This is a genomic window from Rhodopirellula sp. UBA1907 (assembly GCF_002337565.1).
GTDB classification, from domain to species: domain Bacteria; phylum Planctomycetota; class Planctomycetia; order Pirellulales; family Pirellulaceae; genus Rhodopirellula; species Rhodopirellula europaea.
The window spans coordinates 1-48316 of sequence record NZ_DDGH01000020.1; the positions used below are offsets into that span (position 1 = coordinate 1).

Annotated in this window: 39 protein-coding genes and 1 pseudogene; 19 read left to right on the forward strand and 21 right to left on the reverse strand. The window is 55.8% G+C overall.

Annotation, left to right across the window (positions count from 1 at the left end; genetic code table 11):
* Nucleotides 1-221 precede the first annotated feature (221 nt).
* Nucleotides 222-1403 carry a DUF3500 domain-containing protein gene (locus B2R17_RS04540; protein ID WP_286763091.1) on the reverse strand — a complete coding sequence of 394 codons (1182 nt, stop codon included), beginning with the start codon at nt 1401-1403 and terminating at the stop codon, nt 222-224.
* A gap of 94 nt (nt 1404-1497) precedes the next feature.
* On the opposite strand from B2R17_RS04540, the gene B2R17_RS04545 reads away from it, so the two are divergent.
* Nucleotides 1498-2364 (forward strand): hypothetical protein, encoded by an 867-nt coding sequence (locus tag B2R17_RS04545; protein ID WP_286763033.1) that lies wholly within the window; start codon nt 1498-1500, stop codon nt 2362-2364.
* Nucleotides 2365-2378: 14 nt separating this feature from the next.
* Here the strand turns inward: B2R17_RS04545 and nagA are convergent, their stop codons facing one another.
* Nucleotides 2379-3584, reverse strand: coding sequence for an N-acetylglucosamine-6-phosphate deacetylase (gene nagA, locus B2R17_RS04550; RefSeq protein WP_286763034.1), 1206 nt, complete (start codon nt 3582-3584; stop codon nt 2379-2381).
* Between the two features lie 131 nt (nt 3585-3715).
* Between nagA and B2R17_RS04555 the strand changes: the two genes are divergently transcribed.
* Nucleotides 3716-4957: a PQQ-binding-like beta-propeller repeat protein gene (locus B2R17_RS04555; protein ID WP_286763035.1), complete on the forward strand. Its 1242-nt coding sequence runs from the start codon at nt 3716-3718 to the stop codon at nt 4955-4957.
* 89 nt (nt 4958-5046) lie between these two features.
* Nucleotides 5047-6339, forward strand: a complete 1293-nt coding sequence (locus tag B2R17_RS04560) for a Gfo/Idh/MocA family protein (RefSeq protein WP_339887229.1) — start codon at nt 5047-5049, stop codon at nt 6337-6339.
* An 11-nt stretch (nt 6340-6350) separates the two neighbouring features.
* On the opposite strand, the gene B2R17_RS04565 is transcribed toward B2R17_RS04560, so the two are convergent.
* The 3 genes from B2R17_RS04565 to B2R17_RS04575 all read right to left on the reverse strand — a co-directional run bounded on the left by B2R17_RS04565 (nt 6351) and on the right by B2R17_RS04575 (nt 11279).
* Nucleotides 6351-7838 (reverse strand): DUF1501 domain-containing protein, encoded by a 1488-nt coding sequence (locus tag B2R17_RS04565; RefSeq protein WP_286763037.1) that lies wholly within the window; start codon nt 7836-7838, stop codon nt 6351-6353.
* Nucleotides 7835-10507, reverse strand: a complete 2673-nt coding sequence (locus B2R17_RS04570; RefSeq protein WP_286763038.1) for a PSD1 and planctomycete cytochrome C domain-containing protein — start codon at nt 10505-10507, stop codon at nt 7835-7837. The genes B2R17_RS04565 and B2R17_RS04570 overlap by 4 nt, the downstream gene beginning before the upstream one ends.
* A gap of 367 nt (nt 10508-10874) precedes the next feature.
* Nucleotides 10875-11279: a hypothetical protein gene (locus B2R17_RS04575; RefSeq protein ID WP_286763039.1), complete on the reverse strand. Its 405-nt coding sequence runs from the start codon at nt 11277-11279 to the stop codon at nt 10875-10877.
* A gap of 1810 nt (nt 11280-13089) precedes the next feature.
* On the opposite strand from B2R17_RS04575, the gene B2R17_RS04580 reads away from it, so the two are divergent.
* Nucleotides 13090-13818 carry a hypothetical protein gene (locus B2R17_RS04580; protein WP_037253941.1) on the forward strand — a complete coding sequence of 243 codons (729 nt, stop codon included), beginning with the start codon at nt 13090-13092 and terminating at the stop codon, nt 13816-13818.
* 74 nt (nt 13819-13892) lie between these two features.
* On the opposite strand, the gene B2R17_RS04585 is transcribed toward B2R17_RS04580, so the two are convergent.
* The gene (locus tag B2R17_RS04585) at nt 13893-14873 is read right to left on the reverse strand and encodes a GGDEF domain-containing protein (RefSeq protein WP_286763040.1); all 981 of its coding nucleotides are present in this window, start codon (nt 14871-14873) and stop codon (nt 13893-13895) included.
* 143 nt (nt 14874-15016) lie between these two features.
* Entirely contained in the window at nt 15017-18037 is a 3021-nt protein-coding gene (locus B2R17_RS04590) for a serine/threonine-protein kinase (RefSeq protein ID WP_286763041.1), read from the reverse strand.
* 309 nt (nt 18038-18346) lie between these two features.
* On the opposite strand from B2R17_RS04590, the gene B2R17_RS04595 reads away from it, so the two are divergent.
* A complete protein-coding gene (locus B2R17_RS04595) occupies nt 18347-18910 on the forward strand; it encodes an elongation factor P (protein ID WP_286763042.1) in 564 nt (187 codons plus the stop codon).
* A 42-nt stretch (nt 18911-18952) separates the two neighbouring features.
* Here B2R17_RS04595 and B2R17_RS04600 read toward each other — a convergent pair whose 3' ends face one another.
* Nucleotides 18953-19279, reverse strand: coding sequence for a hypothetical protein (locus B2R17_RS04600; protein ID WP_286763043.1), 327 nt, complete (start codon nt 19277-19279; stop codon nt 18953-18955).
* Nucleotides 19280-19620: 341 nt separating this feature from the next.
* Between B2R17_RS04600 and B2R17_RS04605 the strand changes: the two genes are divergently transcribed.
* Nucleotides 19621-20499 (forward strand): DUF4437 domain-containing protein, encoded by an 879-nt coding sequence (locus tag B2R17_RS04605; RefSeq protein WP_286763044.1) that lies wholly within the window; start codon nt 19621-19623, stop codon nt 20497-20499.
* Nucleotides 20500-20514: 15 nt separating this feature from the next.
* Here B2R17_RS04605 and B2R17_RS04610 read toward each other — a convergent pair whose 3' ends face one another.
* Nucleotides 20515-21765 carry a hypothetical protein gene (locus B2R17_RS04610; protein ID WP_286763045.1) on the reverse strand — a complete coding sequence of 417 codons (1251 nt, stop codon included), beginning with the start codon at nt 21763-21765 and terminating at the stop codon, nt 20515-20517.
* A 108-nt stretch (nt 21766-21873) separates the two neighbouring features.
* Nucleotides 21874-23172, reverse strand: coding sequence for a glycosyltransferase family 4 protein (locus tag B2R17_RS04615; RefSeq protein WP_286763046.1), 1299 nt, complete (start codon nt 23170-23172; stop codon nt 21874-21876).
* Between the two features lie 333 nt (nt 23173-23505).
* Here B2R17_RS04615 and leuB point away from each other — a divergent pair, with 333 nt between their 5' ends.
* The 3 genes from leuB to B2R17_RS04630 all read left to right on the forward strand — a co-directional run bounded on the left by leuB (nt 23506) and on the right by B2R17_RS04630 (nt 26231).
* Nucleotides 23506-24585, forward strand: a complete 1080-nt coding sequence (gene leuB, locus B2R17_RS04620) for a 3-isopropylmalate dehydrogenase (protein ID WP_286763047.1) — start codon at nt 23506-23508, stop codon at nt 24583-24585.
* 84 nt (nt 24586-24669) lie between these two features.
* Complete coding sequence (locus tag B2R17_RS04625) at nt 24670-25635, forward strand: phosphatidate cytidylyltransferase (RefSeq protein WP_286763048.1); 966 nt, start codon at nt 24670-24672, stop codon at nt 25633-25635.
* Nucleotides 25636-25697: 62 nt separating this feature from the next.
* On the forward strand, nt 25698-26231 hold the full coding sequence (locus B2R17_RS04630; protein WP_008659812.1) for an NADPH-dependent FMN reductase: 534 nt from the start codon (nt 25698-25700) through the stop codon (nt 26229-26231).
* Nucleotides 26232-26276: 45 nt separating this feature from the next.
* Here B2R17_RS04630 and B2R17_RS04635 read toward each other — a convergent pair whose 3' ends face one another.
* The 5 genes from B2R17_RS04635 to B2R17_RS04655 form a co-directional block, all read right to left on the reverse strand.
* On the reverse strand, nt 26277-27098 hold the full coding sequence (locus B2R17_RS04635; RefSeq protein WP_286763049.1) for a WecB/TagA/CpsF family glycosyltransferase: 822 nt from the start codon (nt 27096-27098) through the stop codon (nt 26277-26279).
* A gap of 8 nt (nt 27099-27106) precedes the next feature.
* The gene (locus tag B2R17_RS04640; RefSeq protein ID WP_286763050.1) at nt 27107-28087 is read right to left on the reverse strand and encodes a polysaccharide deacetylase family protein; all 981 of its coding nucleotides are present in this window, start codon (nt 28085-28087) and stop codon (nt 27107-27109) included.
* Complete coding sequence (locus B2R17_RS04645) at nt 28084-29490, reverse strand: glycosyltransferase family 4 protein (RefSeq protein WP_286763051.1); 1407 nt, start codon at nt 29488-29490, stop codon at nt 28084-28086. Before B2R17_RS04645 ends, B2R17_RS04640 begins: the two co-directional genes overlap by 4 nt.
* 9 nt (nt 29491-29499) lie before the next feature.
* Complete coding sequence (locus B2R17_RS04650) at nt 29500-30744, reverse strand: sugar transferase (RefSeq protein ID WP_008666178.1); 1245 nt, start codon at nt 30742-30744, stop codon at nt 29500-29502.
* Nucleotides 30745-30847: 103 nt separating this feature from the next.
* Nucleotides 30848-32662, reverse strand: coding sequence for a GumC family protein (locus tag B2R17_RS04655; protein ID WP_286763052.1), 1815 nt, complete (start codon nt 32660-32662; stop codon nt 30848-30850).
* A 293-nt stretch (nt 32663-32955) separates the two neighbouring features.
* Here B2R17_RS04655 and B2R17_RS04660 point away from each other — a divergent pair, with 293 nt between their 5' ends.
* From B2R17_RS04660 to B2R17_RS04705, 10 genes are all read left to right on the forward strand, one after another.
* Nucleotides 32956-33711, forward strand: a complete 756-nt coding sequence (locus B2R17_RS04660; protein WP_286763053.1) for a class I SAM-dependent methyltransferase — start codon at nt 32956-32958, stop codon at nt 33709-33711.
* A 173-nt stretch (nt 33712-33884) separates the two neighbouring features.
* Complete coding sequence (locus B2R17_RS04665; protein WP_286763054.1) at nt 33885-34679, forward strand: thymidylate synthase; 795 nt, start codon at nt 33885-33887, stop codon at nt 34677-34679.
* Nucleotides 34680-34686: 7 nt separating this feature from the next.
* Nucleotides 34687-35364 carry a dihydrofolate reductase gene (locus B2R17_RS04670; RefSeq protein WP_286763055.1) on the forward strand — a complete coding sequence of 226 codons (678 nt, stop codon included), beginning with the start codon at nt 34687-34689 and terminating at the stop codon, nt 35362-35364.
* Nucleotides 35365-35826: 462 nt separating this feature from the next.
* Nucleotides 35827-36210: a 30S ribosomal protein S13 gene (gene rpsM, locus B2R17_RS04675; RefSeq protein WP_011123828.1), complete on the forward strand. Its 384-nt coding sequence runs from the start codon at nt 35827-35829 to the stop codon at nt 36208-36210.
* Between the two features lie 66 nt (nt 36211-36276).
* Nucleotides 36277-36660 carry a 30S ribosomal protein S11 gene (gene rpsK / locus B2R17_RS04680; RefSeq protein WP_008657585.1) on the forward strand — a complete coding sequence of 128 codons (384 nt, stop codon included), beginning with the start codon at nt 36277-36279 and terminating at the stop codon, nt 36658-36660.
* 59 nt (nt 36661-36719) lie between these two features.
* Nucleotides 36720-37715, forward strand: coding sequence for a DNA-directed RNA polymerase subunit alpha (locus tag B2R17_RS04685; RefSeq protein WP_007328400.1), 996 nt, complete (start codon nt 36720-36722; stop codon nt 37713-37715).
* A gap of 85 nt (nt 37716-37800) precedes the next feature.
* On the forward strand, nt 37801-38433 hold the full coding sequence (locus tag B2R17_RS04690; protein ID WP_008657584.1) for a bL17 family ribosomal protein: 633 nt from the start codon (nt 37801-37803) through the stop codon (nt 38431-38433).
* Between the two features lie 175 nt (nt 38434-38608).
* Entirely contained in the window at nt 38609-39634 is a 1026-nt protein-coding gene (locus B2R17_RS04695) for a sialidase family protein (RefSeq protein ID WP_286763056.1), read from the forward strand.
* Nucleotides 39635-39841: 207 nt separating this feature from the next.
* Nucleotides 39842-41149 carry an amidohydrolase family protein gene (locus tag B2R17_RS04700; RefSeq protein WP_286763057.1) on the forward strand — a complete coding sequence of 436 codons (1308 nt, stop codon included), beginning with the start codon at nt 39842-39844 and terminating at the stop codon, nt 41147-41149.
* Nucleotides 41150-41166: 17 nt separating this feature from the next.
* On the forward strand, nt 41167-42096 hold the full coding sequence (locus B2R17_RS04705; RefSeq protein ID WP_286763058.1) for a cupin-like domain-containing protein: 930 nt from the start codon (nt 41167-41169) through the stop codon (nt 42094-42096).
* A 55-nt stretch (nt 42097-42151) separates the two neighbouring features.
* On the opposite strand, the gene B2R17_RS04710 is transcribed toward B2R17_RS04705, so the two are convergent.
* The 6 genes and pseudogenes from B2R17_RS04710 to B2R17_RS04735 form a co-directional block, all read right to left on the reverse strand.
* Nucleotides 42152-42610 carry a superoxide dismutase, Ni gene (locus B2R17_RS04710; protein ID WP_236615658.1) on the reverse strand — a complete coding sequence of 153 codons (459 nt, stop codon included), beginning with the start codon at nt 42608-42610 and terminating at the stop codon, nt 42152-42154.
* Between the two features lie 118 nt (nt 42611-42728).
* Nucleotides 42729-44015 (reverse strand): ATP-grasp domain-containing protein, encoded by a 1287-nt coding sequence (locus B2R17_RS04715; protein WP_286763059.1) that lies wholly within the window; start codon nt 44013-44015, stop codon nt 42729-42731.
* Entirely contained in the window at nt 44012-45058 is a 1047-nt protein-coding gene (locus tag B2R17_RS04720; protein ID WP_286763060.1) for a ketopantoate reductase family protein, read from the reverse strand. Before B2R17_RS04720 ends, B2R17_RS04715 begins: the two co-directional genes overlap by 4 nt.
* A gap of 179 nt (nt 45059-45237) precedes the next feature.
* The gene (locus tag B2R17_RS04725; protein WP_286763061.1) at nt 45238-46917 is read right to left on the reverse strand and encodes a GH3 auxin-responsive promoter family protein; all 1680 of its coding nucleotides are present in this window, start codon (nt 46915-46917) and stop codon (nt 45238-45240) included.
* Nucleotides 46918-47273: 356 nt separating this feature from the next.
* A complete protein-coding gene (locus B2R17_RS04730) occupies nt 47274-47645 on the reverse strand; it encodes a DUF3127 domain-containing protein (RefSeq protein WP_008657574.1) in 372 nt (123 codons plus the stop codon).
* Nucleotides 47646-47797: 152 nt separating this feature from the next.
* Nucleotides 47798-48316: pseudogene (locus B2R17_RS04735) on the reverse strand (sensor histidine kinase); the annotation flags it as partial.

Sequence of the window (48316 nt, forward strand, 5' to 3'; positions counted from 1 at the left end):
AACTTCGTTTCGGGAGAGGTACGGTGCGCGAAAACAGCATAAATACCTGCATCAAAAAACTGCACAACCTCTCCCCCAACGAAGTTGAGGGAGAGGTGACAAAAGTTGCACCGTGTCCTCGACCTGCAACCCCAAAGATTGAATGACCCAGGCGAACGCACAAACGGCTCACATGGTGACGCCCGATCGTTCCTGCTGACTAGCTCAAGCCATTCTCGCGTTCAATGCGAATGCGATTCGTAGTGTTGACGCAAGATGTCTTTGCCGTAGTCGTTGCCGTTGGGTGTTCGAACGACGGTGTGAATGTGATCTCGCGTTGGTTCCGAAGTTCGGAACGGAGCGACTCGGCGTTGGTGGTCGAACTCGATCAAGATCACCGGGCTGTGAACTCGGTAGTAGTAAACGCTTTGGTCGGTCGTTCCGCCAATCCATGCAAAGTAGGTTTCGTCGAGTTGTTTTTCGACTTCGGACAGACGAACCTTTGCGTGTCCTTCTCGCATGTTGCCGACGTACTCTTCGATCAACTGCAGCAACGCTTGTTTCTGAGAGTCATCGAGTTTTGATCCGATGAGACCTGCGTAGTCCAGTTTGACATTGTCCTTGTAGGCTTCCGTCAGATTGTTGTTGCCATCTTTGCGATTCATGATGATCGCTTCCGAACGCTGGTCGTCGGTCAGCATCTGGATCAGATTCAGACCCTTGTCCTGTTCGTCTTGCATCACGATCGTTCCCGCGAATTTTCCTTGCTTGGCTTCGACGGGTTCTGATCCCATGAAGACAGGACTCATCACGACTTGGTCACCCAAGACGAAGTAGTTGATGACGACGTGGTGCCCGTCGAGTTGCCATCCCCAGGGTTCAGTTTTGGAAGGCGTTCCCATGACCGTGATCCAGTACAACCACTCGTTGTATTCCTGAGGGCGTTTTGCAAGTTCACCGAGCGTCCCGTTCAGCTTCATGATGTCTTTGGTTTTCTTCAGCCCTTTGGCACTGAGGCTTTGCTGAAGCATTTCGAAGGCAAGCGTTCGTTGCGCTTCGGTCATCTCGTCGAAGCCGACTCCTTGGCGTTTGGGGCTGTGTCGGTTGTCCCATTTTCTCCATTCGGTGTCGTCGACCGGGAAGACGGTTCGCTCACGTTGCTGGTCGGTCAGTCCCGCGAGGAAGGCTTCTGCTGCGATGCGAACCGGTTCGGTGGAGACACCCGTGGACTCGATTTTGAACAAACCTTTCTGGGGGCCTTGCGAGGTGACGATGCCGACGAAAGGTTCGTCGACCGTGGGAGCCCCCCGTCGTCCGCCGGGGCGTTGGGCATGGAGGCTCGAAACAGCGTTTGAGCAGAAGATCAATGCGGTGGCGACTGCGATCCAACGGGGGAGATGTGACGGTCGATTCATGTTTTTCAGTTGCGATGGAGGATTCAAGGTGACTGTGACTCTGAATTTTATACTTCGCGTGCACATCGGAGGACCAAACACTGTGTAACAACGCGATATGCGAATGCTTCGTGAATTGGGTTTCAATCGAGGTTATGATGAGGCTGCATTCGTCCCGTCGACAGTTCTGCAAACCATTCCTCGATCAAGAGAGGGTTTCGAAATGCGGTTGCTTCTCGTCCTGCTCAGTGTGTTGTCTCTTTTCTCAATTGGTGCGTTGAGTGGACGAACATGGAACGAATCTTTCACGGATGACCTGTCTGATCGAAGTGACGTTCAAGAGTTGGATGCATCACTGCTGGTAGCCGCCTCTCGTAGTGATGTGGACGAAGCTTCCGAGCAGCCATTGGAGATCACTCCGGATGATTTGCATCAGTTGAATACAGAGGGTTTCCGCAATGCGGAAGGTTTTGGTATTTCCCGTGGTGGTGCCCACATTTTGCTGAACGACGGATCAGTGCAATTCATCGAAGGCGAGATAGCCGCCGGAACTGAATCCAGTGATCAGCAAACGGCAACGAACTATGGTTTGTGGGGTTCTTTGGGGACACGCAGGAAGATTGACGAGCATCCTGAACTGTCGGAATTGTCCGAGGTGCATTGGGTGTCAACTGACGCCCCTTCTTGGAAACTCGATTTCGTGCAGTTGGTGAGCTTGCAACAGTTCGATCCGCCGGTTGCCTATGACGAGAGCGAGCTTCCCAGAATGCATCAATTGCAGAGCGATCAGGTTCCAACCCGTTCGCTCACGGAATTCGAAGTTGATGCGATTGGACGATTGCGAGCGGGAGCTGAACTGATTGAAAAGCAAACTGCGACTCAAATGTTTTTACTCGGTGCCATTCGAGCAAGCGGCGAGTGCATGGAATGTCACACCGCGGAATCCGGTGATTTGTTGGGAGCATTTTCTTATCGTTTGTCCCGGCGGTGAGTCGTTTGACGAATTCATTTTCGTAACATGATTTGCAAACGCTCGCCGTTGATGTGGACCTGCTTCACTTTCAATGTCTTGCTCAACAAGACGATGTCGGCTTGTTTGCCGGCGGTGAGGCTGCCAACTTGTTGATCGATGCCGGTTCGTTCGGCCGGGGTCAGCGACGCCATTCGAACGGCGGCTTGCAGAGGAACGTTTCCGACCTTGTGCATCGTGCGAACCATGTGATCCATACCCATCACGGAGCTGGCCAAGGATCCAGGCGACGCCCAGCCGACTTGGCCATCGCTGGTGAACCAGGAACCATCTGCTTCCGGTCCAAATCGATATTTCCCTGGAGGCATGTCGAGGGCTCGGTTGCAATCGGTGACCAAGCACAAACGCTTGCTGCCTTTCATTCGCCAAGCGAAGCTCAGTAGCTCCGGTGCCAGATGCATGCCGTCAGCGATGACCTCGGTGCTCATCTCGGGGTTGGCCAGAACGTATTCCAACATACTGCCTTGCATTGGTACGCCGAGTCGCTGGCGGACCGAGGACACGTTGCTCATCGCACACCAGAAGTGATCGACGTGTCGCATGCCATTTTTGAACGCGGCTTCCATCTCGTCCCAACTGGAATTGGAATGACCGCAGGTCACCAGACAATCTCGTTTGTTCGCGTGTCGGTAAAACGCCGCCGCTCCAGGAAGTTCCGCGGCGCAGGTCGCGATGCCGACGATGCCGGATTCGAAGTAGCGGCGATATTCGGCCGCCTCGGGAGCCCGGCACACGGACTCGTCGTGACATCCCGTCTTGCCTTTCGCGAAGTACGGGCCATAAAGATGCACGCTGGCGATCTTGCTGCCAGATTGGATGTTCCAAGTGTCACGGACTTCGCCGCATGCCGCCAGCATCGCGTGAATCTGGTCGTCTGTGCCGGTGCTGGTTGTGGGGAACATGGTCGTCGTTCCGTGACGAGCATGGGACTGGCACACCGCGCGGACCGCGTCCTGGCTGCCATCCATCACGTCGGCACCACCGCCACCATGAATGTGAATGTCGACAAAGCCCGGGCAGATGTAGCCGCCTTTGGCATCAATGATTTTCGCGGAGGCGGGAACGCGAGAGCGTGCGGTTCCGACGTACGTGATTCGTTCGTCTCGGCAGACGATGACCGCATCGGGAAGCAAGCGGTCGGGCAAGATCGCGGTGCCGTTGAGAAAGCAAAGATGGGACACAAATTGCAGCTGGGTTGGAGGACGGCCGGTTGGGACGAGAAGTATACCGCCAGTGAGTTGTGCTCGAGGTGACCGATTGCGCTATCATGTTGGTCTGCATTTCCTTTTGATCGCTCCGTCCGAGACACAGCATGCAAACCTTGATTCACCGAAGTCTCCACGTTTTGCTGGCAACGGTTGTTAGCTGTTCTTGGACGCACGCCGATTGGCCTCAGTTTTTGGGTGAAAAACGAGATGGCTCGTCCAGCGAGACTGCGTTGCTCGACGCGTTTCCCGAAGAAGGTCCCGAGGTTGTTTGGCGGGTGCCCGGTGGTGTGGGAATGTCAGCGGTCACGGTCGCGGATGGCTTGGCGATTACCACGATGAATGATTCGGGCAAGCAATTGCTCGTTGCTTTCGATGCCAAAACCGGCGAACGTGCTTGGCAAACCGGTTTGGGAGCGGAGTACAAGAACGGTCAAGGCGACGGGCCTCGTGCGACCGCGGCGGTATTGGGTGGAGTCGTCTATGCGTTCACGGGCGACGGAGTCTTGTGCGCGGTCGATCAGAAGACGGGCGAGTTGATTTGGCGGACGGATGCATTGCAGGCGTGCCGCGCAAGCGAATCGGAATACGGGATGTCGTCGTCTCCATTGGTAGTCGGAGATTCGGTCATCGTGCACGTGGGAGGACGCGGCACGGCGGTGGCGGCGTTTGGAACCAGCGACGGGCGGCTGCAATGGTCAGCGGGCAGCGGACCGGCCGGATACTCGTCACCAACGCTGATGAACGTGGCAGGCAAACAACAGATTGTCAGTTTGACGGGCGACAAGGCGTTGGGAATTGCCCCGAGCGACGGCGCCGTCTTGTGGACGTATGAGTTTGAAACACCTTACGCCTGCAATACAGCCAACCCGGTATCGGTCAACGACGATGTGTTCATTTCCGCTGGCGAGAACCATGGTTGCGTGTTCATTGACGTCGAAGAATCGGGCGGAAAGTTCGCGGCAATGGAACACTGGGCCAGTGTCGATTCCAAAAGTGTGATGCGAAATGAATGGCAAACATCTGTGTTGGTCGATGGCTATCTCTACGGCTTTGACAACGTTGGAGCAGCCGGCCCAACCACACACCTGACGTGCATTGATGCGGACACCGGCGAAACCGTTTGGCGGAAGACTCGTTTCGGCAAAGGCAATTTGGTTCTGGCGGATGGCAAGCTTTGGATCACCACGATGGACGGGGAACTCGTGCTCGTGAAAGTCTCGCCGGATGGATACGAAGAACTGGGGCGAGCCATACTGTTCGGGCGAACACGTCAATCACTTTCGATTGCCGATGGGTTGGGATACATCCGCGACAACCAAGAAGTCGTGTGCATCAAGCTGCGCTGAGCCATTAGAATGGGGACGAAATTGGGTGTCGTGCCACAACGCGACCGCCCAAGAAAATCCTTCCGGCTACGCTCTCCCCACGCAAAGTCATGACCCACCGACGCAATTTTTTGTCCACCACATTAGCCGCTGGTGCGGCGTCTCTCGCGGCGCCCTATTTGATTTCTTCCGAGGCATTGGGAGCTGGCGATTCGGTCGCTCCATCGGAACGCATCACGCTGGGGGTGATCGGGATCGGGCCTCGTTGCACGTACGACTTGAAAGCCATCTTGAAGCTCAAAGATGTGCGGTGTGTTGCCATCGCTGATGTTCAGCAGTCACGTCGTGATGCCGGAAAGAAATTGGTCGATGATCACTATGGAAATCAAGACTGCAAGCTCTACCAAGACTTTCGCGAGTTGCTGGCCCGAGATGACATCGATGCGGTGTTGATTGCGACGGGCGATCGTTGGCATGCGGCCGCGTCGATCTTGGCCGCCGAGGCTGGCAAGGACGTTTACAGCGAAAAGCCGTGTGGGATCACGATCCGTGATTGCCAGTTGCTCGATGAGACGTTCCAGCGAACTGGTCGAATCTTTCAGGCGGGCACGCAGCGACGCAGTGTGCCGAACTTCATCCAAGCCGTGCAGGTGGCTCAGTCAGGAAAGCTCGGGCAGCTCAAAGAGTTGCAGGCCACGGCTTACTTGCCGACTTTGGACAACACTTGGTTGCCGGCTCAACCGACACCGAACGAAGCCATTTGCGATTGGAACATGTGGTTGGGGCCTGCTCCGTGGCGTCCATTCAACCAGAAGTACGTCGATGGTCGTTGGCGTGGTCAGTATGACTTTGACAGCGGTGCGCGTTTGCTGGATTGGGGAGCTCATACGTTGGATCTTTGCCAATGGGCGGCGAGTGCCGACGACACGATGCCGGTGAAGTACGAGCCTTCGCAGACCGCGATCATGTGCACTTATGCCAACGGCATTCAGTTGAAAGTGGACTTCTTGGAGGAACCGTTCGGCGATCGAAGTCCGCGCTGGCTCACTCGTTTGGGGACTTGCCCGGTGCGATTCATCGGTGAGGATGGCTCGATTGAAACAGGCGATGAAGGTGAAATTGTGGCGTCTTCGCCTGCCTTGCAAAAAGAGCTTTCCAGCGCTGAGCGTGTCCGTGGTTTGGACGTCACCGCTCATGCACGGAACTTCTTCGATTGCATCAAGAGTCGAGAGCAGGCGACTTGCAATTCAACCGTGATGCGTCGGTCGCACGTGGCTTGTCATGCCGCGGCGCTGTCTTGGATTTTGAATCGGACGCTCACGATTGATCCCCAAACGGAAACGTTTGTAGGCGACGATGAAGCGAACCGTTTGCGCAGCCGTGCGAAACGCGACTGGACTTAGAAGGTCCGTTTTCAGGCGAGCACGTCGTGGATGACGTGGCCGAAATCTCTTTCCAATCGTTGGCGACCGGGAACGACCAACTCGTGCCGGTTCAGGCCGAGTTGGTGCAAGAGGGTGGCGTGGATGTCGGTCACATAGTGGCGATCTTCGACCGCGTGGAATCCAATTTCATCCGTGGCCCCGTGCGTCATTCCGCCCTTCACTCCGCCGCCGGCCATCCAAACGCTGAATCCGTAGGGATGATGGTCGCGACCGTTGGATGATTGAGCTCCGGGAGTTCGTCCGAACTCGGTTGCCCAAACGACCAGGGTTTCATCCAGCAGTCCACGTTGTTTCAGATCCTTGAGCAAGGCACCGATGGGCTGGTCGGTTTGTTTGCACAGTTTGGTGTGGCCGGCCTTGAGCCCTTTGTGGTTGTCCCACTGCCCTGCCCCGCCGTTGCTGCCGTGGTAGACCTGGACAAAGCGAACGCCTTGCTCGACCAATCGGCGGGCCGTCAGCATTTGGCGGCCGAACACTTTGGTCTCGGGCTGGTCCAGCCCATAGTCTCGCTGAGTCTGAGCGGTTTCGTCTTGGAGTCGCACCACGTCGGGGACCGCGGTTTGCATTCGAAATGCCAATTCATAAGAACGGACTCGTGCACGCAACGCTTCGTCGGTTGGGAACTGTTCTGACGAGATTTGATTCAGTTGACGAAGCAGTTCAAACTCACCGGCCTGTTCTTCTTGATAGACGCCGCCGGGTGGTGCCGCGTAAGGCAGCGGGATGTCCGAATCGATGTCCAGCGGAATGCCATCGTATTGAGGCCCCAAGTAGTTTGCACGGTGGCATTCACGACCGCCGCAGCAATCGGCGACGGGAGTTCCCATCACAACAAATTGGGGCAAGTTGTCGTTGAGTGAACCCAGGCCATAGGTCGCCCAGGAACCGACGGTGGGAAAGAAGCCGTCGACGCGATGGCGGCCCGTGTGAAATTGCAATTGAGCGCCGTGGTTGCTGTCTTCGGTCCACATCGACCGGAGCACGCATAGATCGTCGGCACATTCTCCGACATGCGGGAACCAGTCGCTGATCTCAATTCCGCTTTCGCCTCGCGGTGCGAAGCCGACTTGCAAAGGATAGATTTCGTTGCGGATGAATCCGTTGTTGGGGTCAAACGCGACGACGCGTTCGTTGGCTAAGTAGGGTGACTCGAGGACTTTGGCGTACGGCGTTTCCTTGATCGTCTTGCCGGCCAACTTGTTCAGTTGTGGTTTCGGATCGAAGGTTTCCATGTGGCTGGCGCCGCCGATCATGAACAACCAGATCACGCTCTTGGCTTTCGGAGCGATCTTCTTCAGTTCGCTTTCCGCGATCTCGTTACCGTGAGCGGTCGAGTCACCTTGCAGAAGGCTGGACAGTGCGACGCTTCCGAATCCCAGGCCGAGGTCTTGCAGGAAGCCACGGCGATGACGTCCGGAGAATGAGTGTGGACGGTTGTTTCCAAATTGCATGCTCATCGCACCGTTACAAAGTCGTTGTGGTTGAACAGGACGTGAACCAAGTTTTCACGTGCGCGAAGGTTTGCATCGGTCGCTGGCGGGACCGTGGTTTTGGCCGCACCGGGGGATGGGGAAAGCTTCTCGGAATCTGCCAGCAAGGTCGCTTGGTGAGTTAAGAATGATTCGCAGGCAGAGCGTTCGCTGTCGCTGGGTTCACGTCCGAGAATGGCGGCGTAAGCTTCCGTGACAAACGCGGGATCATCGCTGGCTTCGGCACTCAAACTCGCCGCGGTCGTGCGAGATTGATCGATCGCCAGCGGACTGTTCGCGAGTGCGAGTGCTTGTTGCGGGACGATGCTTTCTGATCGGCGGTAGCAATCGGTCGGGTTGGCTGCATCGAAGACGACCAACATCGGCATTTGTTTCTCATAGGCATGGCGGAAGTAGACGCTGCGCCGTGGCGTGGTTTCGCCTTGTTTGAAATCAATGTCGGGTCCGCCCATGGATTTGTCGAGTGTCCCGGCAACGGCGAGCAGATTGTCGCGAACCAGTTCGGCTTCCAGACGACGCACGTTGGCTCGCCAGAAGAACAGGTTGTCCGGATCCATTTCAACGTTTTTCGCGAAAGTGCCTTCGGATTCCACCGTCGCGGATGAAGCGAGTCGATAGGTGCGAGATTGAAGGATCAAACGGTGGATGTGCTTCATGCTCCAGTCTTTTTCGATCAGTTCCACAGCCAACCAATCCAGTAGTTTGTGATGGACCGGTTGAGATGCACGCAGTCCAAAATCATCGACGCTGGGGACCAACGGCTGACCGAAGTAACGCGTCCAAATGTGGTTGACGGCAACGCGTGCGGTCAGGGGATTTTCCGGGGCGGTGATCCAGTGAGCGAGCGCGGTGCGGCGTCCGCTGCTGGTTGATGGGTAGCTCTTGCCGACAGGAGTGAACTTCGCGTCGTTGGCGACCAACTCAACGGAAGCGTCCACCAGTTTCTTCTCGACCTCTGCCAGTTTCTTGGAGGCCGCATCGATGGCGGCTTTCTTTTTGGCTTCGTCTGTTTCTTTTGATTCTTTGGCTGTCGTGACCGCATTGCGTTGCTTCAGCACATCGAGCAGGGCTTGTTGGAACCGCAGTGTTCGTTCGGAGTTCGCGGCTTGGATGGCAAGGTCGGCGACGTTTGCTTGAGTGTTCGTCGCCCCAGCCTTGTCCGTTTTTGCATCGACGAATTTGGCTTTGGTTGCTGCCCAACGATGCTGGATGGATTGCAGGTTTGCTTTGGCAACTGTGACCTGCTGGCGAACGATCGCATCATTCTTGTCTGTGGTTTCGCGGAGTGACTTTTGGGCAGATCTCAGTTTCTTTTCTGCGGCGGCAATCTCTTCGGTTTCGATGTGCTCTCGCAAGAAAGGATTGGAGGCGAGATCCGACAGTTCAACGGGCTGAATCTCAAAGGGGACTTCAACGATCTCGGGGAGGGCGGGGGCGATCGGATGGTCTTTGTCGGGATTCTTTTCGTTGCCCTGCACGTACAAGTAAGTCGGAGCTTTGAGGTCCGCGTCATAGGCTCGCGGCAGCCCGAGTTTTGATGTGTCGGGTTCTCCCGGCAAACGTTCGGTGCGGACTCGGTGCGGTTGGAAAATCGCTCGAAACGCGTAGTACTCTTGTTGTGAGATCGGATCGTACTTGTGGTCGTGACACCGCGCGCAGGCGATCGTCATTCCTAGGAAAGCTTTCGCGGTGTGTTCGACCGTTGCGTCCAGCCAGATGTCGCGATTGCTCGTGTGAAAATTGCGAACCAGGAACCCGGTTGCTCGGAGCGTGTCGAGATCTTCGGGGGCGATCTCATCGCCCGCCACCATCTCATGGATCATTCTGTCGTAGCCTTTGTCGACATTCAGCGATTCGATGATCCAATCGCGCCAATGCCAGATATGTCGTTGGCTGCCACGGAGTTGATTCTTGTAGCCATCCCAATCGCTGTACCGCCACACATCCATCCAGTGCCGACCCCACTTTTCACCGTAAGCGGGATCGTCGAGCAAACGATCAATTCGTTGACGCCAAGCATCGGTGGAAGGATCCGATGCGAACTCGGCCTGATCCTCGCGAGATGGGGACAACCCAGTCACATCCAAGTGAAGGCGACGCAAAGCCATGGAGGGATCGGCGGGGGGAACCGGAGCCAGTTGGCTTTGCCGCCACTGGTCGAACATCAGGACGTCGATGGGATTCGACGACCATGGTTCAGGGATGTCGGTTGCCAGTTCGGGGCGAGTGGGATTCTGGTAGGCCCAGTGTTCTGACGGGGATTCAATGATCTCTTCGTCAGGCGGGCTTGGTGCACCAAGCTGGATCCACTGAGCCAGCATTTCGATCTGTTGGGCCGACAGCGGTGTGCCTTCTCCTTCGGGCGGCATTCGTTCGTCCGGATCCGAAGTCGCGACTCGACGAATCAACTCGCTGTCAGCCGGTTGATCGAAATCCAACAGCCCGTTTGGACTTTCGTCACCACGGATCAAGGACCCAGCGTCGAGTCGGAGCCCACCTTCTTGTTTGAGGACGCCGTGACAAGCCCCGCATTTCTCTTGGAAGAGAGGTTTGATATCAGACTCATAGTCCACGTCAGCTCGCAAGTTCGAGCCAACGAGAACGATCGCCAGGACGGCAAGGATGGTTCGCGACATAGGTGGGACATCTGCTTCGCGGGAGGTGGGAGACCCACAGCGTAACCCCAAACGATAGCCCCAGTCCAGTTTTTTGTTTGCGAAAGACGTAGCAGGCGTACCAGAATCTTGTGGAGGAAGGGTGAGTATCGAAACTCGCCGATGCGTTCTCGAGTCACACGAGCCTGTCGCCGGAGAATTCGCGACTGAGTCAAATCAATCGCGTGAAGGCAATCCGCCATTTTCGTGTCTGTCAACAACCATCAAGGGCAAGGGAAACAGAGTCTGTGCGGCGTTGATGGTAGAACTTGCCAAATCAGTTCCTCGGTTTGGTCGTCCTGCACTGACAGCGCAGGACGACCAGGATTCCGAGTGAACGGGAGCTTGATTACCCTTTGGACTCCGCCTTTGTTTGGCTTTTGGATGCTTTCGCAACAGTCTCCTCCGAAGAGTTGTCAGCGGCTTGTGAGGGGGCCGAATCCTCGGCCGATTCTTTTTGGAGTTCGTCAGCGTATTCTTTGAGAATCGACTCTGTGACCACCATTTCAATGTTCACGTTGGCGTCCTCGTTTGGCGTCGACTTGCCTTTCGTCGAACTTTTGACGATTGGGGTGCCATCTTGTTTGGTGGCATTGGGAAGTTGGGCGCGAACTTGTTCAGCTGTTGCGCAATGCAATATGAGCCATTTGGCGGGCATTCCACCAGCGTGGAACGGTGAATTCGGATCGGGATCGTTGATGACATAAACATCGTAGACTGTACGGTTCCCCTCTTTGCGACGATAGATCTTCATTTGCATTGGCTGAGGGACCAATCGACATTCGACCGTCTTCTTTTCGCAGTCATTGATTGGAACACAGACCTTGAAGCTGCAGCCGGGAACACACTGTATGTCCTTCTTGCCGATCTCGACGCATCGTTCGATGGTGCACCAGATTTGTGGGACATCAGTTTCGTGCTGGAAATCAAATTCCCAGTCATAGCAGTTGATGTCGTGATTGATCTTCGGGATGGTTCCGTAAATATCACACTTGATGGGGGTCTTCGTCGTCGGCCCGCTCTTGTGACATCGTGGCAGGACAATCTTGCAATGAAGATTTTTGCAGTTGCAAGGTCCTGTGGTGGTTCCGCCGCAATCGCAGACGCTGAGTGGATCGGAGGATGTCACAACAGGTTGGCTGTGAGTGATATGTTGTGTCACTGGTGGTGCGTAAACCGGCGCAGAGTGTATTGGCTGCGACTGAACCGGATGGGATCGGACAACGACTGAACGAGTGTGATACTGCCCAAAAGTATCATTTGCAAAGGTGGCTGAAAGAATGGTGGCTGCGAAAACGCAGACGGGGATTGTTGCTGCCGGCGACTTCATTGGGGGCTCCAGTTGAACAGAGAATGGAAGTGTGTGCCTTCGAAGCAGGCAATGAACCTGATAGACGGCGAAGGCAAGCTAGATCGTATGGGCGGTGAGTTGGGACGCCACGGAAGCGAAGGTGTTGCAAACCGGAAACCGAATGCGTGCCTATGTGATTTATGTCCATTCTGGATGAGCTAAGAACCAAATGTCTCTTGCGAGACTGCTTTCGATATAGGCGAACGGCAACCACCCATAGCCATCTTCTCCCCAGTGCTCACCCCAGCATGTTTTGATCAGGAAAGCACCATGGGTTTGATGTTTGCTGCAGTTTGTTTGGCATCGTATGAAAGGTGATACGATGTGATGGTCGTTGTAGCCCAATACGATGCAGGCCGTTCCGCCCTCGGTGCCGCCACGCGATGTGTCCAGTGGAATGGTTGCTGAAGCATCAGTTGAGAGGCAAGATGGGATTGGGAAACCTAAGAGGCACGGCGTGTTGGTGCTCAGGCAATTTCGGATTGTGGTGACGAGGGAGGATCGCGGGGTCCTCCACGTGTCAATGCGGAAGTAGGAGAGTTCACCATACGGTTTGGAGAAAGCGAATAGTTCGGGCGATGGTGGATTGTCATTGGTCCATTTGGTGTCGGATGGGTAGAGGCGTTCAGGGGGGCATCCGAGACGCTTGAGGGTTTTGATGGTGGAACGGAGGCTCACACCGTGTGCGCCGCCGCCTCCCCAAAGTTTCAGCGTCATTTGATGGAGGAAGAGAGCCGAGGCCGTCATGGAAGTTCCTTGCCATTTTCGGGTCGACCAATCGAGCAAGGACAGGACGACAGGGGCACAGGAGCATGACTGACTGAATGAGCTGCATGAAAAGTCGAGTCCTTCCTCTCGCAGGTCCACATGCGGAAGCAGCTTTTGTGAGTCTCTGAACCGAGATGATTCGAAGTCTCTGGTGTCGGGTACATCTGGACACCATCCATGAGATAAGTTGAATTTCGTGTCCATTTGTCATTATTTTCATGACGAGGAAGTGAGTGCAGAGAACTTGGTACCTTAGGCTGTGACTGTTTCCCCAGCCTTTCGATTCGTTATTACTCACTGATTCGAAGAACATGATGGTGGTTTGATTTGCAAATATGCACAAGCAATAACCAAAGGGTGCGCGCGGGGCGCAAATCGGACGCGAAGGGATTGTTCGTTGACAGTGTCCCCCCATTTGGTACCTTGGCGTCGCGCCCGGATAGATATGCTTGGTTGGGGAGCCAAAGGAATGGATACTAGTGTGAGCCTGTTCACTGGCTTTAGCTCAAAGTTTGAAAAGCGAAAATTTCGCCAGTTCTCCCATTTCCTCCAGGCTCTTCAGGAGGCGAGGGAGTATGCCAAAGATTTGCAATGCTCTGCACAGGAGTTTGCCATCAGTGTTTCGGATGCGGAGGCGATGGGCATTTGCACCAACGATTTGATTTGGATGACTCGCAAAGGCTGGGTTCGAACGGTTGGTTCAGAGCCCTTTCAAGATGATGTTGGCGGGAGTGATTCGGCTACCGCTGGTTTTGGAAGGCGTCTCTCTCGCTTCGAACTCGGAACTTTAGGGATCCAGTTGGTTCAAGATGGAACGGAGTTTTCGTCTGGAGAAATCCCGGACGAAGTTGCCCCGTCGCCTGTGGGTTTGTCTGCAAAACCGAAGCCAACTTGGGACCCTGATCGACATGAGTTGACTTTCCAGGGAAAGCTGGTGAAGCGTTTTCGTTGGCCAGCCACGAATCAGGAGGTGGTTTTGAGCGCTTTTCAAGAAGAGGCGTGGCCATCACGAATCGATGACCCGCTCCCGGGCGCAGATGACCTGGAGCCCAAGCGTAGACTCAGCGATACCATTAAGTGTTTGAACAGAAACCAGCAGTATTCATTGCTGCGGTTTCGCGGGGATGGTACCGGAGAAGGGATTATTTGGGATGTCGATCGAATCTCAGCTTAGATCATCGTTTCCATGAGGGTTTCAGCCTAAGAACGCTCTATTGCGTCGGGTCCCAACAATGAACTTTTTTGGGGTTACCCGCAGACTTGGTTGCGACCGGATCGCTTGGCGTCATAGAGTTGTTGGTCGGCAGCCTCGAGCAATTCTTTGCTGGACTGAGGATTCTCGGGATCCAAAACCGCGAATCCGAAGCTGGCGGTCACTACCAGTGGGCCAATGGATGTTGGGAAAGGTGTGTCGGCTACCGCTTGGCGACAACGTTCCGCGATTTCGCATGCGTCTTCACGGCCGGTTGCCGCGAGCAACAAGCAAAATTCTTCGCCGCCATATCGAGCCAACAGGTCATCGACTCGGCAGATGGCACCAACGCGTTGGCCAAACGTTCGCAGGACTTCGTCGCCCACCAAGTGACCGTGTGTGTCGTTGACTGATTTGAAGTGGTCGATGTCCAACATGACGACGGCCATCTCTAACTTCGCACGAGTCGATCGCGAAATTTCGCGACTCATCGCTTCCATCAGGTATCGCTTGTTCATCGTGCCGGTCAAGGCGTCGCGGGTGAGTGCGTTGTAGACGGTTTCGTGATACTGCGTTTCGACACTGTCGGCTGAGAGGAATCGGAATAGGAAGCTGCCGATACGGACCGTGTCACCGCTCTTCAAATAGCGATCGGAATCAATGGTTGATTCGTTGACGATGGTTCCATTGGTGCTGCCCAAATCGCGAACGGCGTAGCCATCGTGGTCGCGAAACAGCAAAGCGTGTTGACGTGAAACGCTTCCATCCAGCAGTGGCAAATCGGAGTCGGGGGACCGACCGATAAGGAACTCATCTTGTTCCAGCAGCATCATGCCTTCGATCACATCCGGCGGATAGATTTGCACCAGGCAACATTCGTTTTGCACGCTTTGAGGTTGCGTGGTCGTTTGTTGACGCAAGGTTGCTTCGGCGACGTCGTGATTGGATTGGGCAGCGTTGATGGCGGTTGCGGTCAAAGCGGGGCTGGTAGCGGAGTTCATGTGTTTCAGTTCATTCGAGGTGACTGGATACGGCATCGCCTGGTGGTTTCAAACCGTTCGTCAGTTGGTTGTTTGGCGAGCGACGAAAACGATCGGCTGGTGTCCGCTCTGCCCCTCGTTCACGTCTGCCTGAAAACATGGGTTACTCTGTGCTCATCCAGAGCGCAGAGCTGAGCTATTTATTCTGAGCCTTCAGAATCTGGGTCGACCGAGGCGGTGTTGTCGATCGTACCGATCAGATCGGTCGTCGCAGTTTCTTGCATCAGGCTAGCTAAATCGTTTTGCAATTGGTTCGCTCGCTGGCGTTGCTCATCATTCAGTGTTTCCATCGATAGCGATTGCAAGTGTGTATGAAAGTCGCTGATATGTGGCTGGGCGGAATGGTCCGAATCGGTGCTGTTTGGCTTCGCCGCCAACATGAGACTGAGTTGCATGCAGTTCAGTTTTTCGTCCACCGTCAGCGGTTCGTAGTCCTTGAGAATGTCGAAAGCAGCTTTGGATTTTTTCGCATGGTCGAGTCCCTCAGCGAGATCGCCTTGTTCGATGGTATTTGAATCACCAACGAGCACCGCCAAAGCATGATGGGTTTGGGCATAGCGACGCAGCAAATCCGCTGTGACTTCTTCGCGAAGCAATGCTTCGTAAGTTTGAAGCGATTGCCGAAGTAGTTTGCCTGCCAATTCTGGATCTCGCTCGGAACCCCGCGTCAGCAATTGGCCCAAGTTGTTTTCGGCGGTCGCCAAGTTCACGCGGTAGAAGCCATCGTCGTCGGTCAGACGCCATGCATTGTCGAGCGTCTGGATCGATGCTCGAAAGTCTTCAACCGCGTCGGCTTGACGACCCAGGTGCACGCGGCAATTGCCTCGTTGCAGCAAAGCGTGAACGCAGGATTGCATGTAATCGATTCGGTCTGGTTCAGAGCTGATCCATTGCTGCACGTCTTCAATCAGCTGAGTCCATGCCGCTTCGGCCAATCGATGCGACCCGGAGTTGGTCAATCGCCGGCAGTTGTCTGTTTGGATATTTTCCGAAAGACGGCGGTCGCTCAACGTTCCGCGGCGCTGCGTCAGCCATCGTGCGGTTTGAATGGCGCGGAGGTAGGAACTTTCGTCCCACAACGTCGATGCAGATGGGCCACGCAGAGCGTGAGTCGCCAATTCCAAACGAACCGCCGCAGATGCAATTTGACCGATTGTATGTGGCAGTGAGTCGTGGGATTGAGCGTCAAGCAAATCCGACGATTGCGGTAAACGCTGAGCCAACCAACGTCGTGCGGTGACCACGCGTTGTTTCGTTGCATCAGACAATAGCGATGTGTCGTTGATCAACACTTGGCCGATCAACGAATGGATGCTTTCAATTTTTAGCTGCGTCGCAAATGAATTGTCCGCTCTCGAGGATGAAGCCAACGTGACTTGCAGTTCGTCCGTATCGACATCCACTCGCTGCAGAAGTTTTTCAGCTGTGGAGTACTCCTGTTTAGCTTGATCGAGATCATTCGTGATTCGATGAAGGTCGCCCAGACGCAAGTGCGTTTTGATTCGCTGCAGCAAAGCAAGACGTTTGGTTTGCCGACTGGATTCCGCCAGATCAAAGTCGTCGAATACTTGATCGGTTGGAGTTTGGTTCCGTGATGCGATGTTTTGATTGGCAATTTGATCGTATTGATCGATCGCGCGGTCGAGCAGGTTGGAACGCAGTGGCGCCATCCCCGGATAGAACTGCAGCGAACCGCTGAGTTCGATCAGCCAGGTGTCGGTTGCATCCAGTGCTTCGCTCAAATTCAAGATCGCCTCTCGGTGCGCCTGCTGAGCTTCGATCCGAGCCATTCGTTCGGCTCGGTGTGCCCGGTGAATAAAGACTCCAAACAGGATCGCTGCCAGCAGCAGCCCGGTTCCGGCCAGCGAGACTGTCGCGGCGATGCTTTGGTGATGACGACACCAACGGACACCTTTATCGACCCAATTTTCGCGATAAACGGAAACCGAATCACCGGCGATGAAACGCCGTACGTCGTTGGCAAGGTCTTCCGCATTCTCGTATCGATCGTGCTGCGACGAAGACATCGCTTTGCGAACAATCGATAGCAGCGGAAGCGGAACCAGCGGTTGCGACAATCGCAGGTCTGGGCAGGATGCTTTGCGGACTTGTTCGAGAATTCGTTTGACCGGTTGCCCGTGATAGGGATTCCGGCCGGCCACGATGGTGAAAAGAATCACGCCGAGCGAATACAGATCCGAAGAACGATTGATTCGCGAAACTTCGCCGCGAGCTTGTTCGGGCGACATGTACGCGGGCGTGCCAACGACGGTGCCGTCGGGTTCAAACAACGACGAAACGTCGGCGGAGCGAGCGCGAAGTGTTTCTTGGGTTTGATCGATTTCGTGGTGTTCGTTCTGGTCGACGGACTGAGCCAGCCCCCAATCGAGGACCACGGTTTCGCCAAAACCGCTGATCATCACATTGGATGGTTTCAGGTCGCGATGGATGACGCCACGTTGATGCGCGTAGGCCACCGCATTGCAAATGTCGACGAAGCGTTGCAGCAGTGGTTCGAGCGATTCGCCAAATTGGAACCGCGTTTTTCTTCCCGCAGATTTGTGTTTGCGGTGATGATCTTGAATGGATTGGCTGAAGGTGACTCCGTCGAGCAACTTCATCACATAGAAAGCGTCTCGCCGATCGCCCATCTCGTGCACCGGGACAATCCCCGGATGCTGAAGTTGGCTGGTGACCTTGGCTTCGTGCAGAAAGCGTTGCCGCTCTTGTTCGGTGACATCATTCGCATCGCAAAAACGCTTCACCGCGACTTCGCGATCGAGTTGTCGGTCGACTGCTTTCTCGACCACTCCCCATCCGCCTCGTCCAACCTCTTCGAGACATTCGTATCGGTCGGCGGGATCGTTGATCGATTCTTTGGGCCGAGGCGTCTTTGCCGAAGATCGAGATTGATCGGTCAAGTTTGCGCCGATCGTTTCTTCGTGAATCGGGTGGGATGCGGAAGCGTTCCCCGTTCGGCGACGTCGTGAACGTGAACGACTCTTTCGTGACGAACCCGAGTTGCGGCTGCCCGGATCGCTCCACGAATCTTCACCACGACTGTTTGATGGCTGGGTGTTGTTGTCGAGACCGTCGCTGTCAGTCGCGGCCACACCAAAGCGGCCGGTCGATTCAGGGTTGGATGCGTCAGGGTCGTTCATGGCGACGGTTGCTTTGAAATCTCACGGTGCCGTGTTGATCTCAGTTCGTGATCAACCGATTTGATGCTATGGCAACCGTAGGTCGCTGGTATGAACCGAACGCGATCGAAGTCTCTCGAAAGCGATTCCCCGAACGGTCGAGCACTTCAACCGGTATCGATTGCGACGGTATTCCGGATCAAGCGTTCTGGAACGCGGCGGATACAGTCGCGTCGGATTGATCGAAAAGCCGCGGGATCCGGGCTTTTCTTTCGTTTGAGCGAGCAGTACGTTTCTCAAAAATCCTCCTCTCCCATTTTGTTATCAATCATGCTCGCAAAAGAAGTGAAAACCGGCACCGTTGTGGTTCATGACGGCAATCCAGTAATGATCGTTGGGATCTCGGTGCAATCGCCGTCAGCTCGCGGTGCCGCAACGCTCTACAAGTTTCGGGCTCGCAACGTGATGACCCGCAACAAGGTCGACATCACACTCAAGGGCACCGATGTCCTGCAAGAAGCCGATTTCTCTCGTCGCGATGTGCAGTTGATGTACACCGACACGGAGCACTTGCACGTGATGGACAAAGAGGACTACCAGCAATACGAGGTCCCGTTGGAAGACGCGGAAGAGCAGTTGCCTTACATCACCGAAGGCTTGGAAGGCATGCGTGCGTTGATCTACAACGATGCTTGCGTCGGGATCGAAGTGCCAGCGACGGTGGAGCTGAAGATCGCTCAGTGTGATCCGGGCGTGAAGGGGAACTCGGCCACGTCACGCACCAAACCAGCAACCATGGAAACGGGGTTGGTCGTTCAAGTTCCCGAGTACATCAAGGAAGACGAAGTCTTGAAGATTGATTCGCGAACCGGTCAGTTTCTCTCGCGCGCTTAGTGCTGGCGAGACGGTTTGTTCGGCCGGCAAATGGTCCCAAACTCAAAGCACATTTGAATCGGCCGCGGGAGCTTGCTCGGACAATGGATTCGGCGCGAACTCGGAAGGGGTAACCATCCGTTCGACTTCCGCCGGTCTATCCTGCATCGGTTGGCCGCCGCCGACGTTCTCGTAATTTTCTTGTTGTAAATACTGCTCCGCCATCCGCCGCGAATTTTGGTCCTGGGCGTCCATGTAATCCTGGATGGCGCGTTCGCTTTCGTCCTCCACGATGTTCTGAATCGAGGGTTCTGGTTCGGGCTGCGGTTCGGCGCATCCAGCGATCACGCCATAGGCAACAAAGAAGCATCCAATCCATTCGAGTCGCATTTCGTTTGCCCTTTCACACCGAGGTCCTCGGCGGTCTCGCCACAATTTGGATGTGACGAAAGAGGAGAGTAGAGAAGATTCAGAGAAGTTTGGAGGTCGTCGGTATTTTGCTCGTCGAGCATCCAAAATTCAAGCCTCGCGTTGACCGGATCAGACGCGAGGAAGCATCTGACGCGTGCTATTGAAGCGGGAAAACGATTGCGGAATCGACTCAGCAACTTTTGATCGGATACGGAAGACTCGTTCGTTTATGCTGGCAGCTTTGACGACCTTTTCTGAGGCTGTGTTGCGATGCGAACCGGATGGATCGCTTCAACCGCCGAGCAAACGAAAGATGAAATATGACACGCAGACTTTCTGAACGCGGCTTTGCTGGGTTGCTGTTTCTCGCCTCAATCGCGTTAGTCGGTTGGCCAGCTGGCGGCTTGCTCGCGGAGGAACCTTCTGCACAAAAGACGCGTGTCCTGCTGGCGTCGGACGTTCGATGGCAGTCTCTCAATCCCAATCGCGGCGACGCGGCCCCCAAGGCAGGAACGCTGTGGGGAGACCAGACCGAAGACGGCGCGTCGGGTTTCTTGGTCAAGTTTGTCGATGGGTTTGCGTCGCCGCCTCACATTCACAACATCACTTATCGCGGGGTCGTGATCGCGGGCGGTTTGCACAACGACGATCCCGATGCGGAGCCGATGTGGATGCCGGCGGGTTCCTATTGGACTCAGCCGTTGGGCGAAGTTCACATCACCGCCGCTCGCGGAGACAGCGTCGCGTACGTCGAGATTCAAGAAGGTCCGTATCTCGTGCAGCCACCAAGTGAGGCATTCGATACCGGGGAACGTCCCGTGAACGTCGATGCGTCCAACCTTGTTTGGTTGAAAGCGTCGGACACCAGTTGGATCGAACCGACCAAGACCGTGAGTAAAAGCGAACCGGAGATAACGTTTCTCTGGGGGCAACCTGCGGCCGATCAGGTCAGTGGGACACTGGTCAAATTGCCCGCCGGGTTCACTGGCAAGTTCATAACCACGGCGTCAACCTTTCGTGTGGTCGTCATTCGCGGTCAATTAAGTCTTAGCCTCGATGACAAAAGCGAGAACGCTTCACTCGTGCCGGGCAGCTACTTTGGCTCCGAAGGTGAGGCAACGCATGAGATCTCGGCGGATGAAGAAACCATCGTCTACGTTCGAACCAAGGGGACGTTTCGCGTCGCGGCGAAAGATTGATTTGGCCGGGCGAGCTTAGCGTTGCCCTTCTTTGGCTCGTTGCATCGCACGCTGCTGTTCCAGGATGGCTCGCTCGAACGGTGTGACGCGGTCGCTGGGGCGGAACTGTTCCTGCAGTTGTTCGTCGGGAATGATCGGTGTGACGGTGCCTTGGTTTTGCATTGCTCGAGCCGATTGGAAAACATCGATTGTTTGGTCAACCAGTTCAGGCCCGGGTGGCAAGAGGAAACGTCCGATGCCTTTGCCTTGCATGTTGATGTCTTCGATACGGTTGTTGCCTCGTGCGGTACGGTCGATCGCGACGGATTGGACGCGCCATTCGTGAACCACGATTTCATAGCGAGACTGTGGTGGGATCTGATGGCGGACTTCGCGAGTGATCCACTGGCCGTTGGGTGATAGCAGTTCGAAGGTTTCGACCCATTCATGCCCGGCGTCGCGGCGTAGTTTCATGTCTTCGAATTCACCAGGCGCAAGTCGAAACGTCTTCTTCAATCCGGCTTGTCGCGAATCGGTCAGCGTGACGTTGACGTCTCTTTGGCTGCTGTTGGTGAATCGAATTTTCGCGGGCGGCAAGTCAGGCAACGCAACTCGCCGTGTATCGATTGGCACCGGGCCGGGGTTCAGTGGGATCGGGCTGACCGCAATCGGGCCACTCGGAATGTCATTGATGCCCCAACCAAACGCGGGTGCGGGAGTGAGCCAAGGCAGGCCGAATCCACCGCGGATTGGAGCTCCGTATTCGACATATCCGCCCGCCAACGGACCGAACACGGGGCCACCGATCGGTCCCACACCGACCGGCCGCACGAATCGATAGGAGGCCTGGGGGAAGGGATTGAAGTTGTCGAGATCCATGTAGAGGAAGTTGCCGAAGCCATTGCGGGGGAACTTCAATGCTCTCGCGAGCAGCGTGTTGTAGTAGCCCAGGAACTGTCCGTCTGGAGTATCAAAACGTCGATCGCGAGAGTAGACAACTTGACGCCCATCGCCGTGGCGATAGATCAAGTTTCCGCGACGCAAAGAAATGCGGCCGGTCACCACACCGGAAGGTTCCACCAAATCGAATTCGCCGGAAGGACCGCCGCGTCGATGGTCGATTCCCGAATGGCGACGATCGGGGAAAGAACGACTGTCACCGCGAAAGGGAGGTTGAGCGAGGAGAGCGGTTGGGATCGATGCCAGTAGCAATCCGACCAACGTGATGCGGGTGATTGCGAGACCGTTTGAATTGAAAACGGGGGCCAATCCTTTGAAGCTTCGCATCGTTTTTTCCGCTGATTCAGAAGTCTGGGATCAGAAACGCGGTTTGCTCGCCGCTTGGTTCATCGTACCAAGCTGGTGGGCGGTTGCGGGGCAGAAATTTGCACCGGATCAATCGTCGGTTGCATGACCCATTGGGTCCAAAATGCGACGATAGACCTTTGCGACGCCATGAGCCATCGTGTGATCGCTGAAACATTGATGGTGGCGCGTGACAGCGAAGTCAGACATCGATTGCCAATCATATTGTCCGGAAACCATGGCTTGAATTTGTTCGGCCAAAGATTCTGCATCGCGAGGCTCAGCAAGGACACCTTCGATGCCATGGCGGATCGCTTCGGGCGTTCCTTCAACAGAAGTTGCAATGACGGGCGTACCAGCAGCCATCGATTCCAAGACCACCATTGGTAGCCCTTCGCCGTAGAGGCTTGGCAGAACCATCGCATCCAGACGAGCGAGTTCGGCGGGGACGTCCTGCGTGAATCCAACCCAGTCAATCAGATGTCCGATCCCGAGGTCGCTGATCTGAGCGTCGATTTGTTGACGGTAGGCTTCGGTTTCAAAGGGACCAATGCAGCGAAGCGTGACCTCGGTGCCGACGTTGTTGAGGATCGCCAGTGCATCCAGGACCACTTCTAGTCCCTTGCGGGCTCGCATCAAAGCGACCATGCCGATTGTCCAGCGGCCGCCGATGGTGGGTTTGCTTTTGCGAGCGGGGCGAATCGCGGGGACGCCATTGTGGACCACGGTGACTTTGTCTGCGGGAAAACCTTGTTGAATCGTGTCTTCGCGAAGACTGTTTGAAACAGTGATCAGATGAGAACAATTCGCTAGCGATCGTCGTTCGATCCAGGCATTGATCCGGTTCGACCAAGCTCGTTCGCAATCTCGACCAGCTGGGCTGTGGACGTGGTAGACCCAAGGTCGACCGGACCATTTCGAAACGGCCGAGGCGAGCATGGCCGTTCGCGGTGTGTGAGCGTGCAGCAGCTCGTATTCGCCTTCCGCCATGACTCGGGCGAGCCGTTTGACGGCGGTCCAGTCCAGGCGGTGACGCATTGGGACACGATGACACTGTCCCCAGTTTTCTCCCGCCATGCCGGATTGGTGCTCTTCCAGCATGTCGGCGAATCGGCCTGGTTTGACACAAGCGAAGTCGGCGGTGACATGGAGGTCTGGCAGGCAGCGGCCGAGGTGAGACTGCACGCGTTCCGCGCCGGAGAAGTGTTCTCCGTTGACGACGTGCAGCACCCGAATTTCACGAGGGACATTCAGAGCCGACGGATGGCTGGCGGGCGAGAATGACAGTCCTTCGGTGATGTCGGCGGACGCATCGCCGGCGGGCGCGACGACTGGCGGCACCGAGGAGTTTGCGACGCTTGGAAAGTTCGAATTAGTGGTCGAGTGCATAGCGGGGCGTGCTGAGGTGTCGGGCTTGATTGCCGAGCCGAAGGAATCAATTCGAGATGACGGAGCGTCGGCTGGCGATTGGCGGGATCGATTTGTCGCGAAAAGGGCGGTCGCGGGAGGCAACGCTCTTTAACTTTGGGCTAAAGAAGACACCCGTGTGCTGACCAGTTGTGCAGGATCATCCGCATTGCGGGGGACTTGGACGGTCGTGCCAGTTGTGACGATTGAGTACGCAGGACCCTGGGGGAAACAGCCGAAGTCCGTTAAGTTCTGTGTCTCAAAAATGTGTCTTTCTCCAGCCCTCCCCACGCTCAATTAGTCCCCGTTAGACCTATGAATTCCTCCATCGTTTTGTTGCCCGGTGACGGGATCGGACCTGAAATCGTCGAACAAGCCCGTTTGGTCCTCCTGAAGGTCGCGGAGCGTTTCGGGCACACGTTCGATTTCAGTTCGCACCAGATCGGTGGGATCGCGATTGACGAAACCGGCGACCCTCTTCCTCAACCAACCATCGATGCCTGCCGGAACGCTGCGGCGATTCTTTTGGGAGCGGTTGGCGGACCGAAATGGGACGATCCTTCGGCCAAGACTCGCCCCGAGGCCGGTCTGCTGAAAATCCGCAAGGAGTTGGGGCTGTTCGCCAACCTGCGACCCATCAAGCTGTTCGACGAATTGGCCGACGCGTCTCCGTTGCGAGCCGACATCGTCAAAGGCACGGACATCCTGTTCTTTCGCGAATTGACCGGTGGGATTTACTTTGGTGAATCAGGCACTTCCGGCAGCGGCGAAGAAGAGACCGCTTTCCAGTCGATGACCTACTCGGTCAGTGAAGTCAAACGAATCGTCCGCATGGCAGCCCAAGCGGCTCGCGGTCGTTCGAATCGATTGACCAGCGTCGACAAGGCGAATGTTTTGGAGCCGAGTCGTTTGTGGCGTCGAGTGGCTGCCGAAGTCATGGCCAGCGAATTTCCCGATGTCCAGTACGACGTCGTGTTGGTGGATTCGATGGCGATGCACTTGATCAACCGACCATCGGAATTTGATGTGGTTGTCACCGGCAACATGTTCGGCGACATCTTGACCGACGAGGCATCCATGTTGCCCGGTTCGCTTGGCATGTTGCCCAGTGCGTCTTTGGGCGATGGTGGTCCCGGTCTGTACGAGCCCATTCACGGATCGGCTCCGGACATCGCCGGCAAAAGCGTCGCGAACCCGTTGGCGACCATCTTGGCAGCAGCGATGATGCTGCGTCACTCGTTGGGACTGACCGAGGAAGCCGAGGCGATCGAAAAAGCCGTCGCGGGCGTGATCACCGACGGCTTGCGAACACCTGACCTGGCTCGTGGCGATCAATCCAAGAGCGTGTCGACCGAAGAAATGGGCGCCGCCGTAGTCGCTAAACTGGCTAGCTAGGAATGCCGTTCGGCTTTCTGCGGTATTCTGGTTGTTCGCCTGATACCAAGTCGACAGCAGGTTCCCCTCCAATCGAAGAACACCTTGCCTGATACAGATACCACCACTTTCATCTTGATCGCGGTCATCCTAGCGGCGCTGGGCATCGCGACTTTGGTCGCGTTCTTGCTCGGTCGCAACGATTCGATCGCGGTCGACGCAGCGGTCGTCAAGCGATTCCGCGCCAAGCTGCGCGTGTGGTGGACGATGGTGGCGATCTTTGTGATCGGATCGTTGATCCACTGGATCGGGTTGGTGGTGTTGTTTTCGATGGTGTCATTCTGGGCATTGCGAGAATTTATCTCGATGACGCCGACCCGGCGGGGTGATCACCGGACGTTGTTTTGGATCTTCTTCATCTTCACGCCGCTGCAGTACATCCTGATCGGTTTGGGCGATGAGTATTATCCGTTCTACAGCATCATGATCCCGGTCTACGCGAGCCTGTTCATTCCGGCTCGTGCGGCCATCGCGGGCGACGCGAAACGGTTTCTGGAGCGTTGTGCGAAGATCCAGGCCGGGTTGCTGGTCTGCGTTTACTCGTTGTCCCACGCACCGGCACTTTTGGATCTTCAATTGGTTCGAACCGGCGGCGAACCTTGGACGGGCAGCAACGTCAACTTGCTGATGTTCTTCGTCTTGATTGCTCAGTTGTCGCTGACTTTGGAACGCGTCTGGAGCAAGTTGGCCGGCAGTCACGTGATCGCTCCGGATATCAACGCGTCTCGAACCTGGGAAGGCGTGCTGGGAGCCATGATGTCGACCGGTGTGATCGCGGCTTTGCTTCGTTGGGCCACACCGTTCTTTTGGTGGGAAGCCTTGTTGATGGGCGTGATTGTGACCGCGATGGCCAGCATGGGTACGCTGACGATGAGTGCGATCAAACGAGATCGTGGAGTGACCGATACAGGCACGTTGGTCCAAGGGCACGCCGGCATCCTGGACCAGATCGACAATATCTGCTTCGCCGCGCCAATCTTCTATCACGTCACACGTTTCTTCTTCACGTAGGCTCCACCGGCCGAGTTTCGCCATTGTCGAGCTCTGCTTCTTCCGAGCCGATTCACTTTTGTATGAGCCAAGGCATGCACCTCGTCATCAGTTCCAGTCTCCATCCCACCAGCCGCAGCCGCATTCTGGCTCGCGCGGTTGCCGAGCGACTGCGATCTCAGGAACGGGAAGTCGAAGTCTTCGATTTGTCTCAGCGAACGTTGCCGCCGTGCGACGGTGCGACCGCCTATGGCAACGAAGAAGTGATTGCACTTGGCGAATTGGTTCGTTCGGCGGAAGCGATTTACATTGCCTCGCCGGTCTACAATTACGACGTGAATGCCGCGATCAAAAACGCGGTGGAGCTGACCGGGAAAGCCTGGACGGGAAAGACTGTGTCGTTGTTGTTGGCCGCGGGCGGCCAAGGCAGCTACATGTCCGCGATGGGATTGGCCAACAGTTTGATGTTGGATTTCCGCTGCGTGATTGTGCCGCGATTTGTTTACGCGACAGGAGAATCGTTCGAGGGCGATTCGTTGGCCGACGAAGAAATCGGTCGTCGCGTCGATACGTTGGTCGAAGAAACGCTCCGTCTCAGCGACGCACTCAACTCCTGAGTGAATTTGCTTGGTCGACAGACCGGCGTGAAGGCAAGCGACCGATCAGCCAAACATCAACTCTTTGCTGGGCGATTGCCCTCCGTCGCATTTTCGACGGTAGATCCCAAGTTTCTGCAGCGCCAGCAATGACACATAAGCAGGGTTGAGATACAAGTATCGTCGCCACAAGCGGCCGGGTTCTCGCGTCAAACGGAAGAACCATTCCAGCCCGTTCTTTTGCATCCACGGTGGGGCTTGTTCCAGCATTCCTGCATGGAAAGCGAACGCGGCACCCACGGCGATCAGAGGCATCGAAAGATGTTCTTTCATCTCGTAAGCAAAGATCTCTTGGCGTGGGCAGCCCAGGCCCACGAAACACATCTCCGCCCCGCTCGCTCGAATTTCTTCGGCCAGCTCTTCGCGTTCGTCAGAAGTGATTTGTCGAAACGCGGATGCTCGTTTGCCGACAATGCGAAGGCCTTCAAAACGTTCGCACAATCGGTCCGCGAACTGTTGAAGCATCTCTTCCGTTGCTCCAAACAAAAAGATCGGCACATCATCTTTCGCGGCTTGGGCACACAAACGGAGTGTTAGCTCAGGGCCATAGACGCGATCGGAAAGCGGTGGGCCATCGAAGGTTCCGCGGTGCAAGCGATTCAACGCCCATCGAACCGGTTGGCCATCGGGGCAGACCAGGTCGAACTGGTTGAGTCGGTAGTGATGTTCCCGGTCCAGCACGCCGGTCATCACACCATGAACAGCCAATGCGGTGACCGCCATCGGCGAATGGTTTTTGGCAGCGGTGATGATGCGATCAACAGCAGCCTCGTAGTCGATCGCGTTGACGCCAATGCCCAAGACATTGTGCTGTCCGTAGTCCAACATGGTTTTGTTTAAGTGGTTGCAGGTTGAGGGACGAAGCCGTCCGTTGTCGCAAGTGTCTTGGTTTGATCCAACATGGTCCGCACATCAAATTCGCGAGCAAACTTTCCGAGAGCCCATCGCATGAACGAAAGCTTTTCTTCGCGTTTCAGCTTCATGCCGGGGAAGTAAGCCATGTCGGAATCGTCTTCGCACCCGAGAAAGTCAGGTGGATGCAGCAGCAGAGATGGCGACGTGCCTGTCATTCGGCACATGTTCAGCGACATCAAGAAATACATCTTCGCAACCGTCACGCTGAAGCTGGCCAGGAAAGTGACGTAGCTGAAATGGATCGGGGTCCGGAGGAATGGAAGCGTGGTGACCGGAATTTCCTGCAAGGGAAAAGTCTCGCCGTCGACTTCCTCGTGACGCATGAATGGTCGATTGGGATTTCGCATTGATGCGAATCCCCCGTAGAGCTTCTTGGCCTTTTCTCGCTGCTCGCCTTTCAAATTCGTGCGAGCCAAAAAGACAGCGCGAGCGATTGGTGCCATCGAAGTCGGGAAGATGGATGCGTCGTAGGTGTACTGGTTGCGGATCAGAACGCGTAGGACTTCGGCGGGGCAACTGAATCCGGGACCACGGAAGCCGCGTGGGCGTGTGCCGACGGTTGAAATGATGCGATCATGAGTGGTCATGATTTCGGATTCGATTTCCGCATCGCTCATCGTATGCATCCAGGGCAAATGATTGAGCGAATGATTGGCGGCCTCCCAACTTGGGAGTTGGTCAAACGACTTGATTGATCGAACGTCTTCATCGACATCCAAGTCGCGTCCGACAAGGAACACGGTCAGTGGGAGATTCAGTTCGCCGAGTAGCTCAACAATTCGCGGCACCGCGATATCAAAGTAGCTCGACGCAGACTCCCAGTCTTCGTGCCCAGCGGCGCGGAGGTAGGCCCACTTGTTGTCCAGATCCATCGACAAGCTGCCGATCAACGGTTGGCTCATCGTTCCGCGTTCCCCGTTGAGCCGGCATCGCGTTGATTCAGTGCGGCACGGATTGCATCGATTGCCCCGTTCGCTGATCGTGCCGGTGTGTAGTCGCGAATGTCGTGCTTGGCGTTTTCTCGCATCTTGGCGATCGCACTGTTGTCAGCGGCGAGGTAACCACGAAGTGCGCCGGAAAGATCTAGGGTGGATTGAGGCGGATTTGAACAGCCGCTTTCTGCGGAAGATGGCTCCGTGTTCAGAGCTTCGTGGGACAGTGGATCGTATTGCCAGCCGTTTCGCCCGTTCTGAATCAATGTCGTGACGGACTGGGCGTAGATGCTACCGATGATTGGCATTCCGGCATGCATGCCTTCGTTGGTGACCAACAGCCACTCATCTGCGAGTGTTGGTGCGATGATCGCACCGTGATCACGCATCAGCTCCGGAAGTTCGGCTGCGGGACGGTTCCCAAGCAAGTGGATCTTCAACCGTGAATTGATTGGGCCGTGTTCATCGGTGCTGCCACCGGATGCCAGTGTTTCCAGTTCGCTTCGGCAAGGACCATCACCGACGAATGTGATCTCCAATGCTTCGTTGTTGCCGGCGCAGAAGTCGCTGGCTTGGCGAACCAACGGCAGAACACCTTTGCGTTGTGAGAGCTGTCCAATGCAGAGCAAACGTCGTCGAACCTCGGACTCCGGTGGGCGTTGTGTTTCGCTGGAGGTTGTCCGGTCATCGGCAGCGTAGGGCAAGTGGAATAGTTGTTCTTCTTTTGCACCCAGTGACAGCAAGACTTCGCGACAGGAGGGCCCGTTGTAGGTGATCGCATCGGCAGAACGGATCAGGCGACGACGAGCCCAATTGCGAAGTCGCCCGCGGCCTTGTTCAGTGTGTTCGCTCATGAAGGTCGCGAGGACCAAGCGTGCGCCCGAGCGTCGGCAATAGCGAGCCGCGGCCAGAGAACGTGCACCGAGTTCGTGTGAGACGACGACGTCGGGACGAATGCGTTTGAGTTGCTTGAGCGTGTCGTATGGAACGTGCACGAACAGCTGGTCGTCAAAGCCGGCTTTGGCGTGTCGCCATCGGCGTCGTAGCGTGACCGTCTTTTGGACTTCCACGTTGAGTCCTGACCAATCCAATCGAAAGTTGCGATTGGGTTCGATTGGAGTGCTGAGCAGAATCTGGAAATCGCGAATTCGCTTCGTGATCTCTTGCAGCACACGGACTTGATAGAGCGGGATGTAGTGCGTCAGGAAGACCACTTTGGCATCGAGCGGCGAACCATCCTCGATCGATTTCCCTTGCGATTCGGTGACGACAGAACCATCGCGTGCCGCTGAGTCGTCCTTTGAGGAACCGACCAACGGGCTAGCTTGCGATGATTCGTTGGATTCGGGATTCGCGGGCAAAACGGCGGACATGTTAGAAGTCTATTCGCCGCCACGCCCCGTCACGGGCACAACGACAGTTTGAGCGATGAGTCGTAGATCTTGGAACAAACCCAATTGGTCGATGTAGCGAAGATCCATCCGCATCCAATCATCGAACGTCACAGCCTTGGCCTTGTTGACTTGCCAAGTGCAGGTCAATCCAGGGCGAACGTCGAGTCGTCGTCGGTGCCAACGTTCGCAGGCTCGGCTCTCATGCCATGGTAATGGACGAGGTCCGACCAATGACATGTCACCAGTCAACACATTAATCAGTTGGGGCAGTTCGTCCAAACAAGTCGCCCGCAAAAAGTGGCCAACTTTGGTCACCCGTGGGTCGCGAGAGATCTTGAATGCGGGCCCGTCGCGGTGGCTTTCAGCACGCAATTCCGCCTGGAACTTCTCCGCATCGACGATCATCGTGCGAAGTTTCAGGATCGTGAAGGGGCGTCCATTTTGTCCTTCGCGGGTTTGGCGGAAGAACACCGGGCCGCCGTCAGTCAGCTTGATTGCTGCCATGGCACCCAGAATCGCGGGACCGGTCAACACCAATCCGATCCCAGCGCCGACGATGTCGATTCCGCGTTTGAGCCACAACCCGGCTTGGCTGCTTTGTTGTTGCGCCCCGGCCAATGTGATGTCGTCGATCGAGGATTGCACTCGGTTGTGCGACAACGCGGATGGTTCGGTGGGAGCAGGCGATTCAGCGGTGGTGGATGCCAAGCGAACCCAGGCTTCTTCTGAATCAGCAGGGTCATCTTTGCGGCGATCGTCGGCCCGGCGGTCTCCCGAAGCGTCTTGATTGTTTTCTTGGTCTTCGCCGAAGCCATTCGGATCGTGCACCTGAAGATTCAGCCGGACTTCCAAGCCCGCAGCGGATGTGAGGCGAGCCAAACGGTCCAGTACGGCACGGCCGCCCATTTCGGGAGTGTCGACCAACAACACGCCATAACGAAACGTTGCAAGGATTCCCTTTTCGTCCGTGACGCGAAGGTTGCGGAGCAGCAAGTCGACAAGTTGGCGGTTTTGTTTGTTGGTGCTGCGGCGAGTCGCTCCCGCCTTGGTCAGCAGTTCAACGGTCAGCAGGCAGAAAGGAATTGAGCGACGAGTGGCACGCAGTCGTTCGCGATTCAGCTCGCGATCGAACTGGCGCGACGACAGCAGCAGCACGCGGCGGCGACCAAGCGAGGCTTCGTCCTTCCACCGCAGCAGGCTTTCGCGTCGTTCTTTCTTGAAAAATGAAAACAAAGTTGTTGTTCCTAGGTGCGTTTATTTGCCCCGTCGAGTCATCCGTGAAAGGTTGTTTGGGTTTCTGCGACGCTGTCCTGCGTCGCATCCAAATCAATCGCGACTAGCGAGGCATTGGAGCGTTGAACGTGGCTGACGTTTCGTTCATGGCAACCGTGTCGCCTGTGGGCACGCCGGCGGTCACCGTTTCGTTGGATCGAATGTCTTCTTGTTCGTGCATCACATCGTCCAGGTCCGAGTCCGTGTTGGTCGCAACATCGGCGGACTTCGTACGTCGACGAGATTTGGCCGCTTTGTTACGCGAAATCTCGCCACGGGAACCGCCGGTTGAAGAGACGGGAGAATCACGCAGGATCGCTTGTAGCAATCCGAGGCTCAGCCCGAGCAGCAAGCCGACCACGGCCAGCAAGCCTCGCATCGGACCTGACTTCTTCAGGTTCAACGTTGCGTCTTGAATGACGCTGACGTCGGACATCTGCAAATCGTCCAGTGCGGAATTGACCCGAGCTTCTTCCAATGAACGAGCGTGTTCGCGATAGGTTTCTTCCGCCAATTCGGCTTCCCATGTCAATTCAGCCAACCGAGTTGCGTCCCCGTTAAGGCGTTGCAGGTCCAGTTGTGTGGCTGCCAAACGCTCGCTCACGGCATCGCGACGGCTTTTCAAACCAACGGCTTTGGCGCGGACGGTTTGAAACTGCGTTTCGAGTTCTTGGTAAACCGGATTGATCGCTTCACGGCGTTCTTCGCGATCTTCGCGTTCGGAGTCAGCGAGTTGGGCACTCTGCTGCATCTTTTCTTGCAGCAACTTGTAGCGAGGGTGATTCGGGCTGACGCGAGCCAGTTCTTCGCCGTCTTGAATTTGCACGTCGTACAGTTGGCTTCGCATTTGATCGCCGGCGGCGTTCGCGATGCCGAGCGTGACTTCAACAGGAACCCATTCTTTGGTGCCATCGAGTTGGCGACGAAGTTCTTCGGCTTGGCTGATCGCTTCGGCGAGTTCACTGTCGGCTGTGTTCAGCTTCATTTCCAAATCGATGATGCGTTCTCGCAGGGTTTCTTCTGCTGAGGCGGCGCTGAGCCAGCCCATTTCGTTGCGTGTTTCTTGCAAAGCTCGGCGAGTTTCCAGTGCGGTGTCGCGACTTTGCTTGGCCCGTTTTTCGAAGAACGATTCCGAGCCATCCACACTGTGGGCTTCCACGTGATAGCGGCCGTACTCGTCCATCACGGCTTGGACGATGGATTGCACCAGCAACGGATCATCGCCTTTGCCTGCCACCGCAACGGTGTAGCCATTTTTCGCGATTTGAACGTCGATCGCTTTGGATACTTTCTTGATCGCTTGTTCGCGTTCCAGTTGCTCTTCGTACTGTTCGGGCGACAGTTCGCCGACAGTTTTGCCATCGGATTTTGGCAACCAAGAGACCAGTTGGTGATCTGATTGGAGGAAGGACTCGATGTCTTTAATGCCTCGGTCGATCCAGGTGCGCGGTTCATTGATGTTTTCAACGCCGATGCGTTCCACCGCTCGTTCAGCAATTTCGCGACTGCCAATCATCTCGCCGATGCTGACGACTTCCGCGGTGCGGCTCTCTTGCATCGAGACCGATTGAGTCGCTTTCGTGGTTGGGTCAACCGCGAGTGCTCCGCGACCCAGGCGGACGTACATCAGGCCTTCGCTTCGATACTGGTTCGGCCAAACGATCAAAAGTGCGATGATCGCGATGGTCACCAGCACAGTGGTGAACACGATCGACGGCAAGCGTCGACGGAAGGATCGAAGGACTTCGCCGGGAGTGACCATCGCCCACGATTCAGTGGGGGCCGATGGCGACCAGTTGGCAGAGGAGAAATGAGTCGAACTTCCGTTCAAGCGACTTGCTGAACTGGTCGAGTTGGGGTCTGGTTGAGATCGGCTCACCGGGCGGCTCCAGGCACATCAGGGGCAATGGGCGATCGTTGCAGTCCGCCCAACAGTCAAATTAGCCACAACCAGCGCAAACCCCCGATTCCCTTCAGCACGCGCAGTCCTTTGTTTTGGTCGGGTATCTTGTTCAAGTTGTAGTTGCCCACTGAAATTATGTGGGGTGGAATTTGACCAAAATCGCGCAAAGTCTGGGCGGAATCCCCCAGTGAGTGGCTTTGGGCGTGCATTCTCACCCAATTGCTTTTTAGTTTTTTCAAGTCGTTTTCTCGCAAAAGTGTCCTGAACGCATGTTCGCTCGTGTACTGGAACCCTGCCCGGACGATCCCGCGGCGGATGCGGCCGCCTATCAAGCCATGGATCATCGACAGGTGAACACCACCTTTGTCGACGATCTCGTTTCCGGGGGGAAAGTTGGACCGCGAGTGATCGATCTGGGGTGCGGCCCGGCCGGCATCCCGTTGATCGTTGGTGAGCGGTGGCGCGAGCTGGAAGAAACTGGCGGTTTGTCGGATTCCAACTTCGCCGAGGAGCAATTGCAGATCATGGCGGTCGATTTCAGCGTCGACATGCTGGAATTGGCGAGCTTCGAAATCGAATTGAACGGGATGCAGGACCTGGTTTGGCTTCAGCAAATCGATCTGACCGATCCGGAAAGCCTGCAGGAAGATTTGGCACAAACCATCATCAGCAACACGGTTTTGCATCACCTGCCCGATCCAATCACCGGGATCCAGGTCGCCATGCGAGCTCTGATGCCCGGAGGGCGGATCTTCATTCGCGATTTGCTTCGGCCCAGCAGCAGAGAAGAGGTTGAACGTTTGGTCGAAAAGCACACGGATGCTAAATCAGAGGACGATCTCGCACTGGAATACGCACCTTCGCAGCTACTTCGGCAATCTTTGTTGGCATCCCTGACGTTGGAGGAAGCTCGCGAAATGGTCGCTTCCATTGGGATTCCCGCGGAAGCGGTGCAAATGACGAGTGACCGTCACTGGACGCTCGATTGGACCTCGCCGGGCGGAGGATCGGCTTCGATCGGTTGAGGACGTTTGCCTCGGTTGAGATTGAGGAAAGTGGCGGGTGAGAGGCTTTCTTTGGGGTGAGTTGCACTCGATCTTTCGAAAGTCGGATCCTCGATACCAGTGCTGGCTGTTACCATTCACAATCATCGGCGAAAGAAATTCGCCAGGCTATTTCGGATCGACGCGAGACGCTCATGCAAGGCTATTTGCAACTATTAGACGAAGTCCTGCATGACGGGATTGATCGAGACGACCGCACTGGCGTCGGCACTCGCAGTCTGTTCGGACGTCAAATGCGGTTTGATTTGGCGGAGGGGTTTCCTCTGCTGACGACCAAAAAACTGCACATCCGCTCGATCCTGCACGAGTTGCTGTGGTTCCTTCGCGGCGACACCAATATCGGTTACCTGAAGGAGAACAAGGTTTCGATTTGGGACGAGTGGGCCGACGAAGCAGGTGATTTAGGCCCGGTTTACGGCCACCAATGGCGTAGTTGGGAAGGTGCCGGCGGCGAGACGATCGACCAAATCGCTTGGGTCGAAAACGAGATTCGGACCAACACGCGATCGCGACGTTTGGTCGTCTCGGCTTGGAATGTGGCCGATGTGCCGAAGATGGCGTTGCCGCCGTGTCATTTGCTGTTCCAGTTCTATGTTTCCGGCGGCCGGCTTTCTTGTCAGCTGTATCAACGCAGCGCGGATTTGTTCTTGGGCGTGCCATTTAATATCGCCAGCTACGCGATGTTGACGTCGATGATGGCTCACGTCACGGGCCTGAAACCGGGCGAGTTTGTACACACGCTTGGCGACGTTCATCTCTACAGCAACCATTTCGAACAGGCTCGCGAACAGCTCAGCCGCACGCCTCGGCCATTGCCGAACTTCCACATCAAGCGAGAAGTGGCGTCGGTCACCGATTTCCAGTTCGATGATTTCGAGCTGACCAACTACGACCCCCATCCTCACATCAAGGCTCCGGTGGCAGTTTAAAAGCGGTATGAGTGAATTCAGCTCCCGCCCCGATTCCAGCCTGCCCGAATCATCCGGTCAGACGCCGGACCATCCTTCAGCGAGCCAAGTCGGTGAAACGCTGTCCGCTGGAGATTCGCCGAGTGAGATTGCGCGCTCGCTGCGGAGTCGCGATTTATTGCCAGCCGATCATGGCGTCGGATGCAGCATCACCGCCGTGGTTGCCGCGACACCCAGTGGTGTGATCGGAGACGACCAGGACATGCCTTGGCGACTGTCCTCGGATCTAAAGCGGTTTAAAAAGGCGACGATGGGCGGCGCGCTGATCATGGGGCGAAAAACGTTCGAATCGATCGGCCGAGTGTTGCCGGGCCGGCAAACCATCGTGTTGACGCGGCAGGGACAATGGCAATTTCCGGGGACACAGACCGCGTCTGGAAAGTCCGAAGCGATCGCATTGGCCGCTGATCGACGGATCTTTGTTGTCGGTGGAGGCCAGATTTACCAGCAGTGGTTTCCTCTGTGCACCGAATTGTGGTGGACACGGGTTTGGGCCAACGTCTCCGGCGACACGCGAATCGATTTGCCGTTGGATGAGTTTGAGCTGGTCTCACAAACCTCGTTTCCGGTGACCGCCAAGGACGACTACCCGACGGATTGGTTGCGAATGCGTCGTCGAATTCCCAGTCCAAATCTGCCCGGCTGATCGCGCCGATAGAGCTGAATCGAGCGTTTATTTTCAGCGTTCTCGGCAGCGGACTTTCACCTTCCTCAGAACAAGATTGGGTCCAATAAGAGCCCGTGGGAAGTGTCCAGCCGACCAATCGGACGTTTCTCGGGTGTGAAAGCGACCGGTTCGAAAGAAAACTCAGATGAGATTGCAGATCGGGTTCGACTGTCGCCGATGCTTGCAATTCAACGTTGATTCCGGGCTCTGCTGGTAGTTTCGGGCAAACGTTGATGTGGTGATGTTAAAAGATGAAGACATCTCCGAAAAAAATTCCGGATTGCTTTTGTCGCTTCCACTTGAGCAAAAAGGGGGCCGACTGCTATAGTCCGCGATCCGCTGGCGAAGACGCTCTTGCGTTGCATCGCCATCCAGCGCTTCTGAAGCGCGATAACGCACAGATAATCTAACATCCTTCGCAGCTGCTCTCGGAGTATCGCCATGCCCCGTCTGATGGGCGTCGACATCCCCAACGACAAACAGATTCAATATTCGCTGACGTACCTGTACGGCCTTGGGCTGTACCGGGCTCGTGAGGTGTGTGAGAAATTGGGCATTGACCCAACTTCACCCGCCAGCGACATCAGCGATGAAGATGTAGGTCGCATCGCCGCCCTTCTCGAACGAGATTATCTCGTCGAAGGTCCGCTGCGTCGTCAAGTGACTCAAAACATCAGCCGCATGCGGGAGATCAAATCCTACCGCGGCATCCGGCACCGTGTCAGCTTGCCCGTTCGTGGGCAACGCACCAAGACCAATGCACGGACCCGCAAAGGGCCTCGTAAGACGGTCGCTGGTAAGAAGGGCGTCAAGGATCTGCGATAGTCGCAGGTTTGCCTTGATTCCAATTTCCTTCCTTCCCCCATTCATTGATCTGTTTGAGAAGTTTCGGTGGCAAAGACCAACAAGAAAAAACGCATCCGCAGAAACGTAAGCAACGGTGTTGCTCACGTTCACGCGACTTTCAACAACACCACGGTGACCATCACGGACACCAAGGGTGACACGTTGTGCTGGGCCAGTGCAGGAACCAGTGGATTCAAGGGCAGCCGTAAAAGCACGCCTTTCGCTGGTCAGTGTGCTGCTCAACAGGCTGCTGAAAAAGCAACCAAGTTTGGTATGCGTGACGTTGAAGTTCGCGTCAAAGGACCTGGATCCGGTCGCGAAAGTGCCATCACCGCCCTGCAAGCTGCTGGCTTGAACGTGAAATTGATCGAGGAAGTGACCCCCATCCCGCACAACGGTTGCCGTCCTCGCAAGAAACGCCGCGTCTAATCCCGCTGACGCCGCTTCGTTTCTGATCAACCCCATTCCGCATCCATCAAAGGCCCAACATGACCATGCACATCCGCTGGCGCGGCATGGAACTGCCCAGTTCGCTTGAAGTCGATCGTGACTCGCTGACCCAAACCTACGGCAAATTTTCTGCCGAGCCATTCGAGCGTGGTTTTGGTGCCAGTATCGGTAACAGCATGCGTCGCGTGTTGTTGAGCAGTTTGGTGGGTAGTGCCGTTACCCAAATCAAAATCCGTGGTGCTCAGCACGAGTTCACGACGATTCCAGGTGTTCTCGAAGATGTCACCGACATCGTCCTGAACGTGAAGTCGTTGATCGTCAACAGCAACACCGACTCGACTCGCGTGATCACCGTCGAGCGCAACACCGCCGGTGTTGTTACCGGTGCTGACGTGCAAACCGACGCGGACGTTGAGATCATCAACAAAGACCACGTTATCTGCACGCTGACCGATGACGTTCCATTCATGATGGAAATGGTTGTCGAAACCGGTCGTGGATACGTTCCAAGCACCGAACACAGCAGCGTTGACCACGAAATCGGGATCATTCCGATCGATGCGGTCTTCAGCCCCATCGTTCGTGTTCGTTACGAAGTCGAAGCGACTCGTGTCGGTCAAAAGACCAACTACGATCGTTTGAACCTCGAGATTTGGACCGACGGTACGATCAACCCAGAAATGGCGTTGACCGAAGCGGCCAAGATCCTTCGTAAACACCTCAACCCGTTCGTTCAATATCGCGAACTGGGACCAAGCATCTTCTCCGCCGCACGTGGTGGAGCCGGTTCGCCCGAAGCTCAGCTCGAAGCGAAGCTGAACATGACTCTCGCGGATCTGCGATTGTCGGTGCGAGCGAACAACTGCTTGGAAAGCGAAAACATCATGACGGTTCGCGACCTTGTGCAACGAACCGAAGACTCATTGTTGGAAGTTCGCAACTTTGGCGACACAACTCTTAACGAAGTTCGTGAAAAGCTATCGCAGTACGGGTTGCACCTTGGCATGCGAGTGCCAAACCAGCCACTGTTCTAGTCAGCGACGCATCGCAAACGCGATGCACGCCAGCGACTTCTATTCACTTTCATTTCACTCCCATTCAATTTGACGGATTCGCGTCATGCGTCACCGCCGCAAAGGCCGCGTTCTCGGCCGCTCTCCAGCTCACCGCAAAGCATTGATGCGGAACCTGTCCAGCGCCCTGTTCTTGACCGAACGTGACGCCAGCTTGGATGAAAATGCTCCTAAGGTCCCAGGTCGTATCATTACGACTCTGGAAAAGGCCAAGGAAGTTCGTCCGTTGGTCGAGAAGTGCATCACGCTCGCAAAGCGTGCCCTGCCTGCTCTCGAAGAAGCCAAGAAGTACGAAACTTCAGCTGAACGTGGATCGGACGAATACAAGAAGTGGCGTAAGAGCGAGGAATGGACCAAGTGGGCCGATGCTCGTGCTCCTTATGTCAACGCTCAGCGTCGCGTTTTGCAATTGATCGGTGATCGCGAAGCCGTTGCGGTTTTGTTTGACACCATCGCAGAACGCTTCACGGATCGTCCCGGTGGATACACCCGGATCATGCGTTTGGCAAAGCCTCGTCTGGGCGACGGTGGTACTCGAGCGATTCTCGAATTGGTCGGCAAGAACGATCGAGTCACTCGTTCGGCTCAACGCCCTGCGTTCGAACAAGACGCTCCTGAGTCGGATTCGGCTCCCGAAGCGGAAGCCAAGACCGAAGAAGAAACCGCATCGGCTAACTGAGCCAGCGAGAACAAAACAGAGAAGGCAGTCCAGTTTCGGACTGCCTTTTTTTGTGCGCGTTCACTTGGGTGTGTGGTCAAGAGGGATTATTCTCCCAGGGTTGGGCGGGCGCGTTCTGAGCGGGCTGTCCATTCTCGATGCCGATTTGGTCCTCTGAGGTGAACGCATGCAGGCAATGAAACGATTTTGGATTGGGTGTTGTCTGTTGGTGTCAGTTCTCGGTGCAACGATGCAGCAGGCCGGTTCTGGCATGGCCGCAGAGTTGGTGCGAGTCGATCGAATCTGGGATCAAGCTCATCACAATGCCTTCACTGACCTGGCCCGTTTCAAAGGTCAATGGTTCTGCGTTTTTCGCGAAGGTACTCGTCATGTGTCTGATGACGGTTCGTTGCGTGTGCTTCGCAGTGAAGATGGATCGAAATGGGAGTCGGTTGCTCTGATTGAAAGCGACGACTCGGATCTTCGCGACGCCAAGTTGTCGGTGACTCCCGATGGGAAGTTGATGCTGAGCGGCGCCGGTGCGTTGCATGATCCGAGCGAAGGTAGTCACCAGTCCTACAACTGGTTTTCGGACGACGGGGTGACTTGGACCGACCCCGTTGATGCCGGTAAACGCAGCGATTGGTTGTGGCGGACGTCTTGGTCCAACGACGGGAAGGCATACAGCGTTGGCTATCACACTGGTGATCCAGCAGATCGTCGCGTGCGTTTATACAAAAGCGATGATGGGCGTCGTTACGATGTGTTGGTCGACAATCTTGGGATCGAAGGCTATCCGAATGAGTCTTCCATTCTGTTCATGGAAGATGACACGGCTTACTGCATGCTTCGTCGAGATGCTGGCAGCAAGACCGGAATGTGGGGTGTAGCCAAGCCGCCCTACACGGACTGGACGTGGCATGACATGGGCGTTCGCATCGGCGGCCCGCATACGATTCGTCTGCCTGATGGCCGGTTCGTGGCCGCAGTTCGGCTCTATGATCAGAAGGTCCGGACATCGCTATGTTGGGTGGATCCCGAGACGGGTGAATTGAAGGAGTTTCTGGCTTTGCCGTCTGGAGGGGACACAAGCTACGCCGGTTTGGTGTTCCATGACGACAGGCTCTGGGTGAGCTATTACTCACAGCATGAATCGCTGGACGAGGAAACAGAGACGGATTTCACAACGGCGATCTACGTCGCTCAAGTGAAGCTGGACTGACGCGGCTATCTAAATTGCATCGTTAGGCGCCGCACTGCCTTGCGTTTGCCGGGCTGTGTTGGCCTCTGTTTTGCGGGCAAGGCCTTTGGTCAGTCGAGGCAGCTTTGCAATTGGATACCGGCTTTCCTCATCGAATCTTCAATCGAGTGCGGCTGACGCGACGCTATAATTCGCGAAAAAAATACATCCCCGATATTTGCATACTCCATGACTCTTCGACGCTTGTTGTTGCTTTTTGCCTGGGTTGGTGCCTCTTTGCTGATGCAAGCTGCGACCGCTCAGAAACCCAGTGAACTTCATGCCGTGGTGAAGACGCGGGGCTCAAAGAAGCCGATCCAAAAGTCGCGTGACGATCGTGCGACCAGTATTGAATCTCAGCAGGCCGATGAGAAACCACTCGACGGTCGTGACGGCGGCGATTTGTCGGTGCATCTTTACAACCCGAAGTCACAGTTGAAGACGAAGGTCACCGACGTAAAGCATGCTGCCTTTCCAGCGGTCAATGTGCACACGCATTTCTTCTATCGGTTGCGGCTCAATCGAGATGCGCTCGAAGATTTTGTCGGCGCGATGGACCGCAACCACATTGCCGTCTGCGTTTCGCTCGATGGAAAGCTCGGGACTCAGTTTCAGGAGCAAAAAGATTATCTGTGGAAGGAGCACAGCGATCGATTTGTGTTGTATGCCAACATCGATTGGCGTGGAGACGGTGCGAGTGATGACCCCGCGACATGGGCGTGTTACCGGCCCGGTTTTGCCGAGCGGACGGTCGAACAATTGCGAGAAGCGGTCGAGCAAGGTGCTTCAGGACTGAAGTTGTTCAAGCGTTTTGGTTTGGGTTATCGATACCCGGATGGATCGTTGATGAAGATCGATGATCCGCGTTGGGATCCGATTTGGGCGGCGTGCGGTGAGCTTCAAATTCCGGTCATCATTCACACCGCCGATCCGGCAGCGTTCTTTGATCCGATCGATGAGCGCAACGAGCGATGGGAGGAACTTTCACGGCATCCCGATTGGAGTTTTCACGGCGACGAATTTCCTTCCCGTGAGGAGCTCTTTGCCGCCCGGAATCGCATGATCGCAAAGCATCCCAACACTCAGTTCATTGGGGCGCATATTGCCAACAATCCGGAAGACCTCGCGACGGTCAGTGAGTGGATGGATCAGTATCCGAATCTTTGGTTGGAGCCCGCCTCGCGAATCAACGAGCTGGGAAGGCAGCCTCGCGCTGCTCGTGAATTTTTGATTCGGTACCAGGATCGTTTGCTGTTTGGGACCGACGGACCGTGGCCGGAACAGCGTTTGCGTTACTATTGGCGGTTCTTCGAGACCGATGATGAGGCGTTTCCTTACAGCGAAAAGGAGCCTCCACCGCAAGGATTGTGGCAAATCGACGGCGTGAACCTTCCTCCCAAGGTGCTCCGCAAATTGTATTATGAGAATGCCGTCAAACTGATCCCCGGCGTTCGAGAACGTGTCGAAGCGTTTGCGAAACAGCATTCCTTGGATTGACCCCACAAGATAGCACCATGACCACGTCCACCCCGGCCTCTCGCGAAATCCCGTCGTTGGATGCCAACGATGCCGAGACATTTTTTCGCGATTACTACGCCACCGAACAGCCCGTCATTTTTCGGGGTGTGACTCACGCGGACGGTGGCGCGGAAGAGGTTTGTCGTGCGCTTTGTGACAAGATTGCGGTCGACGCATCGGTGACAGAGCGTTTGCTTTGGTACGACGTGCGGCAAGAGATGATTGATGATGTTTGCACGACGCCGCCGGTCGTGACGGAATCGATGAATCCGGACACCGCGTTTCTGCGAGACAACTGCGTTCGGGTCTGGTTCAACTCGGGCGGTCACACCACGCCTTGGCACTACGACGGTCACTCGTTGCACGTTTTCAACTTGCAGCTCAAAGGCAAGAAACGCTGGACGATTGTCGCTCCCGAAACGCCGCTTCCCAACATGCCATTCTCGAAGACTTGCTTGTTCGAGGAGAATTCGTTGAAAGGCAAACGTGTTTACGAGTTCGATTTGTGCGAAGGCGATATGGTGTTCCTGCCTCGGTATTGGTTCCACCATGTTCATTCGGTTGGTGAACTGAACGTCAACGTGAACTGGGTGTTGATGCCAAAGCAACAACCTGCGGCAACCAAGATTGCGGCTCGCGAATCAGAGATCCTTTGGTTGTTGGATAAGACTCGATTCGCAATGCCCTCCGGCGTGAAGTGGATGCTGGACAACTTTGCGGGAGCGGGAGAGCCCGCGCTGAAGACGTTGACGAAAGACGTTTCAATGGGGCGAGGGATCAGTCGCGTTGCAAAGGAAGTGATCCGCAGTCCAATGGTGATCTTGGCGATTCCAACATTGATCCGAAAAGCCAAGACCGTCATGAAGGGAAAGAAGATCCTCAGCGGTCTGCTTCAAACGAGTCAGGCCGCCCAGAAGGCGGCCTGATGTTGACTCTCGGTGGTGTGTTGGGCTGATCGAATTTCGTGGTCAGCCCAAGTGATCAATGCTCGTGATCGAAGTCAGGTTTCTTGCCTTCGTAAGCTTCGTAGAAAGCAAAGATTGATTCTTCCAGAGCTTTCGCGGTCGCGGGATCTGCGGACTGCTTCGCCTTCATCGCATTGACCATGACCTTGTGAGCGGCCATCAGCTTCTTACCGTAGGCGGGATCGTCGGTCTTGATCCGCTGAGCCATGAAGTAGGCGGCAATGGTGTTCTGAATGCGAGTGGCGTGATCTTCCTTGGTCGTCACCCAGCGAACGGCTTGGTTGACGGATTGAGCGTCGGCTTTGCCCGCAAGTGAATTGATTTCGTTCTGTGCCTTGGAAATTGTGTGTTCATCTTCCAGCATTTCTTCGAAGCGACGTTGGTCACCATAAATTCCGCAAGGAACTTGGCAGTGTGCCGAGGCGATGGTGGCAAATGCAAGAGTCAGGACGGTCGAGGCAAAAAAGCGATTCATGTTGTGATCCATTTCGGGGAGTGGAGCGAAAGAGCGTGACTATCCAATGGGCGCAAATCGAATTGCACCGCCTGCAAATTGTACAGACTTATCCGTTCAATGCGGCGCAAGCTTTGTATCACTCGAAGATTGCCGAGAGTTCCTGGCTGGGCAGGCTGGCAATCTTGGCGACCGCGTCGGCGTTCATGCCGTAGTTTGCGACAGTGGATCGCACCATTTTGTGCGAGCGTTTGGGAGATAGCAACAGTTCCATTGCAACGGCCAGTGGCGGGATCCCGCTAAGCAAGTCCTGTTTAAGCCGCATCATTTCGGGCTGTGAATCGCGGTAGCCATCTTTGTGACGGATTCGGTTGGTGATCTCTTGCCACACTGCCACCCGCGATCCGGTTTGCATGGCCTGATCGAGCAACGCGGTGAGGAATTGGTGAGAACGAACCCCAGCGACGCCCGAAGCAGCCGGCGCCGAATCGGGGATTTCATTCAGAGAAACCTTGACCAAAAATTCGCACAGATTGACGCCGGCCAGCATCGCGTTGACCGTTTCGCCGATTCGCGGATTGGCTTCGATGAATTGATGACGCCCAGTTGTTTGGTCATAGAAGTATTCGACGAAGAGGGCTCCGTGCCAGTCGAGTGACTCGCCGAGTCTGCGAACGTCATCAGCAACGTTTTCACGGTGTGTGCTGACACGAACGATCGGTGCGCCGCCCACTCCGCGACGCTGTCCCATGGCGTCGTGCCAGGCAACCATGCGTCCACGATCGAAGATGGCTTGCAGGATCGACAGTTCACCGGGTGCGGCCGACTGCAGGACGATTTCTTGGTTGGGAAGAGACGCGTCGCTTGCGGTTTGTTCTTCGACCCATTCACGCATCTCCGCGGAGTCATGAATAGCGACCACGCCTCTGCCTGCAGTTCCGTGAGCCGTTTTCAGGAAGCAAGGGAACTCGGATTGTGCGGAGCAGCCTTCCTGCAGTGACTGGGCGGATGTCCCGTCAACGATGCGAGTGTGCGGTTGCGGCAAGCCCAACTCTTCCATCGCTCGCGCGAAGTTGGCTTTGTCTTGCAGTCGGTCGATCGCGTCAAACGTTGGCAACGCCACACCAACATGGTTTTGAAGTTGATCTCGCACGCGGCTGAGCAAGTAGGCTTGTTCATGCGTTGCAACCACAACGTCGTAGTGGTGCTCGTCGATCAGTTCTTTCAGTCGTCGCAGATAGGCGATTGGGTCGGCCGAAGAAAGCGGGCATCGGTGCCAATGCCGGACAAACGTGCTGAAACGGCCTTGGCTGAGAGCGGCCGAATCCATGACGTCGATCGTGTGCCGGCCGCCAAGGCAATGCAGCGTTTGGCGAGCTGATGTGCTGGATCCTTCCGTCAATAAGATGCGCCGCGAGTCGCTCATCGCGATTCGATTTGTCGGAAGCGATCGATGACTTCTTCGCGGGTGAAGAACTTTCCGGCTCCGCGATTTTCAATCTCTCGGGCCAAGTCGATGACCATTTGGTTGTACGGAGCCGTGGTGCCATTTCGCTCTGCCAAGCGAACGATCTCACCGAGAGTGTGGTCGACTTCGGTGCCTTTGCCTTTGAGCAGATCTTGGTACAGCGAGAATTGGATTGGGCGTCGGTTGAAGATCAGTTTGGCGCCGGTTCCGACAACCGGTCCTAGCAAAGGCGAGTCGAGTTTTCCAAAGAAGCCACGTAGCTTTCGGATGTCAGGGAGCTTTGGAATCCGAGCCAGTTTGACGCCTGCGGTGTCGAAGACTCGCAGGCATTCATCCGCCAGAGGTTTGCCAACGGCGCCACGCCAACCGCGATGGCAAACGGCTTCGGTGATGAAGTTGGATTGCGAGAGCGAAGCGGCGTAGCCGGGAGAGTTGATGGCAAGTTTGTTGTACCGGACACCTTCCACGTTGGCTTCTTCGAAGACTCGAAAGCCGGTTTTTTCAAGTATCTTTGTCGCCGCCGTGGCGGAAGCGGCATTGGTACCTTGGGCATTCGGGCCGAGAACAATGGTGCCGTTGAATTGAAGGCTGGCGGTGCCGGGTTGGGGGACGGTCACGTTGGTCGCGGTGATTCCCATGACCAAGTGTTTTTCATCGACATGTTGCAACAAGGCGTCGTCGTTGAAACCATTTTGAACCGAGACAACGATTGCGGAGCCGAGGTAGGGTGCGGCGGCCGAGATGGCTTCCGCGGTGGCCTGAGATTTGACGGTCACCAGTACCATGTCCGAACCGGCGATGTCGGCTGGATCATCGGTGCCGATGATTGGAACGTCTCGATCTGGCCAGGGACCTTGCAGTTGGACGCGGCCGGAGTCGCGAATCGTTTGGATATGAGGTCCGCGACCGAGCAAGACAACTTCGCAAGTCGGATCGTTGTCGCGGATCAAGCCGCCAAGCATGGTGCCGATCGCGCCGGCTCCGAGAACACTGATTTTCATAGCACGATGTCGGTCATGAGAGTTGGAAAAGGCCGGCGCATTAACGTGGATGCATCATCATAACGACCGGGCGACGGCTCTTTAAGTGACGCTCGTTGAATCGAAGCTTGCCGCCGGAACCCAGGTGTCTCGACGCGGCGACATCTCGCGAATTCCGAAGTATCGCCCGACGCGAGAGCTCAGCTGGGTGGCGTCGAATCCAGCTTGCTGAGGCTTTGCAGAAAGTTTGGATCGTTGGTCAAGCACGGGTGCTTGTACTCCTCGAAGTTGCCTCGCTTGGACGTTTTGCTGGCCCTCAGTTTTTCCCATGTTCCCGCGGGAACGCGAGTGACTTGGATTGGTTCGATGCGTCCGCTAGCACACTTGTCCGCGTACTCGCAATTGACCTGCGACAGTTGGTTTTGCAGTTCCTGGCCGATGCGTTCGCAAAGGTTTGGCAAAGAAGAGTCGTCAAGCACCAAGTTGTATCGAGGTCGTTCGCCAAGTGTGGGTGCGAGCGTGAAAGTGCAGGAGGGAGCGTTGATGGATTGCAGGGTTTGTTGCATCGCCTGCATGACTTGGTGTTCGCTTAGCTTTTCACCGGTGAAGCTGCAGAAGTTCTTGCCCTTGTTGAGGAACGAGAGCATGGGAGTTTGACCACAGAAACCATCGCATCGAACGAGGTCGTGGATGTCATACCGATACAGACCGCTGGCCGTCGTTAGCACGATGAAGTAGTTCTCGCCCTCGGTCAGGTCGGATGCTCCCAGGACGTTAGGTGTGCTGCTATCGCGTTCTGATTCAGGAATGAATTCGAAATGGTGGCTGCTGTAGTCGAGCATGCCGGAAGGTGAACCGTTTTGCAGCGGCACGGTCATGCGACCTTCGCTGGCCGACAGCCCGTGATCTCGAACGGCGACGTCGCCGTAGTATTCCGGCAACTGGTTCAGGTAGATTCCGACCGAGCCTCCGGTCCAAACGGCCAGCAACGTGAGGTCCGGCCAAGCATCTTTCGGATAGAGGTGACCGGTTCGGTCGACGATTTGCTGCAGTTGTCTGGCGCGGCGAGGGTTGGGACGCAAACGCGATCGAAGTTGTCGGCGGATCGCGTCTGGGATGGGTTGGTCGCCCGTGAGTGTTCCGTCATGGATATCACGAATCAAGGTTTCTTTCATTGCGTCGGCGAACTTGGCGACTTCCACCAAAGTGCTGGGGTTCGCCGTCACAATTTTTCCCACGCGATCGCAAGCGAGGCTGAGTCGCAAAGCGGTGTAGTGTTTGGCCAAATGTTCCGTGATTTGGATAACGCAGGCGGGCAGCACAAACAGTGAGCCGATGTAGAACGGCCGCGTCTCCGCAGCCAGTCCGCTGATGTTGCCGCAGGGAGCACCCGACGGTGTTTGGGTGACGTTCCAGTGGCTTGAGAACTGCAGCGATTTCATCTGCAGCAAATGTGGGTAGTCGCGGTAAACGCCGGTGCCCCAGTACTGCCAGCCGGCTTTGTATTGGCGATAGAAATCCTCCGTCACCGGAATCATCTTTGGGTGATCGGTCGTCCCGGATGTTGTCGCGAACATGACGACCTTGGTGTTCTCTGGGAACAATGCCGTCGTCTCGCCCTGGATGACTCGGTCGACATAGGGTCGAGCCGCTTCGTAGCCCGCGATCGGAACGCGACGGCGGAAGTCTTCGAGTGTTCGGATTTCGGAAAAGCCGTGGTCGCGTCCGAAGGCGGTGTCCGCGTTCAGGCGGATGCGACGCAGTAAGTTTTCTCGCTGAATTTCGCGAGCCCGTTCCGCATTGGAAAGATAACGTTGCAGTCGACCGATCTTGTATCGCAGCATCGAACGCCGCAGCAGCGTCATTGGATGAGGTGACATGGTGAACGGGTTCCCTGCGGTCGAATTGAAACAGGCGACTCAGACAAACCTCGAGCATCCAACATTCGTTCTGCACGAAGAACGCAGGGCCGATGGCGGTTCCGCAGAGGGGATCCTGTCGGGCGCGGTTGCTGCGATGTGCGGGCACGATTGGGCAAACTGAGTCGTCTGGAGACTGTTTTTAGTCCCCCAGATGACCGGTGCCAAGTTGATTGCAGTGCAGTCGATTCGATTTGCGTGCAATCGCGAGGATGCTCGCATTCGGCTCTGAAGCGACCACCGACGCAAAAAGCCCGCAAACACAATGGTTTAGCGAGCTTTTCGAATCGTTTTTCAGTCGAGAACCAGCAATCGGTTCAGAACGGAGCTTCGTCGTCGACTTCGTTGAAGGCGTCATTGGCAGCGTCTGCGCCCGCTCCCGCGTTTCCGCCGGAAGCACCCACGACTTTGTATGACAAAGCTTCGACGCTGACGAAGTATTTGACTTCGCTTTGCGGATCTCGCTGCCATTTTCGGCCGTTCAACCGGTACGCAACTTCGATTTCGTCGCCCATGTTCATCTCGTCAACGCTGTCGCAAGCGTCGCGGGTGAATTCGATGGGGATGTAGTTGCTGAAGCTACCTTTGTCTTGTTCGAGAACCACCAATCGTTTGCGAAACCCTTTTTGACCGTAGGTCTTGGTTTCTTCGATCACGTTCACAACGCCTCGAACTGTTGAATCACTCATCTAGCTACTCGCCCGCATGTTTCTCGCAAAATCGTCTGCTCCATCCAAAACTGACAGGAGCAATCACAGCGGCGAAGTGTAAACGTTGATCGCAAACGACTAAAGGTCCTAAACCGTCACATGGAGCGACGAGCATGGAGCGGCGAGGAAGGTCAGACCCGAGGTCGCAGGGCGGCGGCTTGGCTTTGAAGACGATCGGACTGCGATTTCATTCGCTCGCTCATTCGGCGAAGTTCTTCGTCGAGTCGGGCGGATGCGACTGGCGAAAACGAGATTTCGGGCGTTCCCAAGCGAACGGAATCGACATCGGGAATCGTTCCGGCGGCTTCGGCGAGCGAGCGAGTTGTCATGGCGTCGATCAACAAACACTGAAGACTGCGTTCTTGAACCGGCACGATCGACGGTTCGCTCCACTGCAATTGCATCGCCGGGGTGACGCGTCGCGAAATCATTTCGATCTGTTGCATCCGAGTTGGCATGCTGTGGTGATCGGCATCCAGGGCGCAGACCCAGCTTCTTCGCGAAGTTCGGTAGGCCAGTTCAAATGGGCTGAGGTTGTACTGCAATGTTTCGTCGAAGCGATCCGCCATCTCCATCGTGCATTCGACGTCCGCGGTCACTCGCCCCAGGGCCAAGCGATCGGCTCGGACGGGACGAATGTCATCGGATTG

What these genes read in the sequence shown, in the direction of transcription:
- B2R17_RS04695 (WP_286763056.1), top strand. Translation starts at nt 38,609, where the DNA reads ATGAAACGATTTTGGATTGGGTGTTGTCTGTTGGTGTCAGTTCTCGGT.
- B2R17_RS04605 (WP_286763044.1), top strand. Translation starts at nt 19,621, where the DNA reads ATGACACGCAGACTTTCTGAACGCGGCTTTGCTGGGTTGCTGTTTCTC.
- B2R17_RS04590 (WP_286763041.1), bottom strand. Translation starts at nt 18,037, where the DNA reads ATGAACGACCCTGACGCATCCAACCCTGAATCGACCGGCCGCTTTGGT.
- B2R17_RS04665 (WP_286763054.1), top strand. Translation starts at nt 33,885, where the DNA reads ATGCAAGGCTATTTGCAACTATTAGACGAAGTCCTGCATGACGGGATT.
- B2R17_RS04615 (WP_286763046.1), bottom strand. Translation starts at nt 23,172, where the DNA reads ATGCACTCGACCACTAATTCGAACTTTCCAAGCGTCGCAAACTCCTCG.
- B2R17_RS04705 (WP_286763058.1), top strand. Translation starts at nt 41,167, where the DNA reads ATGACCACGTCCACCCCGGCCTCTCGCGAAATCCCGTCGTTGGATGCC.
- B2R17_RS04670 (WP_286763055.1), top strand. Translation starts at nt 34,687, where the DNA reads ATGAGTGAATTCAGCTCCCGCCCCGATTCCAGCCTGCCCGAATCATCC.
- B2R17_RS04585 (WP_286763040.1), bottom strand. Translation starts at nt 14,873, where the DNA reads ATGCCGTATCCAGTCACCTCGAATGAACTGAAACACATGAACTCCGCT.
- B2R17_RS04690 (WP_008657584.1), top strand. Translation starts at nt 37,801, where the DNA reads ATGCGTCACCGCCGCAAAGGCCGCGTTCTCGGCCGCTCTCCAGCTCAC.
- B2R17_RS04645 (WP_286763051.1), bottom strand. Translation starts at nt 29,490, where the DNA reads ATGTCCGCCGTTTTGCCCGCGAATCCCGAATCCAACGAATCATCGCAA.
- B2R17_RS04725 (WP_286763061.1), bottom strand. Translation starts at nt 46,917, where the DNA reads ATGTCACCTCATCCAATGACGCTGCTGCGGCGTTCGATGCTGCGATAC.
- B2R17_RS04660 (WP_286763053.1), top strand. Translation starts at nt 32,956, where the DNA reads ATGTTCGCTCGTGTACTGGAACCCTGCCCGGACGATCCCGCGGCGGAT.
- B2R17_RS04545 (WP_286763033.1), top strand. Translation starts at nt 1,498, where the DNA reads ATGCTTCGTGAATTGGGTTTCAATCGAGGTTATGATGAGGCTGCATTC.
- B2R17_RS04575 (WP_286763039.1), bottom strand. Translation starts at nt 11,279, where the DNA reads ATGAAGATCTATCGTCGCAAAGAGGGGAACCGTACAGTCTACGATGTT.
- B2R17_RS04555 (WP_286763035.1), top strand. Translation starts at nt 3,716, where the DNA reads ATGCAAACCTTGATTCACCGAAGTCTCCACGTTTTGCTGGCAACGGTT.
- rpsM (WP_011123828.1), top strand. Translation starts at nt 35,827, where the DNA reads ATGCCCCGTCTGATGGGCGTCGACATCCCCAACGACAAACAGATTCAA.
- B2R17_RS04595 (WP_286763042.1), top strand. Translation starts at nt 18,347, where the DNA reads ATGCTCGCAAAAGAAGTGAAAACCGGCACCGTTGTGGTTCATGACGGC.
- B2R17_RS04700 (WP_286763057.1), top strand. Translation starts at nt 39,842, where the DNA reads ATGACTCTTCGACGCTTGTTGTTGCTTTTTGCCTGGGTTGGTGCCTCT.
- B2R17_RS04715 (WP_286763059.1), bottom strand. Translation starts at nt 44,015, where the DNA reads ATGAGCGACTCGCGGCGCATCTTATTGACGGAAGGATCCAGCACATCA.
- B2R17_RS04560 (WP_339887229.1), top strand. Translation starts at nt 5,047, where the DNA reads ATGACCCACCGACGCAATTTTTTGTCCACCACATTAGCCGCTGGTGCG.
- leuB (WP_286763047.1), top strand. Translation starts at nt 23,506, where the DNA reads ATGAATTCCTCCATCGTTTTGTTGCCCGGTGACGGGATCGGACCTGAA.
- B2R17_RS04570 (WP_286763038.1), bottom strand. Translation starts at nt 10,507, where the DNA reads ATGTCGCGAACCATCCTTGCCGTCCTGGCGATCGTTCTCGTTGGCTCG.
- B2R17_RS04710 (WP_236615658.1), bottom strand. Translation starts at nt 42,610, where the DNA reads ATGAATCGCTTTTTTGCCTCGACCGTCCTGACTCTTGCATTTGCCACC.
- B2R17_RS04610 (WP_286763045.1), bottom strand. Translation starts at nt 21,765, where the DNA reads ATGCGAAGCTTCAAAGGATTGGCCCCCGTTTTCAATTCAAACGGTCTC.
- B2R17_RS04685 (WP_007328400.1), top strand. Translation starts at nt 36,720, where the DNA reads ATGACCATGCACATCCGCTGGCGCGGCATGGAACTGCCCAGTTCGCTT.
- B2R17_RS04630 (WP_008659812.1), top strand. Translation starts at nt 25,698, where the DNA reads ATGAGCCAAGGCATGCACCTCGTCATCAGTTCCAGTCTCCATCCCACC.
- B2R17_RS04730 (WP_008657574.1), bottom strand. Translation starts at nt 47,645, where the DNA reads ATGAGTGATTCAACAGTTCGAGGCGTTGTGAACGTGATCGAAGAAACC.
- B2R17_RS04600 (WP_286763043.1), bottom strand. Translation starts at nt 19,279, where the DNA reads ATGCGACTCGAATGGATTGGATGCTTCTTTGTTGCCTATGGCGTGATC.
- B2R17_RS04720 (WP_286763060.1), bottom strand. Translation starts at nt 45,058, where the DNA reads ATGAAAATCAGTGTTCTCGGAGCCGGCGCGATCGGCACCATGCTTGGC.
- B2R17_RS04635 (WP_286763049.1), bottom strand. Translation starts at nt 27,098, where the DNA reads ATGTTGGACTACGGACAGCACAATGTCTTGGGCATTGGCGTCAACGCG.
- B2R17_RS04580 (WP_037253941.1), top strand. Translation starts at nt 13,090, where the DNA reads ATGCTTGGTTGGGGAGCCAAAGGAATGGATACTAGTGTGAGCCTGTTC.
- B2R17_RS04565 (WP_286763037.1), bottom strand. Translation starts at nt 7,838, where the DNA reads ATGAGCATGCAATTTGGAAACAACCGTCCACACTCATTCTCCGGACGT.
- B2R17_RS04640 (WP_286763050.1), bottom strand. Translation starts at nt 28,087, where the DNA reads ATGAGCCAACCGTTGATCGGCAGCTTGTCGATGGATCTGGACAACAAG.